We start from the raw sequence: 57,509 nt of genomic DNA on the forward strand, positions 1-57,509 counted from the left end.
TCATAGGTGAGCGAGGGTTTGAGGAAAGCGGGCTATAGGTGAGCGAGGGTTGGTAGGCTTGTCGGGTTTCCGGCCCTGCAGGACCCGCTGTTCTGCCAAGTGCCCTAAACTTGGGTGGTGCTGAACGAATTCTGGGCTACTGCTTCCACCACCTATAAGACGCTGGTTTTCGGCGCGATGGGGCTTATCGCCGTCGGGATCATCCTCACGATCATCGGCAACACCTCCCATAACCAAGGCCTTGCGCTGACGTCGTTGTTCGTGATCGGCCTCGGCCTGGTCCTGCATGTCGTGGGCATGGTGGTACGCGGACAGCAGGTCCGCAAGGGCTTGAAGAAGTAGCCTGGCGGAGCATGGCGATGACCAAGCATGCAGTGGTGATCGTAGGAGGTGGCCCCACAGGGCTGATGCTGGCGGGCGAGTTGGCATTGGCCGGCATCGACGTCGCGATTGTCGAGCGGCGTCCAAACCAGGACCTCGCCGGCTCACGCGCGGGCGGTTTGCACTCACGCACCATCGAGGTCCTCGATCAGCGCGGAATCGCTGATCGGTTCCTGTCCGAGGGGCAGGTGGCCCAGGTCGCCGGGTTCGGCGGCGTCCGTTTTGACATCAGCGACTTTCCCACCCGGCACAACTATGGGCTCGGGCTGTGGCAGAACCACATCGAGCGCATCCTGGCCGGCTGGGTTGCCGAGCTGACGGTGCCGATCTATTACGGACGCGAGGTGACCGGATTCGCGCAGGATGAGACCGGCGTCGACGTCGGACTGTCCGCCGGCCAGGCGCTGCGCGCGGAATACCTCGTCGGGTGCGACGGCGGCCGCAGCCTCGTCCGTAAGGCAGCCGGAATCGAATTCCCCGGGTGGGATCCGACCACGAGCGCCCTGATCGCCCAGGTGGAGATGGCCGAGCAGCCGCCCTTGGGCGTCCACACCAATGCTTTCGGCATCCACTCCTTCGGCAAATTGGAGTACAAGATTCTCGACGGCAAGGTGGTCTACGCGGATGGCGGGCCTGTCGGAGTCATGGTGACCGAACAGCACGTGGGACCCGCCACCGAACCCACCCTCGATGACTTGAGCAAGGCGCTCATCGCCGTTTGCGGGACGGATTACGGCATCCACAGTCCCATCTGGATCTCCAGATTCACCGACATGACCCGGCAGGCCGCGAATTACCGCGACAGGCGGGTCCTGCTCGCCGGCGACGCCGCACACGTGCATGCCCCGGACGGTGGACAGGGCCTCAATACGGGTGTGCAGGATGCCGTGAACCTGGGATGGAAGCTGGCCCAGGTTCTCAAGCGGACATCGCCGGAAAGCCTCCTCGACACCTACCACGCCGAGCGCCACCCGGTGGCCGCCCGTGTGCTGCGCAACACGATGGCGAGTGTCGCGCTTCGCCGGCCGGACGAACGTACGAAAGCCGTGGGCGAGGTCATTGCCGAACTCCTCGACATGGAGGAACCGCGCAAGCGCTACGCCGCGATGCAGTCCGGCCTCGATGTGCATTACGACGTCGGCGAGGGGCACCCGCTGCTCGGACGCCGCATGCCCGATCTCGACCTCGCCACCCCAAGCGGTCCGCTGCGTGTCTTCACCCTGCTGCACGACGCCCGGCCGGTGCTCCTCAACCTTGGCGAGCCTGGCGGCGTCGACATCGCGCCGTGGGCGGACCGCGTTCAGCTGATTGACGCCACATACACCGGGACCTGGGAACTTCCGGCACTCGGGGCGGTCACTCCTCCCGCCGCCGTGTTGATCCGGCCCGACGGATATGTGGCCTGGGTGGGAGACCGAACCCGGCTGGGCCTTGACGTCGCGCTGACCAGATGGTTCGGACCGCCTGCCACGGAGTAGCGGCCCGGCGTCGACGCTAATCAGGAGACACGTCCCGGGCGATAGGGTTGGAGCATGACTATTAACCCGGATTTGCAGGGCCGCAGCTACCCTGCCGCAGAGGTGTACGACGTCGGCCGCGAAAAGATCCGCGAGTTCGCCCGGGCGGTGAAGGCCACCCACCCCGCCCACTTCGACGTCGAAGCCGCCAAGGCCCTTGGCCACAGCGACCTCGTCGCCCCGCCGACCTTCGCCATCATCGTCGCCCAGCGGGCCGATGCCCAGCTGATCGAGGACCCCGATTCCGGGATCGACTTCAGCCGCGTAGTGCACGCCGACCAGCGCTTCACGCACCACCGCCCGATCGTTGCCGGGGATCGGTTGCGGGCCGAACTGCACGTCGACGGCGTCCGCGCCATGGGCGGCGGGGCCATGATCACCACGCGTTCGGAAATCTTCGCGGTCCGCGAGGACAACCAGCGCGAGAGGGTCGCCACCACCACTTCGTCCATCCTGGTCCGCGGAGAGGGACAGTAACCATGAGCTTGAAACTTGAAGAACTCGCCGTAGGGCAGGAAATCGGCACACGCAGCATCGAGGTCACGCGCCAGGACCTGGTCAAGTACGCCGGCGCATCCGGCGACTTCAACCCGATCCACTGGAACGAATCCTTCGCCACCAGCGTCGAACTTCCCGGAGTCATCGCCCACGGCATGTTCACGATGGGCTCCGCCGTGCAATTGGTGAGCGACTGGGCCGGCGACCCCGCCGCCGTCGTCGACTACCAGACGCGCTTCACCAAACCGGTGCTGGTCGCCGACACCACCGGTACCAGCGAGCCCGGCGCCGTGATCGAGGTCGCCGGAGTGGTGGGAGCGCTCGACGCCGAAGCCCGCACCGCGCGCATTGACCTGACCGTCACCTTTGCCGGCCAGAAGGTCCTCATGAAGTCCCAGGCCGTTGTGAAGCTCGCTTGAGCAGGCTGCAACAATCAGCACCTCGCGCCACCGCGGCGGAATTGTCGCGGTGGCGCAATGCTGTGGTGGCCGCGTACGGCGCCAGCGGCCTGGCCTTCTCGTCCTGGGTCTCCCGCTTGCCCGCGATCCGCGATGGCCTGAACCTGACGCCCGGCACGGTTGGCCTCTTGCTCATGTGCATGACGGTGGCATCGTTCCTCTCGGTGTCCGCGTCCGGGATGATCGTGATCCGGCTCGGATCACGACTGACCACGCGGATTGGCGGCGCCATGGTGGGCCTCGGCCTGGCGGTGGCCGGTTTTGGCACGTCCGTGCTGGCCAACCCCGTGGTCGTGGCGCTTGGACTCATGGTGATCGGGCTCGGCACGGCCAGCTGGAACACGGCATCCAACGTAGAGGGAGCGTCGCTTGAACGCGCCCTTGAGCGGCACATCATGCCCCGTCTCCACGGATCCTTCAGCCTCGGCACCGTTGCGGGCGCAGGGCTCGGCGCCTGGGCCGCTGCCGCGGGACTGCCTGTCTTCTGGCATCTGGCTGCGGCCGGCGTGGTGGTCGCGGTCTCGGTGGTGACAGCAACTGCATGGTTCCGTGCGGACTCGACGCCGGTAGCGCCCGCAAAGGCCTTCAAACCCGGAAAGCCGGACACCTTTGAAGATCCTTCCACCGGTCCCTTGCCCATCATCCGGCCCGGCAAGCAGGGACCGGCCGAACCATTGGACAGCAAGCGCATGGTGGCGCGGGCGTGGCGCGAACGCCGGACCCTCCTGCTTGGATTGCTCGTCCTGGGGCTCGCCTTGGCTGAGGGCGCGGCGGGGGACTGGGTGGCCTTGGCGTTGGCCGACGGCCACGGTCAATCCGATGCCGCCGGAGCCATCGGTTATGGAATCTTCGTGACGTTCATGACTGTGGGCCGCTTTGCCGGGACCGTGGTCCTGGACCGCTTCGGACGCGTGCCTGTAATGCGCTGGTGCTCGGCCACGGCTGTGGTGGGGCTGGCACTCTTTGTCTTCTCCCCGGTACCGTGGCTCGCCTTCGCGGCACTGGCTCTCTGGGGCCTGGGTGCTTCTTTGGGGTTCCCGGTGGGCATGTCCGCTGCCGCGGACGATCCGGCCCACGCAGCGGCCCGGGTCTCGGTGGTCTCCACGATCGGCTATGGGGCGTTCCTTTGCGGTCCGCCGCTGTTGGGACTGCTGGCGGAGCACTTCGGCATCCTGCATTCCTTGCTCGCCGTCCTGGTCCTGCTCGTCGCGAGCTTCTTCCTGGCGCCCGTCTCGCGGAAGCGCGCCCCTGAGCCGGAGCGCCCCTGAGCCGGCGAGCCCCTGAGCCGGAGCGCCCCTGAGCCGGCGCGCCCCTGAGTCGGCGCGCCCCTGAGTCGGCGCGCCCCTGAGTCGGCCGGGGCAGGCAATCCCCGCTAGGCTTGTTTGGTGACCCAGACGATGCTTTCCGAACTGACCACGGCCGCCGTTGGTGGTCCTGCCGGCACCTTTGTGGAGGCCCGCACCGAAGGGGAAATCATCGACGCCGTCCGCTCGGCGGATGCCGCGGGCGAGAAACTGCTCATCATCGGTGGGGGATCCAACCTTCTGATCTCCGACGCCGGATACCCGGGCACCGTCCTCAAGATCGCTTCCCAAGGCTTCACCGTGAACTCGGAGGATAGCTGCGGGGGCGTTTCCGTGGTAGTCCAGGCCGGGCACAATTGGGATGCCCTCGTGGAGCACTCCGTGCTGCACGCGTGGTCCGGGCTGGAGGCACTCTCAGGCATCCCGGGCGCCACGGGCGCCACTCCTGTGCAGAATGTGGGTGCCTATGGTGCCGACGTCTCCCAGACCATCGCCGCAGTGCGTACCTGGGACCGCGAACGCAACGCTGTGCAAACCTTCACCAACTCCGAGCTCAAGTTCGGCTACCGGGACTCCATCCTCAAACAGACCACCAGCGAGGGCTCACCCCGTTATGTGGTTTTGACCGTTGAATTCCAGCTGCCGCTCGGACGCATGAGCGCGCCCATCCGGTACGCGGAGCTGGCCCGGTCCCTCGGGGTCGAGGCCGGGAAGCGCGCGTATTCCAACGACGTCCGGCGCGAAGTCCTGCGGCTGCGTGCCTCCAAGGGCATGGTCCTGGACGCTTCGGACAGGGACACGTATTCCACGGGTTCCTTTTTCACCAACCCGATTGTGCCGGCCAAAGCGGCGGCAGCGTTGCCCGACGGAGCGCCGCAGTACCCGGCCGGAAACGATGGCCTCGTCAAGCTGTCCGCAGCCTGGCTGATCGACCAAGCCGGCTTCGGAAAGGGCTTCGGACTCGAACCCGAAAGCGTCTCCGGCGGCCGCGCCTCGCTGTCCACCAAACACACCCTGGCCATCACCAACCGGGGAGGAGCCAGCGCGGAGGACATGGTGGCGATCGCCCGTGAGGTGCGTCGCGGCGTCGTCGAGCGTTTTGGCATTGAACTACATCCGGAGCCGCTGCTGATCGATCTGGCCCTGTAGGAGCGCGCTCAGGAACGGCGCTTAGGAACGCGCTTCAGCGCTTTCCGGTCGGAAGGACCTTGTTGAGCAGCAGGAACGTCAGCCCGCAACTGGCGGCCCCCAAGAGGAAGATCTGGCTGAACGCTATGCTCTGCGGCGACGGACCGCCGGGCGAAATCCAGCCGGCTGCCGCGAAGCCTGCCACGCCCAGGAGCATGACGATGGCTGCGAGCAGGAAGCTGCGCACGTGATCGCCCGCGCCTGTCTGGAACGCCGACTCGGTATCGTCGAGGTCCCGGTCGGACGGTGGCTGGCATGCGGTAGCAAGGCCAAGGAGGAGGGCCGCGGCGCCGGTAGCGGCGAGTCCCACTTCCTGGACAGTCTGCATGGACGGGGACAATCGCACCCCCGCACCAACAGCTATTGCCAGGCCGCAGACAAGCCCGACGGCGGCGGCGCACCAACCAGCGGCCGCTAACCGCCGGCTGAGCGGCCGCAGCAGCGGACCTAACTCACCGAACAGCATTCTCCTAGCCTAGGAGGGCCCGCTGGAAGGCTCCTGTGAGCGGCGTGGGAGTTCCTCTCCCGTGCTATTGAGGACCGAAGCTGTCCGCCGTGCGCCCTATGATGGGGCCATGGCAGCTTCGGCTAAGATCAGCGTCACTCCCAAAGTCATGGGCAGGCTGCGACTTGCGAGCCAAGGATTGCTTGGGGGTTTCAGTAGTCCCGGTGAATGCGTCTCCAGGATGGGCGCCATGCAGGCCCAGGACCTGGCCTCGGCGTTCTGGGCCGTGGGGCAGCGGGTCCCTGGTTCCGGCCTCTCGAAGGTATTGGAGGCGCTGGAGAACGGCACAGTGGTCCGGTCCTGGCCGATGCGGGGAACGCTGCACCTGGTGCCACCACGGGACTTGCGCTGGATCCTGGCCATCACCACCGAACGATCCATGCGTTCGGTGGCCGCGCGGCACCGGGAACTCGGCATCGACGAAGCAGACATCGCAACGTGCCGGGACCTTGCGCTTGAACGCGTCGCGGGCAGCCCCGGCGCCACGCGCGAGGAGCTTTTCAAGATCTTCGAATCCGCAGGCCAAGTGACCGCAGCCCAGCGCGGCATCCATTTGCTCTGGATTCTGTGCCAGAACGCCTGGCTGGTCCAAGGGCCCCCGGCCGGCACGGCGGGCAAAGCCCTGGGACAGCAACTTTTCGTGGCCTTCGATGAGTGGATTCCGGAATCCACGATGCTGAGCCGGGAAGAAGGGATTGCCGAATTCCTGCTCAGGTATATACGCAGCCACGGACCGGCCACGCTTTTGGACTTCGCGTGGTGGACCCAGATCCCCAAAGCCGAGGTCCGCGCAGCCCACGAAGCTATTCGAGGCCAACTCGTGGAGCTCGTCTTCCGGGAAACGTCCTATTGGCTGTCGCCCGAGACGGCGGCACTGCTCGACGATGGCGTCCCCGGCTCGCGGGCGGTCCTCGCCTTGCCGGGATTCGATGAATTCCTGCTCGGGTATACGGACCGCAGCCTTGTCCTGCCACCGGAGCATTTCCAGAAGGTCGTTCCGGGCGGCAACGGGGTCTTCAAGCGGATGATCGTGTCCGGCGGCGAGGTGGTGGGCACGTGGTCCCGCAGCGGCGCCGGCCGGAGCGCCGTCGTCGTGCCCGAACCGTTCGCCCCGCAAGGCCTGGCTCCGGCAGCCAAGCGGTCCTTCGAACTTCAGGCGGCAAAGTACCTTCGGTTCATGGAGAGTTGAGGGCACCCAACTGACCCGCAGTTGATGTCGTTATGAGGGCTCAAAACGACATCAACTGCGAGTCAGTTGATTAAAACCACGAGTCCTAGAGGTTGCCCGTGGCGATCTTCAGCATGCGGCGCAGCGGCTCGGCAGCGCCCCAGAGGAGCTGGTCGCCCACGGTGAAGGCGCTGATGTATTCCGGGCCCATCTCAAGCTTGCGGATACGGCCTACGGGGATCTCCAAAGTGCCGGAGGCAGCAACCGGGGTGAGGTCCGCCATGGAGGCTTCCTTGGTGTTGGGCACAACCTTGGCCCACTCGTTGTCAGCGTCCAGCAGCTTTTCGATTTCGGCGACGGACAAGTCCTCGCGCAGTTTGAGCGTCAGTGCCTGGGAGTGGGAGCGCATGGCGCCGATACGGACGCAAAGGCCGTCCATCACCACATGGTCCTTGCCGGGCTTTCCGTTGCCCGTGCCGAGGATCTTGTTGGTTTCCACCCCTGCCTTCCACTCTTCCTTGGACTGGCCGTTGCCGAGGTCGGCGTCGATCCAGGGGATCAGGGAGCCGGCCAGCGGGACGCCGAATTGGGTGGCGTCGACTCCGGAGCGCTGGGTGGCCAGGACCTTGCGGTCGATTTCCAGGATCGCCGACGCCGGATCGTCCAGTTCGCTGCTGACTTCGTTGTTGAGGGTGCCGAACTGGTTGAGCAGTTCGCGCATGTGGCGGGCACCGCCGCCCGAGGCCGCCTGGTAGGTCATGGAGGTGCCCCACTCGACCAGGTTGTTCTTGAACAGGCCACCGAGCCCCATGAGCATGCAGGACACGGTGCAGTTGCCGCCGATGTAGTCCTTCACGCCGCCGGACAGGCCTGCGTCGATGACGTCGCGGTTAATCGGGTCCAGGACGATGATGGAGTCCTCGTTCATGCGCAGCGTGGACGCGGCATCGATCCATAGCCCGTCCCAGCCACGGCTGCGCAGCTCGCCGTGGACCTGCTTCGTGTAGTCGCCGCCCTGGGCAGTGACAATAATCGGCAGCTTGGCAAGAGTCTCAATATCGAACGCGTTTTCGAGCTTGCCTGCGCTGCCTTCTGCTGTACCAGCGAATGACGGCGAGGCACCTCCTGCGTTCGAGGTGGAGAAAAATACCGGGTTGATGTTGGCGAAGTCGCCCTCTTCCTGCATGCGCTGCATCAGGACGGAGCCGACCATGCCACGCCAACCGACCAGTCCAACGGACGGATTAGCTGCTGTAGTCATTGGACCAGTCTAGACTTTCGCGGCTCCCGGCCGCTGTCGGTTACGTCACGAGGTGGCCCGGACCCAACTGACTGGCAGTAGGTGTCGTTTTGACGCCTCAAAACGACACCTAATGCGAGTTACTTGGGCCGGGAGTCGGGTTCCTACTTGCCGGAGTCGGGTTCCTCCAGCAGGGCCGCCTTGCGGGAACGCAAGGCGTAGAACGCGCCAAAGGCGAAGACCTGGGTTACGACTACCAGGACGATGATCCCCAGGATCTTGTTGCCGCCGAGGATCATGGTGAGCCCGACGATCGCGGACAATAGCGCGAAGAGCGGCAACAACATGTAGCCGAGCACGAACAGGGTCTCAGGTTTCTTCAGCATTCTCAGTCTTCCGTCCGGCGCCACGTGGCGATCCGGTAGTTGGTGCCGTTCTTCGAGGTCAGCCAGCCTTCAGTTGGTACGACGGACTCGAACGTCCACTTCTCGTCGAGCGTCGGCGCGAAAGTGTCACCGTCCGTCTCGACGTCGATCGTGGTGACAACGGCGGCGGTTGCGAGGTCCGCGGCTTGCTCGAAGATCTCGCCGCCACCCAGGATCCAGACCGCCTCGTGGCCCGGCGCGAACTGCGACTCAAGCAGCGCGGTGTCCATGGAATTGACGACGACGGCGCCTTCCGCGCCCGGCGTGCTGCCCCAGCCTTCCTGCCGGGTGATGACGATGTTCGTGCGGTTGGGCAGCGGACGGTACTTATCCGGGAACGACTCCCAGGTCTTGCGACCCATGATCACGGGATGGCCGCTGGTGACCTTGTTGAAGTGCTTCAGGTCTTCGGGCAGGTGCCACGGCATATCGCCGTCCTTGCCAATAACGCCGGAGGTGGTTTGCGCCCAGATCAAGCCGATTCCCGTCATGGCCGCCGCGATGCCCTCGCTGAACGCCTCGGCGCCCGGGCCCGGTTCTTCGGTGCTCATACTGCCACCGGAGCCTTGATCGAGGGGTGGTGGCGGTAGCCGACTACTTCGAAGTCCTCGAAGGTGTAGTCGAAGATCGAGTCGGGCTTGCGGGCGAAGCGCAGTTGCGGGTACTCGTAAGGTTCCCGGGAGAGCTGCTCGGTGACTTGCTCGACGTGGTTGTCGTAGACGTGGACGTCCCCGCCGGTCCAGACGAAATCGCCGGGCTCAAGGCCCAGCTGCTGGGCCACCATGCAGGTCAGCAGCGCATAGGAAGCGATGTTGAAAGGAACGCCCAGGAACATGTCTGCCGAACGCTGGTACAACTGGCAGGACAACTTGCCGTCGGCAACGTAGAACTGGAAGAACGCGTGGCACGGCGGCAAGGCCATGTCCTTGATCTCGGACACGTTCCATGCCGAGACGATGTGGCGGCGGGAATCCGGGTTGGCGGCCAGGCCCTTCATGAGCTCGGCGATCTGGTCAATGTGCCCGCCATCGGGGGTCGGCCAGCTGCGCCACTGCACCCCGTACACCGGGCCGAGTTCGCCGTCGGCGTCCGCCCATTCATCCCAGATGGTGACACCCTGCTCCTGGAGCCACTTCACGTTCGATTCGCCGCGGAGGAACCATAAGAGCTCCAGCGCGAGCGATTTGAAGTGCACCCGCTTGGTGGTTATGAGCGGGAAACCCTGGCTCAAATCGAAGCGCAACTGGCGGCCGAAAACGCTCCGCGTGCCGGTGCCCGTGCGGTCCGACTTATGCGTGCCGTTGGCCATGACGTCACGCAGGAGGTCTTCATATGGGGTTGGGATGCTCACGCACCCAGCTTACTGGAGTCAGTCGTCGAAGGGCTTGATCTGTTCCACGGCCACGACGCGCTGGCCGTTTCCGCGGGCCACGTGGCACACGATCATCTCGCCGGGTGCCAGGTACGGATCCTGGGCAGGCAGCATCTCGCGAAGCTCGGCACCCATGCGCTCGCCGAGCGTCTTCAAGACGGTGGGGAGTGCCGGCCTGTGGGTGCACAGCGCAACCCCGCGCTGCTTGTCGAACAAGCCCTCGACGACGGCGGACGTCTTCTTCGGGCTCCGCTGGTGGTTGTGCTCGGTCAAGGCATCTACGAGTTTCACCTTGGCACCGGCTGACTTGGCGTAGGGCGCGATAGTGGATACGCACCTGGCCCAGGGACTGCTCACGATCCGCATGGGCTTCCACACGCCCAGTAGCCGCTCCACGGCCAGCGCCTGCCGCAGACCTGTCACGGCCAGCGGCCGGCTGCCTTCGGCCTTGCTCCAGGAGGATCGTGGCTTGGCCTTGGCATGGCGCACCAGAATCAGGGGCCACGTCTCCAGCTCATCATTCAGGTGGGCTTTCGCCAGTGCCTGGAGCGGGGCTACATCCGTCGGGTTGCTCAGGAAACGTGCCGCCTTGTCCGGTGCGGCCCACATGTAGGCGTCCACTTCCTCACCGTCCGGCTTGATGACGGACCCATTGACCTGGGTGGCCCAATAGTGAACGACCTTCAGCCCGGCCGCCACATGGTAGTGCGTCGGAGGAAGGGGGATGCCGAGGGCGGCTTTGAGGCCGATTTCTTCCCTGATCTCGCGTACGGCGCACTCCGGGATGGTTTCCCCGGCGTCGAGCTTGCCCTTGGGCCAGGACCAGTCGTCGTACTTTGGCCGATGGATCAGCAGGACCTCAAGGGCGCCCTTGGTGACGCGCCAGGGAATGGCGCCGGCCGCCGTGACGGCGATCGGCTCCCCGGGATGGTCCGTCTGGTCTGCAACAGGTGTATCGCTCTTCAACTTTTTGCTGCCTACCGCCGGGCAACTGCACGTTGGCGGGACCGGGAGGCAAGCAGCCAGGACTGGATGTCCAACAGCGGCGTGCCATCTTCGGCCTGGTGGAACCTGGTCCATTGGCCTTGGTTGTCGAGGTGCCAGCTGGCAGTGCCGGGGTCCATGTAACGGCGCAGCAGGTCCATGACCTCGGCTGTGTCTTCGCGGCTGGAGAGCTGCACCAAGGCCTCAACCCGGCGGTCGAGGTTGCGGTGCATCATGTCCGCGGAGCCGATGTAGACCACGGGATCGTTGGCATTGGCGAAGGCAAACACCCGCGAGTGCTCCAGGAAGCGGCCCAGGACGGAGCGGACCGTGATGTTCTCGCTCAACCCAGGCACTCCCGGGCGCAGCGAGCAGATGCCACGGACAATGACGTCAACCTTCACCCCCGCCTGGGATGCCCGGTAGAGGGCATCGATGGTGGCCTCGTCGACCATGGAGTTGACCTTGATCTGCACCTTGGCGGCAATTCCCGCGCGGGCGTTGCGGATCTCGGTCTCGATCCTGTCGATCAACCCGGACCGCACCGAGCGCGGCGCCACGAGGAGCCGCTTGAAAGTCGACTTCGGGGCATATCCGGAGAGCTGGTTGAAGAGCTTGGACAGGTCCTCGCCCACCTGCTCATTGGAGGTCAGCAGGCCAAGGTCCTCGTAGTAGCGGGCCGTCCGCGGGTGGTAGTTGCCGGTGCCGATATGGCAGTACCTGCGGAGGCCATCCACTTCCTGGCGGACAACCAGGGACAACTTGCAGTGCGTCTTGAGTCCCACGATGCCGTACACCACATGCACGCCGGCCTGCTCCAGTTTGCGGGCCCAGGAGATGTTGGCCTGCTCGTCAAAGCGGGCCTTGATCTCCACGAGCGCCAGGACCTGCTTGCCGGCCTCGGCGGCGTCGATCAGCGCGTCCACGATGGGGGAATCGCCGGAGGTGCGGTACAGGGTCTGCTTGATGGCCTGGACCTTGGGGTCGGCCGCCGCCTGCTCCAGGAAGGCCTGGACCGACGTCGAGAACGAGTCGTACGGGTGGTGCAGCAGGATATCGCGGCGACGCATCGCCGCGAAGACGTTAGCTGCCTTGGACGTCTCGGATTCGTTCAAGTACCGCGAGGTGTGGGGTACGTGCTTCGGGTAGTGGAGGTCGGCGCGGTCGATTCCGCCGATGACCGACAGGCCGCGGAGGTCCAGGGGAGCCGGAACGGAGTAGACCTCGGATTCCTCGACGCCGAGTTCGCGCACCAGGAGCGCACGGATGTTCGGGTTGATGTCCGTGGTGACCTCAAGCCGGACGGGCGGGCCGAAGCGGCGGCGCAGAAGTTCTTTTTCAAGCGCCTGCAAGAGGTTCTCGGCGTCGTCCTCTTCAACTTCCACGTCCTCGTTGCGGGTGACGCGGAAGGAGTGGTGCTCCATGACTTCCATTCCGGGGAACAGCTTGTCCAGATGCACCGCGATGACCTCTTCGAGCGCGATGAATCGTGCCACGCGGCCCGGGACCGCGCCGGCGCGCGGTCCGTCGATCGAGACGAGCCGCGGCAACTGGTCCGGCACCTTGACACGGGCGAACAGTTCCTTGTCGCTCACGGGGTTGCGGACAATCACGGCCAAGTTGAGGGAAAGGCCGGAGATATACGGGAAGGGGTGTGCAGGATCGACGGCGAGCGGGGTGAGGATCGGGAAGACCTTCTCGCCGAACATGATGCTCAAGCGGTGCTGGGCCTCGTCGTCGAGTTCGTCCCAGCGCATGAGGTGGATGTGCTCATAGGCCAAAGCGGGGCGGATCTGCTCGGCGAACACGCGCGCGTGGCGTTCCTGCAGCTTCCGGGCGGCATCGCCGATCTGCTCCAGGACTTCGATCGGGCTCAGCCCGGCGGGGGAGGGCACCGCAAGTCCCGTGGCGATGCGGCGCTTCAAGCCCGCAACCCGGACCATGAAGAATTCATCCAGGTTCGAGGCGAAGATGGAGAGGAAATTGACCCGCTCCAGCAGGAACAGGTCCGGGTCCTCCGCAAGCTCAAGAACCCGGGAGTTGAATGCGAGCCAGCTCAGCTCACGGTCCAGGAAGCGGTCCGGAGTGATGTCGCCTTCCGGCTCAAGGGAGGGCGCAAACTCGGGAATGTCGATGCGGTCCTGGGTTGCCCGCGCAGCCGGGACTTCGGAAGATCCGAAGCGGGGAGGCAAGGTTGCGCCCTTGACCTCGGTTTTGGTGGTTCCGACCGGGTCCGGATTCATCGGGCTCTCCTTCGTTCAGCGCGGGGTTTGATTCAACCCTACAAGGATTCCACGTGCCGGAATCCTAGATGTTCCTAGCCTTTCAGATACGCCTTGGTTCCGGGTTACTTCCGGGTTAGCGGCGCATACATGACATCGACGTCCCAGCGGACGAAGCCCAGCGTCTGGTACAGGGCAACGGCCGCGGTGTTGTCGGCATCCACGTACAACATCACGGAGTGCAACTCGTGGCTCTGGAGATACCTGATCCCGGCGACAGTGAGCGCCTTGCCAAGCCCCAGCCCCTGGGCCGCAGGCGTCACGCCCACGACGTAAACCTCGCCGATAGCCGGATGGGGTCCTCGCCGGGGGTGCACCTTGGTCCAATGGAATCCGAGCAGCTCCCCGGCCGGGTTCACAGCCAGCAGGAAACCTGCGGGATCGAACCAGTCCTCGGCCATCCGGGCTTCCAGGTCGGCCCTGGTCAGGGAACCCTGCTCGGGATGGTGGGCGAATGCTGCCTTGTTGGCTGCCAGCCAGGCGGACTCATCCTGGCCCGGCACGAAGGCGCGCAGTGAAACTCCCTCAGGCAGGCCGGCGTCGGGCAGTTCCGCCGTGGAGGACATGAGCCGCATCTTCCACAGTTCGCGCGCCGGGCCGTAGCCGTAACGGGCCGCAAGCTCCGCGGCGGCCTCGTGGTTCCCATGGGACCACGCGTTCAGCCCCTCGAGCCCGCGGCTGGACTGGAGTGAATCCAGCAGCCGGCCTGCGACGCCTTGGTTGCGGTAGCTGGGGTGCACTGCCATTTCCAGGACCCCGGTCCCGTCGTCCGCTTCAACCACGACGGCGATTCCCGCCAGATCCTGCCCGCTCGCCGGATCGGACTGCTCGTCCGGGGCATACAGGGCCAGCGTGAGCACAGAGTGGTCGCCGGCATCGGCTCCGCGCAGCATGACCAGGGTCTGTTCGGACAGCGGGGGATTGCCGTCGGACTCCTCGGCAGCTGCGGCGAGTGTCTTGATGTCTTTCAACAACTCGTTATCCGACGCGCCTTTGACGACGAGGACGGGCCAGTTCTCCGGGTGCGCAAGGCTCATGCTGCAAGGCTATACGCCTCCGGCCGGTTTGGCGGGATGGATTTTGCAGGCCCGGTCCTGGCCGTGTAAGGTCTATATCTCGTCCGGCTTCGCGAAGCAGGATACGAGGGGGATCCACCAGTGGGGTGGCCTCGATACGTTCGACCCGTATGTCCTCCACTCAAGCACTCCTCTACTCGAACACAGGGAAGGCCCGGACTCATTGAGTCCGGGCCTTCCCTGTGCTTCGAAGCCTAGGCCTCCGTGAGCTCATCTTCCGGCAAGCGGGCCAAGGTCAGCCGGTAGCCGACGTTGCGGACGGTGCTGATGAGGTTCTCGTGGTCCGCGCCCAGCTTGGCACGAAGGCGCCGGACGTGGACGTCCACGGTGCGCGTGCCGCCGTAGTAGTCGTAGCCCCAAACCTCGGTGAGAAGCTGCTGGCGCGTGAACACCCTGCCCGGGTGCTGGGCCAGGTACTTCAGGAGTTCGAACTCCTTGAAGGTCAGGTTGAGCGGCTGCCCGTTCACACGGGCCGTATAGCTTGCCTCGTCGATCACGACGCCGGCCGCCCGGATCTCGGTGTTGGCCTCCTCTTCGCCGGGGATGGCACGGGCCACGGCCAGACGGATCCGGGCTTCGACTTCGGCCGGCCCCGCGGAGTCGAGGACGATGTCATCCACCGACCAGGCGGAAGAGACGGCAGCCATGCCGCCTTCGGTGAGGATCAGGATCAGGGGGGCGCTCAAGCCTGTGGCTTTGAGGAGTTGGGTCAAGGAGCGGGCTCCTACGAGGTCCTTGCGGGCATCGAGGAACACGACGTCGGTGGGGTCGGTTTCGAGCAAGGCCGTTGGCTCTGCCGGAAGGATGTGGACCCGGTGGTTCAATAGCTCCAAGGCGGGCAGGATGTCTACCGACGAGCCGGTGCTGTTCGTCAGGAGCAGGATGTGCGACATAGTTCCTCCAATGGGCGGTCCGCGCATCATCGGGCGTCTGAACCGGGTTTCCACCGGCCGGTAGCTGCTTATGGGGCGTGGTTCCGTTGTAACGGAAGCGTTGCAACAAGAAGCGCTGTTGACAACCGAGTATACCCAAAGGCCCCTGCAACGTCAGGGATTCGTGTCACCTTCAACCCCTGTTTGCGACATATTCGTGCCTCATAAGGCAGGATTGGCAGGAGGTTGCTAGCAGCCTGGAACGAAATGGGGCTCATCGAGGATCCCACGAGGGCGCAGTGAGGTTAGGGACACAGTGAGGTCAGGGGCGCAGTGAAGTCTTGGAGCATCGGGGTGGTCGGCCTCGCGGCGCTCGCGGTTTTCGTCGCCAGCTCTTACGGCCCCACGGAAGGCCTGGTCGCCGTCGGAATTCTGGCCTCGGCCGCAGTAGGCATCGGCTGGCCCCATTTTCTAGCGGTTCCCGCCAAGAAGACCCTTGCCGCGGTGATCGGGCTGAGCGGTGCTGGTTCGGCCTTGGCAGCCGGACTGATGCCAGCCCCCGGATTTCTCGACGCAACTCCCGCCTTCATCGCTGCAGGCGTGATTGCGGTGTTCGTCGTGCAGCTGATTCGCGGAACCGGCCAGGCCCAACGGCTCGAATCCACCCTTGGTAGCTGCGCCGGCGTCCTGCTGAGCTGCCTTGGCGCGGGCTGGATTGCGGGGGCGAGATTCAACGGGATCAAGGAAATGGTGTTGGTCGCCGCCCTCAGCGCGGCGGTCGCCCTGCTCGCCGGCTTGTTGCGCTGGCCGGACCGGGTCGTGGCGCCTTTGGGCATCGTGGCGGCCGGGCTGGTGGCTCCGCTGGCCGGCCTGGTGTTCTCCAACATCGCTATCGTGGCTGCCATCGTGGTGGGCGTCGCGATCGCTTCGGTCCTGGTCAGTTTCCGCCGGATGGTGACGCTTCGGCTCGGCCGCCTGAATTTCCCGGCTGTCCTTGGAATGGGTGTCGCCCCCGTCTGGGCGGTTGGCGCGTTGTCCTACTTCATCGACAAACTACTCATCTACTAACAGTTAGGATGGCATCATGTCCGTACTTGCATTTGAAATCTTCTTCCTTGTCCTCCTCGGCCTGGCCAGCCTCTCGATGGCGTGGTTCGCTGGTTTTGTCGTTTACCGTCTCTTCAAGGGCCAGAAGTAGAGCTTCTGTACCTTCCGGTCCACTGAGGTAATTGCTGTGCCCATCGAAATCCCTTCCGACCTGACACCCGAATTGGTACCCCTTTCCTGGCTCATTGGTGAGTGGGAAGGCCGGGGACGGCTTGGAAGCGGCGAGGAAGACTCGGAACACTTCATCCAGCATGTCTCCTTTACGCACCACGGTCTGCCGTACCTGGAGTACCGCGCCGAAAGCTGGCTCAGCGACGAGGACGGCACCAAGCTGCGGCCACTCACTGTGGAGACAGGCTTCTGGGCCCTGGAGCGGAAAATGCTCGATGCCGACGGCGGCCCGGGCCTGATTCCCGCGGAGATTGTCCCCGTATTGAAGACGGCCGACGACGTCGAAGCCCACCGGAACGCGGACGGCGGGTTCGACATCGCCGTGACGATCGCCCATCCCGGAGGCATCAGCGAGCTGTACTACGGCCAAATCAAGGGGCCGCAGATCCAGATGAGCACCGATATGGTGATGCGCGGCGGCCACTCCAAGGAATACACTGCGGCCACACGGATCTTCGGACTCGTGGATGGCAATCTGTTGTGGCGCTGGGATGTGTCCACTCCGGGTAAGTCGCTCGAGGCCCATGCTTCGGCTTTCCTGAACAAGCTCTAGTAGGAGGGCGTGTTCCTGGCTTCAAGGTCTCACCGAAGAGGTCTCACTGAACGTCCCGTTTCGCAGTCCGAACCAAAGGGGAGCAGCAAGTGAACGAAGCAACAAAGCCCGCCCGCTATGACGATCTCAAGGCCGTCTTTTTCAATGGGACGCTCAAACCATCCCCGCAAGTGAGCAATACCGACGGACTGATAGCCATCAGCCGGCGCATCATGGAAAAGCAGGGCGTCAGTACCCGCGTAATCCGCACGGTGGACCACGACATTGCCGCCGGCGTCTATCCGGACATGCGCGAACACGGCTGGGCCACGGATGAATGGCCCCAGTTGTATCCGGCCGTGCTGGAGGCCGACATCGTGGTGGTGGCCGGTCCTATCTGGCTTGGCGATAACTCCTCCCAGACCAAGAAGCTCATCGAGCGGCTCTACGCCCATTCGGGCCAGCTCAACAGCAAAGGCCAATGGGCCTACTATCCAAAAGTCGGCGGCTGCCTGATCACCGGAAACGAGGACGGCATCAAGCACTGCGCCATGAACGTCCTGTACAGCCTCCAGCACGTCGGCTTCACCATTCCGCCCCAGGCCGATGCCGGCTGGATCGGGGCCGTGGGCCCCGGACCCAGCTACCTCGACGAAGGATCCGGCGGTCCCGAGAGTGACTTCACCAACCGGAACACCACCTTCATGACCTGGAACCTGCTCCACTACGCCCGGATGCTCAAGGACGTAGGCGGCATTCCTGCCTACGGCAACCTCCCGGATGAGTGGAAAGCCGGCACGCGCTTCGATTTTGAAAACCCGGAATACCGCTGAGCCCCAAGGACTTCTACTACATATGACTTACAAGAGCCCCCTATTGTCGCGCCCCGGAGCTGTCGAAGGCGGCGGCGAGGACTCCGGCGTCGCGGCCCACTACGGCGAGCCCCTGCGCGAGCAGCGCGCACTCGCCGCCGGCACCGCCGTCGTCGACCTTTCCTACCGGGGCGTTGTCACGGTCACCGGACCGGACCGCCTCAGCTGGCTCAACACCCTTTCCTCGCAGCAACTGACCAACCTCCAGCCGCGCGTCTCCAGCGAGCTTTTGCTCCTCACCATCCAGGGCCGCATCGAGTTCGACGCCCGCGTGGTGGACGACGGCGAGACCACCTGGCTGCTGGTCGAGGCCGCCGAGGCCGCCCCGCTCGCGGAGTGGCTCGACAAAATGCGGTTCATGTTGCGCGTCGAGGTGGCCGACGTGTCCGCCGATTGGGCCGTCGTCGGCTCAACCAAGCCCGTTGACGCCTGGTCCGGGCGGCTCGTCTGGGAGGACCCGTGGCCGCACATCGGCGTCGGCGGCTACTCCTACAGCGTGGTGGAGGAAAGCTCCCATCCCGGCCTGGAGCGTCCCTGGTTCGAGTACCTCATTCCCGCGGCCGAGCTTGAAGCGGCCGTTGAGGGTATGGCCCTCGCCGGTTCGTTGGCCGCGGAGGCGCTCCGCATCGCCGCCTGGCGTCCCCGGCTCGGCGCGGAGACGGACGAGAAGACCATCCCGCACGAGCTCGATCTCCTCCGGACCTCGGTCCATTTGTCCAAGGGCTGCTACAAGGGCCAAGAGACCATCGCCCGCGTCCACAACCTTGGACACCCGCCCCGGCGGCTCGTCTTCCTCCAATTGGACGGCTCGCAGCACACCCTCCCGGCGCCGGGCAGCGTCGTATTTGCCGGAGAGCGCAAGGTCGGTACGCTGACATCTGTGGCCCAGCACTTCGAGATGGGGGCAATAGGACTGGCGCTCATCAAGCGGTCTGTAGACCCGCAGGAAGTGCTGACCGTGCTGGACGGTGAGGAGCCTTATCCGGCCGCCCAGGAAGTAATCGTTGCGCCCGATGCCGGACAGGTGGTGGGGCGTCAGACCGGATTCCTGAAGGGACCCCACCGATGAGCGAAACGACGGGCGCCGACGCGCAAGCGACGGGTGCCGATGACGAGGCCATCGCTTTGGCGCACACCTTGTTCGATGCCGCCAGGGAAGGCAACTCGGAACTCCTGCGCAGCTACCTCAATGCCGGCGCGCCGGTTGGAATGCGGACGGCCGCGGGCGACTCGCTCCTGATGTTGGCCGCATACCATGGCCACGCTGAAACCGTTCAGCTTCTGCTGTACCACGGCGCAGAGGCAAACGGCGCGAACGACCGTGGCCAGACGCCGCTGGCCGGCGCAGTTTTCAAGGGGTACACCGAGGTGGCCCGCGTTCTGATCGACGCCGGGGCCGATCCCGACGCCGGCGCCCCCACAGCGCGCGAGGCCGCCCGGATGTTTGCCCGCACGGACATTCTCGGACTGCTCGGATAGCATGGACCGCCTCGCTGCGGCGGTTGCCTTGCGCTCAAATATTCCATGTGGAATAGTTGTTGTGGAATAGTTCGTACGGAGGATGAGGAAATGGCACGAGCCGCGCTGACTCCACTTGGCGTCGCTGCATTGGCCCTCCTTGTCGAGGCGCCGATGCATCCATACGAGATGTACCAGCTCCTGATGGCCCGCCACGAGGACCGCTTGGTCAAAGTCCGCCCGGGGACGCTCTACCACACAGTCGGCCGCCTGGAAGAGGCGGGTCTGGTCGAGTCCACAGGGATCGACCGTGCCGGCAACCGGCCCGAGCGCACCACTTACCGAATCACCGGGACCGGCAGGGACGCGCTGACCGAGCGGCTCCAGGACATGCTGGCGGAACCCGTGAACGAATACCCGGTCTTCCCCCACGCGATCGCCGAGGCACACAACCTGCCGTCCGGCGTCGTACTCGAACTCCTGGACCGTCGAGTGGCGAACCTGGAAAACCAACTCGACTTCCTGGTCCGGGGTGAAGAAGCTGTCGCTGCGAAAGGCGTCGAGCCCAAGTTCTGGATCGACGTCAAGTACCAACAGACCATGCTGCGGACGGAAATCGACTGGATACGCAGCTTCCAAAGTGATCTCCGAAGCGGGCAGTTGCCATGGTGACAGCCCATCCCACTCTTAGTCGCCCAAGCGAACTTGCAAGAAATTCAGCACAGTCAAAGGAATCCCATGGAAAACGTAGCTAAACCGTGGCCGGCACTGTGGTCCCTTGTGGTCGGGTTCTTCATGATCCTGATCGACACCACCATTGTTTCCGTGGCGAACCCACGGATCATGGAGGGCCTGCATACCGATATCAATGCCGTCATCTGGGTGACGAGCGCCTACCTCCTCGCCTACGCCGTACCGCTGCTGATCACCGGAAGGCTCGGTGACCGCTTCGGGCCCAAGAACCTCTACCTGATCGGCCTCGTGGTCTTTACCCTGGCTTCGCTGTGGTGCGGCCTCTCGGGCGACATCGGCACGCTGATCGCTGCCCGGGTGGTTCAGGGAATCGGCGCGGCCATGATGACGCCTCAAACCATGGCCGTCATCACCCGGATCTTCCCGCCGGACCGCCGCGGCGCGGCCATGGGCCTCTGGGGAGCCACGGCCGGCATGGCCATCCTCATCGGCCCGATCCTCGGTGGTGTGTTGGTTGACGGCCTCGGCTGGCAGTGGATCTTCTTCGTCAACGTTCCCATCGGCGTCGTTGCCTTCATCCTCGTGACCAGGCTGGTACCGAAGCTGACCACGCACAGCCACAAGTTCGACGTCGTGGGTGTGCTGCTGTCCGCAGTAGGCATGTTCCTGCTGGTCTTCGGCATCCAGGAAGGCCAAAGCTACAGGTGGGGCACCGTCAGCGGACCCATTACCGTGTGGGGACTGATCATCACCGGGCTTGTTGTCCTGGCCGTGTTCGTATTGTGGCAGTGGCTCCTGGAGCGCCGCGGCGGCGAACCCTTGCTGCCGTTGGGGCTGTTCAAGGACCGCAACTTCTCCTTGGGCAACACCACCATCATGGCGGTGGGCTTCACCATCACTGCGTTCCCGCTGCCCACCATCTTCTACTACCAGGTAGTCCGCGGTTTGTCCCCGACTCAGTCCGCATTGCTCATGATCCCCATGGCCGTGATCTCCGGCGCGCTGGCACCTTTCGTTGGCAAGCTGATCGACCGCATCAACCCACGCTGGTTCGCCGCTTTCGGCCTCGTCTGCCTGTCCGGGGCCTTGTTCTGGACCGGGACGCTCCTGAAGCCGGACACTCCCATCTGGATGTTCCTGCTGCCCAGCGCCCTTCAGGGTGTGGCCAACGGCTTCATTTGGGGCCCGGTCTCCAACGCGACTACCCGCAACCTCCCGCCGCGCTCGGCGGGAGCCGGTTCCGGTGTCTTCAACACGACGCGCCAGATCGGTGCGGTGCTGGGATCGGCCGCTATTGCCGCGCTCATCCAGTCCCGGCTAGCGGCAGAGCTGCCCGCGGCTCCGCCAGGGGCCGCCCCGGCAGGTGAAGGTGGATTCACCGGCAAGTTGCCTGAATTCCTGCATGACAGCTTCTCGACGGCGATGAGCCAGTCGGTCCTGCTGCCGGCCTTTGCGATTCTGCTGGGCGCCGTAGCGGCGTTGTTCTTCGGCAAGCCCAAGGCCGTCCAGGGTTGGGGTTCTCCGGCCGCAGCCAAGGCTGAGACTGTTTCGCAAGACGGTTAGCCCGCGCGAACTGGCAGATGATGCCCTCAAAATGCGATTTTGAGGGCATCACCTGCCAACTCGCGGGCAAGAGGGGGTGTCAGCGGAGCAGCACGGAGGTCTGGATACCGCCGTCGACGAATCCCAGCCTTCTGGCCAGGGCCATGGAACCCCGGTTATCAAGCGCGGTCCGCCACTGCAGCGTCAGGCCCGAGGCGAGCGCCTCGTGGGCCGCGATCGAAGCAGCGAGGGTTCCGAGTCCTTGCCTGCGCAATTCCGGCGGCACCAGGACCCCCATGTCTGCGAGGATCCCCTGCCATTCTGCATAGGCGCCGCAGGCCACCGGTTTGCGGTCCGGTTCGTTGCCATCCATCACGGTGAAATGATGGTCCATCCTTGAGAGGTGGACTTCATTGACATCGTCCGGCGGGCATCTGCCCTCCAACTCGATCGCCTCCGGATGGCCGTGGGAGACGGTGACTTCGCCGCCCGGCTGGAAGAGGGGAAGGTCGTCGGCGAACAGTAGCGCCGACGTCCCGAGACCATGGCCGCCGTGTTCGCGGCTGATCCGCAACAGTGCGGAGTGCTCGCTCAGTTGATCGTCCGAGAGCTCGACGGCGGCTGCCACCGCCCATGCCGGGCCTACCAAAGCGGAACGGCCAAAGAGCCTCACGAAGGTGATGGAGCCCGCGTCGTCATCTTCCCGGACAAGACGCTCCTCGCCGCGGGCGGCAGGCGAGCCGGAGACGAAACTGAAGGCCTCGTCGTCGAACCCTAAATGCCGGGCCCAGGCCAGCAGCACAATTTCCGCCGATCCCGCATCAAGTTCCATGACATCGAGTCTAGGCAGTCCTGGAATCGGAAGAGGAATCGCCTGCTTGCACTTCCGCGCTTGCTGTTGGAAGCGGGACCCAGACGAGGCGTTCGGCCTCCGGCCAGGCAGCATGGTCCTGCAGGAGGGCCGCTCCGATTACTTCAGGAGCGGCCCTCTGACACTCTCCGGCTTCTATTGTTGGTGCGCGCTCACGGCCTCGTGGTCGATCTTGCCGGGCCGCGGCGGGCCATGCGGACTATTCCGCCGGCACCCCCGCGGCTACCCCGGAACAGGCGCCCGTCGATCACCCCGCCCATGCCTACCCCTTGACGTGAGCTGCCTCATAGTTCTAATCTTCATTTAGTCGTAAATAAAGGAGAAAACAATGGTTCGGCCGAGCGGCAACGCTGACGTTACGCGGTCTGCGATCCTGGCATTTCTTGGTACCTCCGGAGGCGCTTCCCGGGCTGACTTGGCAAGGGCACTCAGCGTGTCCCCGGCTCTCATGACCCAGCTCATCAAAGAGCTCATCGCGGACGGCCTCGTCAGGGAGCTGTCAATGTCTCCCTCCAACGGCGGTCGTCCTGCCCGGATGCTGGGCCTGGCCACCGCCGCAGGGCGCGTGGTCGGTATGAAGATCTCGAAGGACCACGTCGCCTTCGTTGAAACGGAACTTAGCGGGCATGTAGTCCGGTCAGACAATAGGGCATACGACGCTTCCTCGATCACTTCGCTTTCCGACGTCGTCTCGCTCGTCCATTCATTCGTTGGCGAAGACCGGGTCACCCCCCTTCTGGGAATAGGTGTCGGTGTTCCCGGATCGGTGGACGCGCAAGGCAGCGGTGTGGTTGATTCAAGCCTCCTCGGGTGGCGGCAGGTACCGCTGGGAGCCGTACTGAGCCGGGAACTGCATGTTCCTGTCCTGGTGGAAAACAATGTCAACGCCCTCGCTGTAGCCGAACGGCTCTATGGGGCGGGCCGCGAGCACGCCGAGTTTCTGGTTGTGACGATCGGCGAAGGCGTCGGTGCGGGATTTGTTACCGGCGGCGCCGTCGTGCGCGGCAGCAGGGGCGGTGCCGGCGAAATCGGTCACATACCGGCAGTGGCGGATGGACCTCTTTGTACATGCGGCAACCACGGATGCATTGAGGCACTGATCGGGGAAAGGACACTCGTCGCGCAGGCGCGGCAATCCGGAATTATTTCGTCGTCCGCCACCATGGCAGATCTGCAAGAGCGCGCAAACGACGGCGACCCCCTCGCCCAGGATATTTTCCGGGAAGCCGGTCAGCCTCTGGGTCGAATCGTCGCCGGTCTCGTGCAGATCCTGGATCCGGAGATTGTCATTGTCAGCGGGGAAGGAACCCGCGCATGGCGCCACTGGGCAGCAGAATTCGAGCGATCTTTCCGGGGTGTACTGACGGCGGACCGCCGGAGCATCCCCGTGATCGTCGAGTCCTGGGACGACGAGGCCTGGGCGCGCGGAGCAGCCGCGCTCGTTGCGTCTGCGCCCTTCTACAGCGAAGAAAGTTCAGGTGAGCAGGGGAGACAGGTTCGCGCCCGGCTCACCCACGTACCGGCGGAGGTCGGAGGATTGTGACCGCACTACAAGACTCGAGGTCCGGCAACCCCGGACCCGCGGCAGCAACGAAGCGCTACCGGGGACCCGGGATTCGGCGCAAAGCCATCGGCCCACGTCTCAAATACGGACTGACTATCGCAGCTTTCCTCATCCCGAGCGCGTTGCCACTGTTGTTCTTCACGATCATTCCCATGTTTTCCGCGTTGTGGATCAGCCTGAACCAATGGAATCTGGTCGGCCCGATGAAATGGGTGGGCCTCGGGAACTACAGCAAGCTCATCAGCGACCCCGGCACGCAGGGTGCCTTCCTGCACACGGTCTACTACATCGTCGGATACCTGCCGCTTGTCTATATCGGCGGGCTTGCCATAGCGCTTGCACTCAATTCCCGAATCAAGGGACGCAGCATGATGCGCGGACTCTACTTCCTCCCGGTGGTGACGAGCTGGATCGTCGTTGCCCTTGTCTGGCGCTGGCTGCTGAATCCCAGCACGGGAATCGTCAACTGGCTGCTTGGACTCATCGGGGTGGCGGGGGCCGGGTGGTGGACAGACCCGGCATGGTCCATGCCTTCGATCATCGTGGCGTCCGCGTGGAAGGACCTCGGCTTTGTCATGGTGATTCTGCTCGCCGGCCTCCAGGCCATTCCGGAGGACTTGTATGAGGCCGCGACTGTCGATGGCGCCGGCCGGTGGAGGCGGCTGTTCAGCATTACTCTTCCCATGCTTTCCCCGTCGACCTTCTTTGTCATCGTGTTGTCACTGATCAACGGTTTCCAGGTCTTTGACCAGGTCTATGCCATGACCGGAGGCGGCCCCAACAACTCTTCCCAGGTGGTGGTCCAGCAGATTTACGACCTCACGTTCCGCTACGGCAGGGCCGGCGAGGCATCCGCCCTGTCATGGCTATTGTTCCTTTTCATCCTGGTCATCACTCTGATTCAGGTGCGCGGTCAAAAGAAATGGGTGCACTATGCGTAAGCAGCGTCCCTCGATCACCTTGAACATCCTCGTCCTCGTTGGCGCCCTCATGATGGTCTTCCCATTTCTTTGGGCGTTCGTCACGTCCATCAGCCCCGGCGCAGGCCTCTCAGCGACGCCGCAACTGATTCCGGAGAATCCCTCACTGTCCGCCTACGCTCAGTTGCTCCAACGGCTCCCGTTTGCCCAGATCGTACTCAACAGCCTGATCCTCGCCGTCCTCACCACGGTGTTCCAGCTTGTCACCAGCTCACTGGCCGCCTACGTCTTTTCCCGGATGCCGTTCAAGGGGCGCAACGCAGTGTTCGCGGTGTATCTGGCCACCATGATGATCCCGATGCAGGTGCTGGTTGTCCCGCTGTTTGTCGAGATGAAGAGCCTGGGTCTTATCGATACCTATCTCGGCGTGCTGTTGCCGGGGATCGCCAGCGCCTTCGGCGTGTTCCTCCTGCGGCAGGCCATGAATTCGGTGCCGCAGGACCTGGATCAGGCCGCGACATTGGATGGGGCTGGCCACTTCCGTATCTTCGGCCTCATTGTGCTTCCCTTGGTCCGGCCGGCTCTGGCGACACTGACGGTGTTCGCGTTCCTGAACAGCTGGAACAGCTTCCTCTGGCCGCTGATCATCCTCCGCACTCCCGCAATGAAGACCCTTCCCGTGGCGCTGGCAGGCCTGCAAGGCCAGTACACCACCCAGTGGGACATCGTTATGGCCGGATCTGTGGTCAGCATCCTTCCAATGCTTGCCCTTTACATCTTCACCCAGAAGTACATCATCCAAGGGGTTGCCGGCACCGGACTCAAATAGACCGGATCGGCCAGTTTCCTCACCTATCAATGGAGATACACATGAACAAGAAGCCCCTGGCCGCTCTAGGCCTCGCCCTGGCCGCAATTCTGGCCATGTCAGGCTGTGGGACGGCGGCAAGCTCAAATGTTTCAAGCACCGAAAAAGTAACCATCAAGTACTCGAACTTCATCTCGAACGGAGGCAACGAAAAGAACCTGGACACCATCGTTCAGGCCTTCGAAAAGGCCAACCCGAACATCACGGTCCAGGTCACTACCTTGCCTTACAAGGACTACGCCACGGCTCTTCAGACGGACCTGGCCGCAGGGACGCAAGCCGATACTTTCGACATTGAGTACGCGAACCTTCGTTCGTACGTGGCCAATGGGGCGGTCGCACCTCTCGAGGGAGTTGACGGTTCCAAGTACAAGCAGTCCCTGCTGCAGTCCTACCAGTCAGACGGCAAGCAGTACGCGCTGCCCAGCTCCTTCTCCGACGTCGTCCTCTACTACAACAAGGCACTCTTCGACGCCGCCAAGGTCGCGTACCCCACGTCCAGCTGGACCTGGGCTGATGAGACGGCCGCTGCGAAGAAGATCACAGACAGCACCGCGGGCGTCTATGGAGACTTCCAGAACGTGAGCTTCTACGAGTTCTACAAAGCACTGGCCCAAACCGGCGGCAAATTCCTCAACGACGACGGCAAGTCGGTCGCCTTCAACTCGCCCCAGGGCATCAAGGCGGCCGAATGGCTGGCAGGCAAGAGCGGAACCACCATGCCTACACCCGCCCAGGGCGCCGGGACCCCGGACTTCGACACGAAGCTGTTCAAAGACGGCAAACTTGGCATGCTTCACAGCGGCATCTGGGTGGCCAGCAGCTTCGCCGATTCACCCAAAAACTGGGACATCGCCGTCGAACCCGGAGACACGCAGAAGGCAAGTGCGGAGTTCTCGAACGCGATCGGGGTTTCTGCCAACTCGAAGAACAAGGCTGCAGCCCAGAAATGGGCCGAATACATGACCAGTTCAGAGGTCATGGCACAGACCCGCATCGGCGCCGGATGGGAGCTCCCGGCCACCTCCGATGACTCAGTCCTGAAGCCCTATCTGGCAAAGGACAAGCCGGCAAACCGCAAGGCCATTTTCGACGCCCTTGACAACGTCGCGCTCCCACCGGTCATCGGAGACAACCAGCAAAAAATGGTCGACATCATCACCAACGCTCTTGGCGAAGTCGAAGCGAAGCGCTCCACTGCTGGCGATGCCCTGAAGGGTGCCGCGGACCAAATCAACGCCCTGCTGAAATAGGCCGGGCACAGCCCGAACAAGGCCGGTGAGCGGGCCGCAGTAACGCCGTGAGCTGCCGGCACCGCGACCCGCTCACCATCTGAAAGAGAAGCCAATGATCGACAAATCAATGCAAGGTTCAACGGTTACGCGCAACGGAGATCCCGCTGTCCGTTCGGTAGTCCAGGCCGGCATCCGGCTCATCCTGGAACAGCAGACCCCAGGTGGCGCTTACCCTGCCAGCCCGTCGTTTTCCGCCTACGCCGGGTACTGCTGGTTCCGCGACGGCTCGTACATCGCCGACGCCATGTCCGCGGCCGGGCACATCGAATCCGCCGAACGGTTCTTCGACTGGTGCTCGACAGCCTTGACTTCCCGTGCGGGAAGGATCCGCCGGATCGTAGCTGAAAGCCTGTCCGGCCGACCGGTCGCCGGTGACCAAATGCTGCCCACGCGTTTCACCCTCGACGGGGCCGAAGGAAGCGATGACTGGTGGGATTTCCAGCTCGACGGATACGGTACGTGGCTTTGGGCGTTGGCTGAGCACAGTGCCCGCCATGACCGGTCACTGGCCCGGTGGGACGAGGCCATTGCACTCACCGTCGATTATCTTTCTGCATCCTGGGAACGGCCCTGCTACGACTGGTGGGAAGAAGCTGCCCAGCACGTGCACGTGAGCACTCTGGGTTGCATTGCTTCCGGACTGGCCAGCATCGCCCAAACCGGGATACTCGAGGAATCGCTGTCAGAACGGGCCGCTTCCACCGCGGACCGGATCCGCCGACGAGTCCAAGTTGACGGTGTCCGGGACAACCATCTGACGAAATGGCTGGGAACAGACACGGTTGACGCCAGTCTCCTCTCGCTGATTGCTCCGATGAACTTCCTGCCCCCGCACAGTCCCTTGAGCGCAGGGACCATCGCGGTCATCGAGGAGCAGCTCACCGTCGACAACGGAGTTCACCGGTATCTTGCTGACACCTACTACGGCGGCGGCCAATGGCCTTTGCTTAGTTGCTTCCTCGGCCTCGCCCACGCCGCTTCCGGAAACCGAACCAGAGCACATGAGCTCCTGGAATGGGCCGCGTCGACCGCCGACGCGAACGACGAACTTCCCGAACAAGTCGAGCATCACCTTCTTGACCCCGATTTTCTTCAACCTTGGAACGAGCGCTGGGGTTCCTCGGCAAACCCGCTGTTGTGGAGCCACGCCATGTTCATCCGTCTCGCCATCGCCCTTGGCGTCCCGTACGACACTGCCGAAACGACTCCGGCCACAGCATCGAAAGAGAACGCTCAATGATCCGTCACAAGCCATTCGGTTCCGGCCATCCATATGTGGATGACACCGATCAGCGCAGCCCGTCCCATCCCGTCGCAGGGGAGCCTGTCACCTTGGGCGTACGAACCTCGCCGGAACTGACCGACGTGGTCTGCGAGCTCGAAGTCACCGGCCCCGACGGCACTGTCACGAAGACGACCGAACCGCTCGCGCAAGTACCGGCGGCATCACGCGGACAGGTCATCGATGGCGGGCACCTGGCATCAGCTCAGGCCAAACTCGCCCGTTCAGCCAGGGGCTGGCAGATAACCCTCTCGCCGGCGAAGGCACAGACGACATACCGGTACCGATTCACGGCCCAGACCCGCAACGGCGGGACGGAAAGGACTCGATGGTTCAGCTACAGTGCCGCCACTTGGACTCCGGCCAACGAGGTCCTTAGAGTCATTGGACCAGACCGTGTGATCGCCGACTCCGTTGAAGCGTTACATGACGGTGCACGGGCTTTGCGTGTTCGCTTCGCTCTCCCCTTGGCCTTGAACGAGCGTGTCACCGGCTTTGGAGAACGCTTTGATGCCCTCGACCACCGCGGGACCAAGCTGGACGCGGTCGTCTTCGAGCAATACAAAAGCCAGGGAGCGAACCGGAAGACCTACCTGCCGATGCCCTTCGCCCACGTGGTAGGGGGCGACGGCTGGGGATTCCACGTCGAAACTTCCCGACGCACGTGGTACGACATCGGGGCCTCCGACGAAAACCGGCTCATCATTGAAGCCGAAGTCGGCCCCGAACCACTGAACGGGGACACTCTTCTGAACCTGAGGTTCTTCGAAGGAACGCCGACGGCGGTCCTGAAGTCCTTCCTGTCCGTCGCCGGAAGCGCCAAGGAGTTGCCCGATTGGGTGTTCAAGCTTTGGGCCAGCGGTAACGAATGGAATACCCAAGCAGAAGTCATGCGACAGATGGATCGGCACCGGGACACCGGGATTCCGGTCGGATCGGTCGTCATCGAGGCGTGGAGCGACGAGTCCACGTTCACTGCGTTCCGCGACGCTGAATACGAGCCGAGTTCCGATGGCTCACCGCACCGTCTCAGCGACTTCACCTTCCCGGAGCATGGTGCGTGGCCGGATCCGAAGGCCATGGTCGACGACCTTCACGCCCGGGATATCCGGGTGGTCCTGTGGCAGATTCCGCTCATCAAAATGCGACCCCACCCGCAAGGCCAAGCCCGATTCGACGCTGAAGCCGCGATTCGTGAAGACCGGCTCATCCGGGAGGAGGCCCCTGACGGCAGCCTGCGCCCTTATCGAAACCGCGGATGGTGGTTCCCCCTCAGCCTGATGCCGGACCTGACAGACCCGGAAGCCGCCCGATGGTGGACGGAGAAGCGACGCTATCTCGTCGAAGAAATCGGCATCGACGGTTTCAAAACCGACGGTGGAGAACACGCCTGGGGCGAAGAACTCCAGTATCTGAACGGAATGCGCGGAGACGAAGGAAACAACCTCTTCCCTGTCGCGTACGCCAGGGCCTACGGTGACCTTCTTGAATCCGCCGGAAAGGCACCTGTCACCTTCAGCCGCGCGGGTTTCACCGGTTCCCAGGCCCACGGAGCCTTCTGGGCCGGGGATGAGAATTCCACCTGGGATGCATTCCGCTGGTCCCTGTTTGCCGGACTCTCCGCGTCAGCATGCGGAGTCTTGTACTGGGGCTGGGACTTCGCCGGCTTCTCCGGCGACGTCCCGACCTCAGAACTGTACCTGCGGTCAGCCGCCGCAGCAGTATTCGTGCCCATCATGCAGTATCACTCCGAGTTCAACCACCACCGGAAGCCATCCCGGGACCGCACTCCGTGGAACATCCAGGAAAGATCCGGGGATGAAACTGTTATCCCCGTTTTCCGTGAGCTCGTCGAACTGCGCGAACGCCTTATTCCCTACCTGGCCCGGCAGGCCCGCAGGGCCATCGACACCGGAGCCCCCCTCATGCGCCCGCTGTACTTCGAGCACAGCAAAGACGACGAGGTGTGGAAGCACCCCCTGCAATGGATGCTCGGTGAAGACCTCCTTGTCTCCCCCGTCACCGAGGAGGGAGCCCGCAGCTGGACGGCCTACCTTCCCGGCGGCAACTGGCTCGATGCCTGGACAGGGGAAACATACGCCGGCCAGCGAACCGTCGAGGTATCCGCGCCACTGAACCGCGTTCCTGTCTTCGTCAGGGCGGAAGCCTGGGACGAGATGAAGGACGTTTTCACCCCCACGGCTTAACAAGACCCGACGGTCGGCTCTTCCGGGTTTGGGGAACCGGTTCCTCAACGCGGAAGAGCCAACCCCGGACACCCAACTCGAAGGAAGTCCTTGGAATACAGAAAACTCGGTCGAAGCGGCATGTATGTCAGCGAGATCGCATACGGCAACTGGCTAACGCACGGGGCACAGATTGATGACGACCTGGCACGACAATGCGTGCACGCTGCCCTGGACGCCGGCATCAGTACTTTTGACACCGCCGACGCATACGCGGAGACCCGGGCCGAGGCCGCCCTCGGCTCGGCGCTTGCCGGAATCCGGCGCGAAAGCGTGGAGATCTTCACAAAAGTGTATTTCCCCACAGGCCCGGGAAAGAACGATCGCGGACTTTCCCGGAAACACATCATGGAAGCCATCGATGGAAGCCTCCGCCGGCTCAAAACAGACTACGTGGACCTCTACCAGGCACACCGATTCGACTACGAGACACCCCTCGAGGAAACGATGCAGGCTTTCGCCGACGTCGTGCGTGCCGGCAAAGCCCACTACATCGGCGTCTCCGAATGGACCGCGGATGAGATCCGGTCAGCGGCGGCCCTGGCAACGGAACTCAACATCGGGCTGGTTTCCAACCAACCCCAGTACAACATGCTGTGGAGGGTTGTTGAACCTGAAATCATCCCGGCCAGTGAAGAGCTTGGGATAAGCCAGATCGTCTGGTCCCCGCTGGCCCAAGGAGTCCTCACGGGCAAATATTCACCTTCAGAGGGCGCCCCTGCCGGTTCCCGAGCCGCCGATGAAAACGGCGGCAAGGACGCAATGGCTAAGTGGCTGTGCGATGGCGTTCTCACCAGGGTCCAGAATCTTCACCCCTTGGCAGCAAGCGCGGGAATTCCGCTAGCCACCCTCGCTTTGGCGTGGGTGCTACAAAACCCGAACGTATGCACCGCCATCATCGGTGCATCCAAACCTGAGCAGATCAAGGAAAACGCGAAGGCAGCCGGGCTGACGTTGGAGGATGCACTCCTGAAGGAGATCGATGAAGTCCTCGAGCCCGTCATTGAACGTGACCCCAGGAAGGTCGACACATGTCCCAGCCGGCCTTAGGCACTCTCAGCGCAGCAGCAATGCTTGCGGCCGGCTCGAAATGAATCGGAACAATATGCCTACAAACATGACAGGCGCCCATTTCATCGGCGTTGACATCGGTGGCACCGGCGTCAAGGGCGGGATCGTCAACCTCGAGACTGGCGAGATCCCTGGGGGTTGCGTCCGTCTAGCCACGCCCCAACCGGCTGATCCAGAATCCGTCGGCGATGTTGTTCGGCAACTCGTGGACGAACTCGCCGCGGGAAGCAAAGCGGGACATGATTCAACCGTTGGCGTAACCTTTCCGGGCATCGTCCAGCACGGCACGTCCCGATCAGCGGCAAACATGGACAGGACCTTCATCGATTTCAACATCGGCACCGATTTCTCCGATCGCATTCGGCGGCCAGTCGCCGTCCTGAACGACGCCGACGCCGCAGGACTCGCGGAAGCCCGCTACGGCGCCGGCAGGGGGACGTGCGGCACGGTTTTGGTCATCACCCTGGGCACTGGGATCGGGTCGGCTCTGATTTTCGACGGAAACGTCGTGCCAAATGTCGAGCTCGGTCACATTTCCATCGATGGTCACGACGCTGAAACCAGGGCATCCGCCGTGGCCCGGGAACGTGACGGATTGGGCTGGCAAGAATACAGCGTCCGCTTGCAACGTTACCTTTCTGAACTTGAGTTCATGTTCTCGCCCGAGCTCATCATTGTGGGCGGAGGCATCTCCCAAAGAGCCGACGAATACCTGCCCCACCTCGACCTGAAGACCCGCATCGTCCCCGCGAAGCTCAGGAACGACGCCGGCATCGTAGGCGCCGCCATCCAGGCTGCGTCAGCCACGTGGGACCAGACTGCCCATAGCCGAGGACCGCTCCGCGAAATCAATGTGTAAGGTCCCGCAGGGTGCTGGCCCGATTGCGAAGCAACTCCTGAAACGGCTCTGGCGCTCCGTTTAGACGATCAGCGCCTAGCAAGTGGGGGACGGGCGCCGGGGGATCCCGGTGCTCGTCCCCTTCTTTCGGGCCGGGTGGTGCTTTCCCCTGCCAACGGAGGCCCCCACCGTGGTTCCCCCTTCGAACGGCTGGTTGCCTGTGACGAGCAAATCACGCCCCTTTGACGAGGGTTCCGATCGCTCAGCCGAACAGTACCGCGGCTTCGTCGTAGCGGTTCTGGGGGACGGTCTTGAGTTTGCCGAGGGCAGCTTCGAAACCCACGTGCTCGATGTCCGTGCCCTTGAGGGCCACCATGGTTCCCCAGCGGCCTTCCACGACGGAATCGATGGCTGCCATGCCCAAACGGGTGGCCAGGACGCGGTCAAAAGCCGAGGGGACGCCGCCGCGCTGGATGTGGCCGAGGATCGTGGCGCGGGTCTCGATGCCGGTGCGGGCCTCGATTTCGGGGGCGAGCTGGTCGGCGATGCCACCCAGGCGGGGCCGGCCGAAGGTGTCCAGTCCGCGTTCGGAGTGCGGGGCTTCCATGTGCTCGGGAACAAACCCCTCGGCCACAACAATCAGCGGCGCGCGGCCACGATCGTGGGCCTCCTGGACCCACTCGGTGATCTGCTCGATGCTGACCTTCTGCTCGGGGATCAGGATGGCATGCGCGCCGGCAGCCATGCCCGCGTGCAGGGCAATCCAGCCGACGTGGCGTCCCATGACCTCGGCGATCATGCAGCGGTGGTGGGATTCTCCGGTGGTGCGGAGCCGGTCGATTGCTTCAGTGGCGATCTGGACGGCGGTGTCGAACCCGAAGGTGTAGTCGGTGGCGTCGAGGTCGTTGTCCACGGTCTTGGGGACGCCGACGATCTTTAGCCCGGCGTCGGTAAGGCGCTTCGCGGCAGCCAGGGTGCCTTCGCCGCCGATGGCAATGATGGCGTCGATGCCGAGGCGGTCCATGTGGGCCTTGATGACATCCGGCCCGCCGCCGTTCTCGAACGGGTTGGTGCGGGACGTCCCGAGGATGGTTCCACCCTGCTTGGCGATACCGCGGACCATGGTGCGGGGAATGTCGATGACGTCGCCCTCCACGACGCCTCGCCAACCGTCCCGGAAACCGACGAATTCCTGGCCGTGAATGGCAATTCCCTTGAGGACGGCGCCGCGGATGACGGCGTTCAGTCCGGGGCAGTCGCCACCGCTGGTAAGGATTCCAATTTTCATGAGGGCTCAAATCCTGGCTAGGAGGTATACGTGCAGAGCGCCACGCTGAGCTCACAACGATTGTAGGGGGCAATGTGGGGTGGGACACAAACATGACCGTCGCCGGGGATGAGACTTTTGAAACAACGTGGAAATCGGACGGGCGAGCCCGGCCTGAATGACCGGCTTATGGAACCCGGCTTAACGAGCGCAGCGCCCCGCCGGGTTGGCGGAGCGCTGGTGAACCCGCCGGCCCGTAAACCCGGGGCCGTGCTAGTGCTAATTCCTGCCTTGCGAGCGCTGGCTGAGGAAGGATTCCAGCGCAATGGTGCCGCTTTGGTTGGGAAGCAGCAGCCAAGCCACCACATAAATCATCACGGCGGGCCCGGGTAGCAGGCAGAAGTGCCCCGTACGATGCTGAAGAACTTGTTCATGGCTAGAGCCTTCCCTGTTGTGGCTGCTTTGTCACGTGCTGCTTGTTACGGGTGGCCGGAATCGGCGCCGGCCCCGGAGTCCGGGCCGGATCCGCTGCCCTTTCGGGAGCGGGCCGACACAAGGCCGCCGATCACGAGTGCCGTGCCGGCCCCGATCATGAGCCCGATCAGTACATAGTTGCCGTTGAGCGCCACGAGGCCGAGCTTGGAAATGATGATCAAAGCTGCGAGTGCCAGCACAATCAGCCCCCAGACCACCGTGCTCACCCTGGCCCGGGAGGCTTGCGCCGTGGGTTCCGGTGCCGGCGCCGTTTCAAATGCCCGTGTGGGTTCGTGCCTGCTCATGTCAGTTTCCTTCCTGGACGGTCACATTGCTGAAGGTGCCGTTGAGTTTGACGACCAGCTTGGCGCCGGGCTTGTCCGTGTTGAAGCTGTCCCGGGTGCCACCGTTGCTTTGGGTGACGGCGCTGCCGTCCTGCTTGAGGTTCGCGAAGGTCATGTCTGCTTGGACCTCCACCGGCACGGTCGCGGGGATGAGGAGCTTGATGTTGCTTGCGGTCACGTCCATCGGGACCACGACGTCGGAACTCAGCGGTGCGCTCAGGTTCAGCTTGGTCAAGTCAACCGTCCCGTTGGCCCCGGTAATGTCGAAGCCTTTGCGCGCATCGTCGATGCTCACCGGGTTCCATTGAGCATTCTGGAGACGGAAGTGGTCTGCGGCGGGGGCGATATTGAATATGCCCCCGATCACCAGCGTCGCAACGGCCAGGAAGCCGAGCAGCCCCGATGTGCGGCCACGAAGCCCCGCAACAAGGATGCCGAGGCCAAGGACTGCTGCGCCGGTGGCCCAGACCACCGCGTTGGCCGCGTCGCCCAGTTGGATGACATGGCCGGCGTCGAGCAGCTTGAGCGTTCCTCCGGCCAGCAGGGCTGCTCCCGCTGAGACCGCTACGATAGCCGCGCCTGGTCCCTGCCGCCTCGGCCGCTCGGGGCGGTTGGGAACGCCAGCCGGCGGGTAGGGACCCGCGGGATTGACAGGGCCCGAGGGGGTTGCCGGGCCGCCGGTCCCGGCCCCGCCGGTCCCGGCCCCGCCGGTCCCGTAAGCACCGGCCCCGTAAGCACTTGAGCCGTACGGACCTGCGCTATAGGGAACCGCGCCGTAATGGCCGGCCGGAGTCTGCCTTCCGTTACGGGCTTTGCTGCGCTGGACCAGGAAGTAGACCAGGTAGATGATGCCGCCTACCCAGAACAGCGTCCACAGGATTCCTGGAACGCCGTTCCAGCCCCAGCCCCAAACGCCGTGGCCAAGGCTTGGCAATCCGATGATGGTTGTGATGAGGGCGCCGGTCATGCCTGCGGACCAACGCCCTGCTCCGGCCTCCAGGGCGTGGATGCGGCCATCGGGTTCGGGCAGGAGCGCCCAGGTGAGGCCGTAGAGCAGGATGCCGATGCCGGCGAAGAGTGTGAGGATGATGAAGATGCCACGGACGATCAATGGATCGATGCCGAAGCGGTGCGCGATGCCGCTGGCCACGCCGCCCATCCACCGGTCGCGGCCGCGGCTGATGCCTTGGCTTCGGATCCAGTTGAAGAAGTTCTGCGGGGGAGCGGGCACTGCGTAGTTCGGTGCCGTGCCGCCGGTGCTGCCGGCGTTCGGCTGGGCCGGTTCTTCCGCCGAGCCTGTCCCTGCCGGATGGCTGGATTCTGCAGGTTGTCCGGGCTCCGCTGCTTGTCCGGAGTCCTCGGGATTCATGCTGTTCGCGTTCATACTTCGATCTTGCCGCCCGGCGACGCCGCCCTCTATTGGGGGATACCCTGAACGTTCCCTGAGTGGCCCCCTGAGATGCCTTGGCTGCGGGCGCCGAAGGCCCTGATACGTGTTTGGATGGATTCATGACAACCGCCATGCAACGCCCGCCGCTGGTCCGGAGCGGCGACCGGATGATTGCCGGCGTGTGCAGCGGCCTGGCGGACCACCTTGGCTGGCCTGTGAAGTACATCCGCCTCGGAATGGTCCTTGCCTCGTTCGCCGGCGGCGCGGGACTGGCCTTCTACGCCTGGCTGTGGGTCATGGTGCCCACCGCCGACGAAAGCGCCCGCCGCAATAGCCGCCGCCCGGCGTCGCCCATCGCTCCTTCGGTCAGCATGCCTCCTTCCGTGAGCATGCTTCCCGACGTAACAGCGCCCGACGGCGTAGCGCAGCCGCCGCTGTCCGCTCCGGCTCCGGTCTCCGCCTCCTGGTTCAGGCTGCGGCGCATCCAGTACGGGAAAGAGATCCTCCTGGGAGCCGGCCTGCTCCTGGTGGCCGCCATCCTCATCGCCCGGCAGTTCGGCGTCGAGGTCCCTCTCGGCACGCTGATCCCGGCGGCAGCCATACTCGGCGGAGCGGCGATCGCGTGGATGCAGCTGGACGAGACGCGCCGCGCCGGACTGGTGGACAAGACCAAGGCCGACCAAGCCGGCGGCTGGGTCCGCCTTGCTGCCGGCCTGGCCCTGGTGGTTGCCGGGGTGTTGGTCATGGTGTCCGGTTCCGGCTCGTGGGAGCAGACCTGGCTCGCGCTGTTGGCTTCCATCGCTGTGCTGGGCGGTGTCGCCCTGGTGCTGCTGCCGTGGGGCCTGAAGTTCTGGAAGGACCTTGAAACCGAGCGGGGAGCGCGGGTCCGCGAGACGGAGCGTGCCGAGATCGCCGCCCACCTGCACGACTCGGTGCTGCAGACACTGGCCTTGATCCAGCGCCGCGCCGGCTCCGAACAGGACGTGGTCCGCCTCGCCCGTGCCCAGGAGCGTGAACTGCGCACCTGGCTATACCGGGACGCCGCCAAGGATGCGGGACTCCTGGCGGAGCGGATTGCCGCGGCCGCCGCCGAAGTGGAGGACGCGCACGGACACGCCGTCGACGTCGTCAGCGTGGGAGACGCAGCCATGACGGACCGGCACGAGGCCCTCGTCCTGGCGGCCCGGGAGGCCATGCACAATGCTGCCCGGCATGGCGGCGGAGCCGTGTCCGTCTATCTCGAGAGCTCGGACACGGGCAGCGAGGTTTTCATCAGGGATCGCGGACCCGGCTTTGACCCGGATGCCGTCCCGGAAGACCGGCTCGGAGTCAAGGAGTCAATCATCGGACGGATGAAGCGCCACGGCGGTACGGCAGTCATCAACAGTAGTTCCGAGGGCACCGAAGTACGCCTGAAGCTGCCCGCCGAGAATGCTGACAAAGCAGAGAACCGAAACGGAGAAGCCAAAGCATGAGCGGCAGCCCAGAAGATATCAAGCCGGAGCAGCTCGCAGCCGGGCAAGAGCCGCGGAAGGTGCGCGTGGTGATCGTGGACGACCATGCCATTTTCCGGTCCGGGCTGAAGGCCGACCTCGATTCCAGGATCGACGTCGTGGGTGAAGCCGGAACGGTGGAACAAGCCGTCGCCGTGATCGCCGAGGTTCACCCGGAAGTGGTGTTGCTTGACGTCCATTTGCCCGGCGGCCTTGGCGGCGGCGGGCGGGAGGTCATCAGCGCATCCGCTCCGTTGCGCGGGAGCACGAGCTTCCTGGCGTTGAGCGTCTCAGATGCGGCCGAGGACGTCGTGGCCGTCATCCGGGCCGGCGCCCGGGGCTATGTCACCAAGACCATTTCCGGTCCCGAGATCTCCGATGCCGTGATCCGCGTGGCCGACGGTGACGCAGTCTTCTCGCCGAGGCTGGCAGGTTTTGTCCTGGACGCGTTCGGAACCTCGCCGGCCGAGATCGCCGACGACGAACTGGACCGTCTCTCCGCGAGGGAACTCGAAGTTATGCGCCTCATCGCCCGTGGCTACAGCTACAAGGAGGTGGCCAAGGAGTTGTTCATTTCCATCAAGACCGTGGAAACCCATGTCTCCGCGGTGCTCCGCAAACTCCAGCTTTCCAGCCGCCACGAACTGACCAAGTGGGCCGCCGAGCGCCGCCTCCTCTGACGCCCGCTCACCTATGGCGGCTTAAACCCAAACGCCCGCTCACCTATGGCGGCTTAAACCCAAACGCCCGCTCACCTAATCCCAAGGCGAGCGGGCGTTTGTGGAGGCGGAGGGCTACTTGGCCTTGCCGAGGAATTCCTGGAGGCGTCGAACGCCTTCGGCGAGGTCGTCGTCGCCCAGGGCGTAGGAGAGGCGCACGAAACCGGAGGGGCCGAAGGCCTCGCCCGGAACAACCGCGACCTCAACCTCGTCGAGGATCAGTGAGGCAAGCTCAGCGGACGTTGACGGACGGACGGGACCGTTCGACGTCGGGAATTCCTTGCCCAGCAGTCCTCGGACGTCGGCGTACGCGTAGAAGGCGCCGGTCGGCGTCGGGCATTCCACGCCCTCGATCGCGTTCAGTCCGGCGACAATCGCCTTGCGGCGGCGGTCGAAGGCGATCTTCATCTCGTCGACGGCGGTCAGCGGGCCCGAGACTGCAGCCAGGGCCGCGATCTGCATGATGTTCGAAACGTTCGACGTCGCGTGCGACTGGAGGTTGGTGGCGGCCTTGATGACGTCGGCCGGGCCGATCATCCATCCGACGCGCCATCCGGTCATGGCGTACGTCTTGGCGACACCGTTGAGGATGACCACCTTGTCGCCGAGTTCGGGGGCGGCGGTGGCAATCGAGGTGAAGGGGACGCCGTCGTACGTCAGGTGTTCATAGATTTCGTCGGTGACAACCCAGAGGCCCTTGGCCGCTGCCCACTTTCCGATTTCGGCCACCTGTTCGGCGCTGTAGACGGCTCCGGTCGGGTTGGACGGCGAAACGAAAAGCAGGATCTTCGTCTTGTCGGTGACCGCGGCCTCGAGCTGCTCCACGGTGACCAGGTAACCCTGTTCCGGACCGGCGAAGACCTCAACGGGAACGCCTCCGGCCAGGCGGATGGCCTCCGGGTAGGTGGTCCAGAAAGGCGTGGGCATGATTACTTCGTCGCCCGGATCAACCAGTGTGGCGAAGGTGTTGTAGACAGCTTGCTTGCCGCCATTGGTGACCATCACCTGGGAAGCGTCAACCTTGTAGCCGGAATCGCGGAACGTCTTGTCCGCGATGGCCTGCTTCAGCTCCGGCAGGCCGGCGGCAGGGGAGTAGCGGTGGTACTTCGGCTGGGCGGCGGCCTCGACGGCGGCTTTGACGATGTAGTCCGGTGTCGGGAAGTCGGGCTCCCCGGCGCCGAAGCCAATCACGGGGCGACCCGCTGCCTTGAGCGCCTTGGCCTTGGCGTCAACGGCAAGGGTGGCGGATTCGGCGATGGCGGAAATTCGCTGTGAAATGCGGGCGGCAGGTATTCCGGCAGACATTAAAGCACCGTTCTTCGCGGGCAGCTCATGAGCTGGATGGTGGGATTCGACGGAATCTACTTTATGCTGTTCTGCGGAGCTATCGGGCTAACGCCGGGAAAGTGTCAGTGCAGGTTGGTCAACCGGGCGCTGATCACACGAGCGGGGCGGCCTGAACACTCCGGAAATGGCCCGGTTCGACTATCGCGACGTTGTTGCGTAGACTGGTTCACCGGTGTTGAAAAACATCACAATGGTTCGCGCCCCAGACTTTGTCCGGGATCTCCTGTTCTCAGGGGTTTCCTTGGCTTTGGTGGAGTGTGGCCAAATATGGATTCGTTCCATAGGGTAGTGGCGCAATTGGTAGCGCAGCGGTCTCCAAAACCGCAGGTTGCAGGTTCGAGTCCTGTCTGCCCTGCGCAAGCTGTTCCGGGGGTCCTCTTCGGAACAAGCGCAGCAACCATGACTCTGATCAGAGTCGGGTCAACGACGTTTGCATAGATGAGTGAGGATCAGGTGACCGAAACAGCTGCGAGCAGCTCGAAGGGCCGCCCTGCCAAGAAGTCCGATTCCGGCCTCTTCGCTCGAATTGCGCTTTTTGTCCGCCAGGTAATTGGCGAACTCAAGAAGGTAGTTGCCCCCACCCGTAAGGAACTGGTCAACTACACAGTCGTGGTGCTGGTGTTCGTGGCCATCATGATGCTTGTCGTCACCATCCTGGACCTGGCTTTCGGTACGGGAATCAAATGGGTTTTCGGCGCTACTGGCACCACGAACCACTAAGCGGATCGCTCCGCAAACCGCGTGGAATCCCCGGAAAACCAAGGGATTTCGCAGGGTTTGCGGAATTGAGCCATTTAAATAGGCATGTTAGGCAATGAGGAAGCAGGAGACCAAGTGTCTGAGCAGGAGCTCGAGGTAACTGAGACTGAGCTGGATGGGCCCGCTGAAAGCACGGCTGACGCCGTGGAAGGATCCGAGGTCGATTCTGCTGCGCCCGAAACTGCCGACGTTGACGACATCGACGCCGACGAGTCCGACGCCGATGAGTCCGACGACGCTCAGGACGAGTCTGCCGACGACGCCCTGGCCGCCGCTGCAGCTGTAGCGCCCGCCGACCCCGCTGAGGAGTTCAAGGCCAAGCTTCGCCGCCAGGAGGGTGACTGGTACGTCATCCACTCCTACGCCGGCTACGAAAACCGCGTCAAGGCCAACCTTGAGACCCGCATCCAGACCCTGGACATGGAAGATTACATCTTCGAGATCCAGGTGCCCATGGAGGAAGTCGTTGAGATCAAGAACGCCCAGCGCAAGATCATCAACCGTGTACGCATTCCGGGTTACGTCCTCGTCCGGATGGACCTGACGGACGCATCCTGGGGCGCCGTCCGGCACACCCCCGGTGTCACAGGCTTCGTGGGCAACGCTCACAACCCGGTCCCGCTTCGCCTTGACGAGGTCTTTTCCATGCTGGCTCCGGTCTTCGAAGAGCAGCAGGCCGAAAAGGGCAAGCCGGTCAACAAGCAGCACCAGACGCCCGTCGACATTGACTTCGAGGTCGGAGAGTCCGTCATCGTCAAGGAAGGTCCGTTCGAGACCCTTCCCGCCACGATCTCCGAGATCAAGATGGATTCCCAGACGCTTGTGGTCCTGGTGTCGATCTTCGAACGCGAAACCCCGGTTACGCTCGCATTCAACCAGGTCACCAAGATCTAGTTGATCCAGGAATTTCGCCCCGCGGTTGCCCGCTTAGCAGCCACGGAGCGGTCGGTCGCCTTGCCATGGCGGCCACAAACCTGAGGCACGCTCCTGTGCCCTAGGAAGTTATTGAGAGAAGGACCTACATTGGCTCCCAAGAAGAAGGTCACCGGCCTCATCAAGCTGCAGATCCAGGCAGGTGCCGCCAACCCGGCCCCGCCGATCGGTCCTGCGCTTGGCCAGCACGGTGTCAACATCATGGAATTCTGCAAGGCGTACAACGCTGCAACGGAAGCCCAGCGCGGAAACGTTATCCCGGTTGAAATCACGGTCTACGAAGACCGTTCCTTCACCTTCATCACCAAGACCCCGCCGGCCGCAGAGCTCATCAAGAAGGCTGCCGGAGTTGCCAAGGGTTCGGCCACGCCGCACACCGTCAAGGTTGCCAAGCTGACCCAGGCGCAGGTTAACGAGATCGCCAGCACCAAGATGGAAGACCTCAACGCCACCAGCCTTGAGGGTGCTGCCAAGATCATCGCCGGCACCGCACGCTCCATGGGCATCACTGTCGAATAGTCGAGGAATGAACGGACGGTGAGGGCTGAGGAACGAAGCACTCGCCGGAAGTGAATCCGCCGGGAAACCGGCACCATTGAATCATTGAAAATGTTGGAGATCCACGCCGGATTTCCAACTGTGGCAGGGCCCAGCGCGGTCCGCAGACCACAACTGCACAAGGAGAATAAGCAGCATGGCAAAGCGCAGCAAAGCATATGAGGCAGCCGCAGCCAAGATCGAGGCAGACAAGTTCTACGCCCCGTTCGAGGCCATCAAGCTCGCCAAGGACACCAACCCGTCCAAGTTCGACGCCACCGTTGAGGTCGCTTTCCGTTTGGGCGTTGACCCGCGTAAGGCCGACCAGATGGTCCGCGGCACCGTCAACCTGCCCCACGGCACGGGTAAGACTGCCCGCGTCCTGGTTTTCGCAACGGGCGACAAGGCTGAAGCAGCAATCGCTGCAGGCGCCGACTTCGTTGGTTCCGATGACCTGATCGAAAAGATCGCAGCCGGCTGGACCGACTTCGACGCAGCAGTGGCAACCCCTGACCTCATGGGCAAGGTTGGCCGCCTCGGTAAGGTCCTCGGCCCGCGTAACCTTATGCCGAACCCGAAGACCGGTACCGTAACCGCAGACGTCACCAAGGCTGTCAACGACATCAAGGGTGGCAAGATCGACTTCCGCGTCGACAAGCACTCGAACCTGCACTTCATCATCGGCAAGGTTTCCTTCGACGAACTGAAGCTGGCCGAGAACTACGCAGCCGCTCTGGAAGAGGTGCTTCGCCTGAAGCCGTCCGCTTCCAAGGGCCGCTACATCCAGAAGGCCACCGTCGCAACGACGTTCGGCCCGGGCATCTCGGTTGACCCGAACGTCACCAAGGTCCTCACCGAGGCGTAAGCCACCGGGAGCATCGACTCCGAAAGGACCGTCCGGCAATGCCGGGCGGTCCTTTCGTCGTATGCAACCGGCACCTATCGCGGGTGGCGGCCGCTGATTAGGCTGAGGGCATGACAGGCCGGCTTCCGGATTTCAGCATCCATGAGCTCCACCTGCCGGAGTCCCTGGACGGGCCGGACGGCAGGGATTTCCGGGAGCTCACTTCCGTGCTGGACACCATGGTGTTGGAAACATGGGGAAGCCTGGACCGGGCATCGTCGGCGCGGTCCCGGCTTGCCGGATGGCGCGATACCCCGTACGAGGCCTCGAGGAACTTCTTCGCCCGGGTCGACGGAAGAATCGTCGGGCACGCTTCCTGCCAGGTTCCGCTCAAGGACAACGTCCATACCGCTTGGCTCCAGGTTGATGTTCTGGAGGGGCACCGCCGGCAAGGAATCGGGACCGCATTGCTCCGCACCGTCCAGGGGGTTGCGATGGCTCAGGGGAGGCACGTCCTGCAGGCGCACACCGAACACCCGATCGGCGCCGCAGGAGCAGGAGCAGGAGCAGGATCCTTGGATCCGGCGAGGGCACCCCGGGGAGTACCCGACGATGGTCCGGGAGTAGCCTTTTGCCTCAAGAACGGATACGCCCTGGAACAGGCCAGCAGGTTCAGCAGCCTGGACATGGACCATGACGCGGAGTGGGCAAGGCTGGAGCTTGCGGCGCGTTCCAAAGCCGAGGCCGCTTATAAGGTCCTTGCGTGGACGAACCGTTGCCCCGGCGAATACGTGGACCACATGGCCGGGCTGATGGGCCGGATGAGCACGGATACCCCGGCGGGAGGCCTTGAGATCGAGGCAGAGGCCTGGGACGCTGCCCGCGTCAGGCAACTCGAGGACACCACGCTTGCCGAAGGCCAGACTTCCCTTGTGGCCGCCGCCCAGCATCGGTCGACGGGGGATCTCGTGGCCTACACCGTGATCTACCTTGATCCTTCGAAGCCTTGGGTGGCCGAGCAGGACGATACTCTGGTGGCGAAGCCGCACCGTGGCCACGGACTGGGAATGCTCGTGAAGCTGGCCAATCTGCGCAGGCTGCAAACGGAATGTCCGGAGGTCCGGCGCGTCGTGACTTTTAACGCCGAGGAAAACGAACATATGCTTTCCATCAACGTACAGCTCGGCTTCAAAGCGGCGGGATACGACGGCGAATGGCAAAAGAGGATCAAATGACGAGCACGGTGGAGATCGGCCAACTCTGGATCCCGGATTCCCTTGACGCCGAGGACGCAAAGGACTTCCTGGCCGCCGTCGAAGTCAGTCGCAGGGTCCGGATGCAGATCTGGGGCACGGACGATCTCGCCTACACACCGTTGGAGAAACTGCTCGAGCTCGGCGATCCTTACGAACGCCAGGTCATTCTCGTGGCCCGCGTTGACGGCCGCATTGTCGGTACTGTGGACATCGCACTGCCCCTTGCCGACAACATGGACCTGGCCGAGTTCACCCTCGACATCCTTCCTGAGTTCCAGCGCAGGGGCGTCGGCCGGCAGCTCCTGGAAGCTGCCGAGCACTTCGCCAGAAGCGAGGGCCGGACGATGATCATGGTGGACACCAACCACCCGGCGGAGTCCTTGCGCGGTGGTGCCGAGGGCCAGCTCGTGCCTGGCAGCGGCCTGGGGTTTGTTCCCCTGGCCAGCCGCGAGGTCGATTTTGCCCGTCGCACCGGCTACACCCTCCAGCACATAGAACAGTTCAGTTCCTGTGCGCTTCCGCTGGATTCAAAACTCGTCGCTGAGCTTGAAGCCGAAGCGGAAGCCGCGAACGCCGGCCGCTATCGGCTCCACCACTGGACCGACCGTTGCCCGCAACAGTGGCTCGAAGCTGTGGCCGCGCTGGAGAACGCGGCCGGGGAGGTGGTGTCCGAGGGCAGTGGGACCGCGGAAGCGGAGCAGCAGCAGTTGGTGTTCGACGCCGGCGTGTTGCGCCAGGCGGAAGACGCCGCCGTCGCGCAGGGGCGCCGAACGGTGGTAACCGCCGTCGAGCACGTCGCCAGCGGGCGGATCGTCGGGCTCACCACGATCAGCGTCCTGGCGCAACGCCAGGATGTCGTCTTCCAGGACGACACGATCGTCCTGCAGGAGCACCGGGGAAACAAACTCGGGCTCCTCATCAAGGTCGCCAATATGCAACGCCTCAGCGAACAGTTTCCCGATGCCCGGGTGATCTACACCTGGAATGCCCCGGAAAACCGGTACCTGCTGACCGTGAACAAGCAACTGGGGTTCACCACTGCCGGGGTCACCGGTCTGTGGCAGAAGGAACTGCCGGACATGGGCCCGAGGGTCACCTCCTCCGAGTGAAGCGGCGCGATTTGGCGATGCACTTGCCCGTCCCGTAAGCTTGAACTACCAAAGACCGTCGGTTGATGGGAATCCACTCCTCCGGGCGCAGCTCAACTCTGCAGCCACGCGCGGAAGAACCAAGTGGATTCCTTGACGAAGGACCCTGACAAAGGGCGGCCGGCGCAGGTGAACGAAGCAAATCTCCACGATCATTGGATCGTGTTGAGCCAAGCCCCGTGCATCTGCGCGGGGCGTTTTTTAGTTGCAGCTCTTTTGAGCGGGGACCCGGAAAACCGGCTTTATTCCCCGGAAGGAGGGTTATGGCAACGCCTAGCAAGATCTCCGCAGTAGCTGAGATCACCAACGATTTCAAGGAATCGAACGCCGCTGTCCTGACCGAATACCGCGGGCTCTCTGTTGCACAGCTCAAGCAGCTGCGTGTTTCTCTCGGCCTGGACACCAAGTTCTCGGTCGTCAAGAACACCCTGACCGCCATTGCAGCCAAGGAAGCTGGTGTCGAAGCATTCGACGGTCAGCTCGCCGGCCCCACTGCAATTGCATTCATCAAGGGTGACGCGGTTGCTGCCGCCAAGAGCCTGACGGACTTTGCCAAGGTCAACAAGCAGCTGGTCATCAAGACCGGCTACTTCGAAGGCAAGGCACTGAACGCAGCAGAGGTTGCCGCATTGGCAGCCCTCGAGTCCCGTGAGCTGCAGCTCGCCAAGGTTGCAGGCGTCCTCAAGGCACCTGCTGCCGCTGCTGCACGCATCATTGACGCTCTGCGCCTCAAGCTTGAAGAAGAGGGCGGCGCTGTAGCACCGGCCGCTGAAGAAGCACCGGCTGCCGAAGAGGCTCCCGCCGAGGCTGCTGCAGAAGAGGCTGCCGCTCCGGCGGAAGCCGCTGACGCAGCAACCGAAGAGAACTAAGTTCTCCCCATTCAAACTGCGGTGCAGTAACGGACGACGTCCGTGGCAGCACCACCTAAAGGAAGGACGCCAAACATGGCGAAGCTCAGCAACGAAGAGCTCATTGAAGCTTTCAAGGAACTGACCATCATCGAGCTCTCCGAGTTCGTCAAGCTCTTCGAAGAGACCTTCGAAGTTACTGCTGCTGCTGTTGCAGTTGCGGGCCCGGCTGGCGCCGGCGCTGGCGAAGAAGTTGAAGAGAAGACCGAATTTGATGTCATCCTCGAAGCTGCCGGTGAAAAGAAGATCGCAGTGATCAAGGAAGTTCGCGCCATCACCTCCCTCGGCCTCAAGGAAGCCAAGGACCTGGTTGACGGTGCACCGAAGGCTGTTCTCGAAGGCGCCACCAAGGAAGCCGCTGACAAGGCCAAGGAGCAGCTCGAAGCTGCCGGCGCCACGGTTACTGTCAAGTAACTCGCGTTTTCAGGTAATTCGCTTTACACAGGAAGCCCTGTCCGGATCCGTCCGGGCGGGGCTTCCTGCATTTAAGGGCAACGCGGGGTCACTTACGGCCCATTGGGTGGCGCTGGATGGGCCGTAAGTGACCCCGCGTTGCATTTATTGGAAGGCTCAGATGGGGTCGCTAATGTCGGCTACTACGGCCTGCAGCGCGTCCGCCAGCTCATCGGCCTTCACGAAGGCGCTGAATCCGTGTTCGCCTGCGCCCATGGAGATCCTGCGTCCGGCGATGCTGGCATCGGCATAGACCGGCCAGGGGTTCGAACTTCCCAGCGGCGTGATGGTGCCGCGCTCATAGCCGGTTGCCTCGAAAGCGATGTCGGCGGAGGGCATGGACAGCTTGTTGACGCCCAGAAGGGCACGCAGCTTGGGCCATGAGATCTGCCGGTCACCCGGAATCAACGCAAACAGGAACGTGCCATCCCGGTGCTTGACCACAAGGGACTTCACGATGTCGGCCGGTGTGATCCCCATGATGCGGGCCGCTTCGTCAAGGCTGCTTGCCGCCGCCCGCTCCACGAGTTGGACGTCGAGTCCGCGCGCTGCCGCGTCGGCGAGGAATCGCTCAGTGCCCCGCATTCATGCTCCATTTCCGTTATGGCTGCTCCCGCTGCCGAATACGCCGAATACCCGAATACGCCGAATACCTAGTCGCGGTAGAGAAGCAGCGCTTCGCCCTGGCCGCCGCCACCACAGAGGGCGACCGCCGCTTTGCCCTTGCCGCGGCGCTTCAGCTCGTGGGCCGCGTGGAGGGCAAGCCGGGCTCCCGAAGCGCCGATCGGGTGTCCAATCGCAATCGCCCCGCCGTGGACATTGCACTTCTCCAAGGGATAGTCCAGGTCCTTCAAGGACTGCACCGCAACCGAGCCGAAGGCTTCGTTGATCTCGATGAAGTCCAGATCGGCCGTCGTCCACCCCGCGCGGTCCAGCGCGTGCCGTATCGCGTTGGAAGGCTGCGAATGCAGGCTGTTGTCGGGTCCCGCTACCTGGCCGGGCTTGCCGACGACGGCAAGGTAGTCTAGGCCGTTTTCCTCGGCGAAGCGGCGGCTCGTGAGAACGAGGGCGGAGGCGCCGTCGGACAGGGGAGAGGAGTTGCCGGCGGTGATGGTCCCGTCGGTGGCAAAGGCGCCCTTCAGCGGGGCCAGGGTCTCAAGCGTTGTCTGGGGGCGGACGCCTTCGTCGCTTGTCAGCAGCAGGGGTTCTCCCTTGCGCTGTTTGACGCTGATGGGCGTGATCTCGCCGTCGAACACTCCTTGCGCGGCGGCCGCGGCCGCGCGCTGGTGCGAAGCGGCGGCCACTTCGTCCTGGGACCGGCGGTCGATGCCCAGGGAGAGGTTCTTGATCTCGGTGGACAGGCCCATTGACTGGCCATCGAACGCATCGGTGAGGCCGTCATGGGCCGCGACGTCGAGGGCCTGGATCGCCCCATAGCTCCACCCTTGCCTCGAACCGGGCAGCAAGTGGGGAGCGCGGCTCATCGATTCCTGGCCGCCGGCAACCACGACGACGGCGTCTCCGCTGCGGATCATCCGCGCGGCATCGATCACGGCAGTCAGCCCGGAGAGGCAGACCTTGTTGATGGTGACGGCCGGGATGTTCCAGCCGATTCCGGCGGCGATGGCGCTTTGCCGGGCCGGATTCTGGCCGGCGCCCGCCTGCAGGACCTGTCCCATAATCACTGCGTCCACTTTGTCCGCGGTGAGTCCGCTCGCGGCAATGGCGCCCGAAATGGCGTGGCCACCGAGCTCGACGGCGGTGAGCCCGGCCAGTTGCCCGTTCAACCGTCCCTGTGGGGTACGGCTGGCGGAAAGGATGACAACGTCGTTGTTGTTGTCCGCTGTGTCTGAGGGGGTGCTCATTGTCTCTCTTCCGATCAAGGGTGGTGAGCCTAGGTTACCGTGGCGTACATCACCTCTCCATTCAACAATGGAGCGTGGATCAACATTCCGCCCACGGCGGTATGGGGCCGGGTCCCATAGGTGCCTGCGGCAACTGTGCTTGCATTCGGGCCGGATGTGGGGTAGACAGGTTGGTTGATTTGCCGTATCGTGGATATTTGCGTCTTCCCTGTTAACCTTCAGCCTTCATATAGCGGTGGGCTTTACCTCTCAGCTGCGCCATCGACGTGCCGTTAGAACGAGCATGGTCTTGGTCGGCCGGGGTCCCGGGTCATATAGCGGAACCGGAAAGGTACACTGCGGATTCAATCTGCAGGGTGCAAGCGGGGGAGATCTGAAAACGCCTGAAGGTCTGTGGAAGGATCCCTCTTGGTCGCCTCGAGCACCTCTAATAACGAAACCGCTAATACGGCAAGCACCGATGGTGCCACTCGCCGGCTCTCATTCGCAAAGATTCACGAACCGCTGGACGTTCCGAATCTGCTCGCATTGCAGACAGACAGCTTTGACTGGCTGGTCGGAAACGAACGCTGGCAGTCGCGTGTAGCGAAGGCCGTCGAGGAAGGCGACCTGAGCGTCGCCACCACCTCTGGACTTGCTGACATCTTCGAAGAGATCTCCCCCATCGAGGACTTCCAGGGCACTATGTCCCTGAGCTTCTCCGAGCCGGAGTTCGCTGATCCGAAGTACACCATGGCCGAATGCAAAGACCGTGACGCCACTTACTCGGCACCGCTGTATGTCAAGGCCGAGTTCATGAACAACAACACGGGTGAAATCAAGCAGCAGACCGTGTTCATGGGCGATTTCCCTCTCATGACCGAGAAGGGAACGTTCGTCGTCAACGGCACCGAGCGTGTCGTCGTCTCCCAGCTGGTCCGTTCGCCGGGCGCCTACTTTGAGCGCACCGCTGACAAGACCAGCGACAAGGACATCTTCACTGCAAAGATCATCCCGTCCCGCGGTGCATGGTTCGAGCTCGAAATCGACAAGCGCGACCAGGTCGGCGTACGCCTCGACCGCAAGCGCAAGCAGTCGGTCACCGTTCTGCTGAAGGCCCTTGGTTGGACCGAAGGCCAGATCCTCGAAGAGTTCGGCCAGTACGACTCCATGCGCGCAACGCTGGAGAAGGACGCCACCGAAACCCGCGAAGACGCCCTGCTGGACATCTACCGCAAGCTGCGTCCGGGCGAGCCGCCCACCGTCGAGGCTGCCCAGTCCCTGCTGGACAACCTGTACTTCAACGCCAAGCGCTACGATCTGGCCAAGGTTGGCCGTTACAAGATCAACCGCAAGCTCGGCATCGACCGCTCCCTTGGCGACAAGGAAGCTTCGGTTCTGCACGTTGAAGACATCGTGGCCATGATCAAGTTCCTCGTCGCGCTTCACGCCGGCGAGAAGACCCTCATGGGCAAGCGCGATGGCGAAGACCACGAGCTCCGCGTCGAGATCGATGACATCGACCACTTCGGCAACCGTCGCATCCGCGCCGTCGGCGAACTGATCGAAAACCAGGTCCGCACCGGCCTGTCCCGCATGGAACGCGTCGTCCGCGAACGCATGACCACGCAGGACGTCGAAGCGATCACGCCGCAGACCCTGATCAACATCCGCCCCGTTGTGGCAGCCATCAAGGAGTTCTTCGGAACGTCCCAGCTGTCGCAGTTCATGGACCAGAACAACCCGTTGTCGGGTCTGACCCACAAGCGCCGCCTGTCGGCCCTTGGCCCGGGTGGTCTGTCCCGTGACCGCGCAGGCATGGAAGTCCGAGACGTCCACCCGTCCCACTACGGACGTATGTGCCCCATCGAAACTCCTGAAGGCCCGAACATCGGCCTGATCGGTTCGCTGGCTTCCTACGGCCGCATCAATCCGTTCGGTTTCATCGAGACTCCGTACCGCCTGGTGTCCGAGGGTGTCGTTTCCGATGAGGTCCAGTACCTCACCGCCGACGACGAAGCCGAAGTCCTGATCGCACAGGCCAACGCACCGCTGGACGCCGACAAGAAGTTCGCGGAAGAAACCGTGCTTGTCCGTGCCCGTGGTGGTGGAGGCGAGCCCGTCCTGGTTCCGGCTGCCGACGTTCAGTTCATGGACGTTTCCCCGCGCCAGATGGTGTCCGTAGCTACCGCCCTGATTCCGTTCCTCGAGCATGACGATGCAAACCGCGCACTCATGGGTGCCAACATGCAGCGCCAGGCCGTGCCGCTGGTGCGTTCCGAGGCCCCGTTCGTGGGCACCGGCATGGAGCGCGCTGCAGCTGTCGACGCCGGTGACGTTGTCATCGCGAAGAAGGCCGGTGTCGTCAACGAAGTTTCCGCTGACCTCGTCACCATGCTCAACGACGATGGCACGGAAACCAGCTACCGCATCAACAAGTTCGCCCGTTCCAACCAGGGCAACTGCTACAACCACCGTGTCCTGGTCAACGAAGGCCAGCGCCTCGAAGTCGGCGGCATCATCGCTGACGGCCCGGCAACGGACCAGGGTGAACTCGCCCTCGGCAAGAACCTCCTCGTGGCATTCATGTCCTGGGAAGGCCACAACTTCGAGGACGCCATCATCCTGTCGCAGCGCATCGTCGCTGAGGACGTTCTTTCCTCCATCCACATCGAGGAGCACGAGATCGATGCCCGCGACACCAAGCTTGGTGCCGAGGAAATCACCCGTGACATCCCCAACGTGTCCGAGGAAGTCCTCGCAGGACTGGACGAGCGCGGCATCATCCACATCGGTGCCGAGGTTGAAGCCGGCGACATCCTGGTCGGAAAGGTCACCCCGAAGGGTGAAACCGAACTGACTCCGGAAGAGCGCCTCCTCCGTGCGATCTTCGGCGAGAAGTCCCGCGAAGTGCGTGACACCTCCCTGAAGGTTCCCCACGGTGAGTCCGGCACGGTTATCGGCGTGCGCGTCTTCGACCGCGACAACGACGACGAGCTGCCCCCGGGCGTCAACCAGCTGGTCCGCGTCTACGTCGCTGCCAAGCGCAAGATCACCGACGGCGACAAGCTCGCCGGCCGCCACGGTAACAAGGGCGTCATCTCCAAGATCCTGCCCGTGGAAGACATGCCGTTCCTTGCCGACGGTACGCCGGTGGACATCGTCCTGAACCCGCTGGGTGTTCCGGGCCGCATGAACGTCGGCCAGGTGCTTGAAACGCACCTGGGTTGGGTTGCCAAGACCGGTTGGAAGATCGAAGGCGAGCCGGAGTGGGTCAAGAACCTCCCGAACCTGCCTCGTGAAACCGGCCAGACCACCGTCGCCACCCCGGTGTTCGACGGTGCGCGCGAAGAGGAAATCACAGGTCTGCTGGATTCCACCAACGTGACCCGCGACGGTGACCGCCTGATCGACTCCTCCGGTAAGACCCGTCTGTTCGACGGCCGCTCCGGCGAGCCGTTCCCGGACCCGATCTCCGTGGGCTACATGTACATCCTGAAGCTCCACCACCTGGTGGACGACAAGATCCACGCACGCTCCACCGGTCCGTACTCCATGATCACGCAGCAGCCGCTGGGTGGTAAGGCGCAGTTCGGTGGCCAGCGCTTCGGTGAAATGGAAGTGTGGGCGCTCGAAGCATACGGCGCTGCCTACACCCTCCAGGAACTGCTGACGATCAAGTCGGATGACATCCACGGCCGCGTGAAGGTCTATGAAGCCATCGTCAAGGGCGAGAACATCCCCGAGCCTGGCGTTCCGGAATCCTTCAAGGTCTTGATCAAGGAAATGCAGTCGCTGTGCCTGAACGTGGAAGTTCTTTCCACGGACGGTACGACGATCGAAATGCGTGACTCTGATGACGCAGTCTTTACGGCTGCGGAAGAACTGGGCATTGATCTGTCTCGCGCAGAGCCCAGCTCCGTAGAAGAGGTCTAAACAGCCGCTCTGGCTGGCGGTGCAGACCGCCAGCCAAGGCAGCTGCCTCTTTCCGTAAACCCAAGACTTCAGAATTTAGAGAACAAGAGAGAACAGGGACCATATGTCCAGCGAATCCTCCTTCGGCCTCATGCAGATCGGCCTCGCCACCGCGGAAGACATCCGCGGCTGGTCTTACGGTGAGGTCAAGAAGCCGGAAACCATCAACTACCGCACGCTCAAGCCCGAGAAGGACGGCCTCTTCTGCGAGAAGATCTTCGGCCCGTCCCGGGACTGGGAATGCTACTGCGGCAAGTACAAGCGCGTGCGCTTCAAGGGCATCATCTGCGAGCGTTGTGGCGTTGAAGTCACCCGCGCCAAGGTGCGCCGCGAGCGCATGGGCCACATTGAGCTGGCCGCTCCCGTCACGCACATCTGGTACTTCAAGGGTGTTCCCTCCCGCTTGGGCTACCTCCTTGACCTGGCACCGAAGGACCTTGAAAAGGTCATCTACTTCGCTGCCTACATGATCACCAGCGTCGACACCGAGAGCCGTCACGCGGAACTGCCGAACCTCCAGGTGGAGCACGACCTTGAGAAGAAGCAGCTCGTCGACAACCGCGACAGCGACATCGCCACGATCGCCCGCGACCTTGAGGACGAGCTTGCCCGCCTCGAAGGTGAAGGCGCCAAGGCTGCAGACAAGAAGAAGGCCCGCGACTCCGCGGACCGTCAGATGGCCAATGTCCGCAAGCGCGCGGATGCTGAGATCGAGCGCCTCGAGCAGGTCTGGGACCGCTTCAAGAACCTCAAGGTCGCCGACCTTGAAGGTGACGAAGGCCTGTACCGCGAACTGCGCGACCGCTATGGCATGTACTTCGAAGGCTCCATGGGTGCCGAAGCCATCAAGAAGCGTCTTGAGAACTTCGACATGCAGGCAGAGTCGGAGTCCCTGCGCGACACCATCCAGAACGGCAAGGGCCAGCGCAAGACCCGTGCCCTCAAGCGCCTGAAGGTTGTCAACGCATTCCTGACCACCAACAACAGCCCGCTTGGCATGGTGTTGGACGCCGTCCCCGTGATCCCGCCGGAACTGCGCCCGATGGTCCAGCTGGACGGTGGCCGCTTCGCGACCTCCGACCTCAACGACCTCTACCGCCGTGTGATCAACCGCAACAACCGACTCAAGCGACTGCTTGACCTCGGTGCTCCGGAGATCATCGTCAACAACGAGAAGCGCATGCTTCAGGAAGCTGTTGACAGCCTCTTCGACAACGGCCGCCGCGGCCGTCCGGTCACGGGTCCGGGCAACCGTCCGCTGAAGTCCCTGAGCGACATGCTCAAGGGCAAGCAGGGCCGTTTCCGCCAGAACCTGCTCGGCAAGCGCGTCGACTACTCGGGCCGTTCGGTCATCGTCGTCGGCCCGCAGCTGAAGCTGCACCAGTGTGGCCTGCCCAAGCAGATGGCCCTGGAGCTCTTCAAGCCGTTCGTGATGAAGCGACTGGTTGACCTCAACCACGCGCAGAACATCAAGTCGGCCAAGCGCATGGTCGAGCGTTACCGCCCGCAGGTCTGGGACGTGCTGGAAGAGATCATCACCGAACACCCGGTGCTGCTCAACCGTGCACCTACCCTGCACCGCCTCGGCATCCAGGCATTCGAGCCGCAGCTTGTTGAAGGCAAGGCCATCCAGCTTCACCCGCTGGTTTGCGGCGCCTTCAACGCCGACTTCGACGGCGACCAGATGGCAGTCCACCTGCCGCTGAGCCCCGAAGCGCAGGCTGAAGCCCGCATCCTGATGCTGTCTTCCAACAACATCTTGAAGCCGTCTGATGGCCGTCCGGTGACCCTGCCTTCGCAGGATATGATCATCGGTCTGTACCACCTGACCACCAAGCGCGTTGGTTCCGCAGGCGAAGGCCGGATCTTCTCCTCGGTCGCGGAAGCCATCATGGCCTACGATGCCCGCGAGCTGCACCTGAACTCCCAGGTCAAGATCCGCCTTGAGGGCTTTGTCCCTTACGCCGGCTGGGAAGCTCCGGAAGGCTGGGAGCCCGGTCAGACCGCACTGGTCCAGACCTCCCTCGGCCAGGTTCTCTTCAACGAGACCCTGCCGGAGGACTACCCGTGGGTCGAGGCTGTTGCCGACAAGGGCGAGCTGTCCCGGATCGTCAACGACCTCGCAGAGCGCTACCCGAAGGTTGTCACGGCTGCAACGCTGGACAACCTGAAGGACGCCGGTTTCTACTGGGCAACCCGCTCGGGCGTCACCGTGGCAATCTCCGACATCGAGGTGCCCACCTCCAAGCCGGCCATCCTGGCCGGTTACGAGACGATGGCTGCCAAGATCCAGGGCCAGTACGACAAGGGCCTGATCGACGACGACGAGCGTCGCCAGGAACTGATCGAGATCTGGAACAAGGCCACCAACGAAATCGCCCAGGCGATGCGTGACAGCCTGTCCCCGATGAACACCATCAACCGCATGGTGTCCTCCGGTGCACGTGGTAACTGGATGCAGGTCCGCCAGATCGCGGGTATCCGTGGTCTTGTGGCCAACCCGAAGGGTGAGATCATCCCGCGTCCGATCAAGTCCTCGTACCGCGAGGGCCTGTCGGTGCTGGAATACTTCATCGCCACGCACGGTGCCCGTAAGGGTCTGGCCGACACCGCGCTGCGTACCGCCAACTCGGGTTACCTGACCCGTCGCCTGGTGGACGTTTCGCAGGACGTCATCGTCCGTGAAGAGGACTGTGGCACCGAGCGTGGTCTCATGACCGCAATCGCGGTGCCGGACTCCAACGGTGAGCTGGTCCTTGACGAGAACGTCGAGAACAGCGCCTACGCACGTACCCTCGCCGTCGACGTCGTCGACTCCAAGGGCGCGGTGCTGGCGGCTGCCGGCACCGACTGCGGCGACGTCGTCATTGCCGAGCTGCTCGCAGCCGGCATCACCGAGGTCAAGGTCCGTTCCGTGCTCACGTGTGAGTCCAAGGTCGGTACCTGTGCACTCTGCTACGGCCGTTCGCTGGCCACCGGCAAGACCGTGGACATCGGAGAGGCCGTCGGCATCATCGCCGCTCAGTCCATCGGTGAACCCGGTACCCAGCTGACCATGCGTACGTTCCACACCGGTGGTGCTGTTTCGGCCAGCGGTGGCGACGACATCACCCAGGGTCTGCCCCGTATCCAGGAGCTCTTCGAAGCCCGTACTCCGAAGGGTGTTGCACCGATTGCTGAAGCAGCCGGCCGCATCGCCATCGAAGAGTCCGAGCGCCAGATGCGCCTCATCATCACCCCGGACGACGGTTCCGAGGAGATCGCCTACCCGGTGCTGCGCCGTTCCCGCCTCCTCATCGAGGATGGCGAGCACGTCAGCGTCGGCCAGAAGCTGATCAACGGTCCTGTGGACCCGAAGCAGGTTCTGCGCATCATGGGTCCGCGTGCCGCCCAGAAGTTCCTGGTGGACGAGGTCCAGGGCGTTTACCGCAGCCAGGGCATTGGCATCCACGACAAGCACGTGGAAGTCATCGTCCGTCAGATGCTGCGCCGCGTGACCGTCATCGAATCCGGCGACTCCGAGCTGCTTCCGGGCGAGCTCGCTGAGCGCAGCCGCTTCGAGGACGAGAACCGTCGCGTGGTGTCCGAAGGCCGTACCCCGGCTTCCGGTCGTCCGGAACTCATGGGTATCACGAAGGCATCCCTGGCAACCGAGTCCTGGCTGTCGGCCGCTTCCTTCCAGGAGACCACCCGCGTTCTGACGCAGGCGGCCATGGAAGGCAAGAGCGACCCGCTGCTTGGCCTCAAGGAGAATGTCATCATCGGTAAGCTCATCCCGGCCGGTACGGGCCTGCCCCGTTACACCGAGGTCACCGTGGAGCCGACTGAAGAAGCAAAGGCAAGCCTGTTCACGGGCCCCAGCGCCTTCACCGACTTCTCGTACGACGCCCTGGGCGGCGATGGAGCTCCCGAGTTCCATGCCATCCCGCTGGATGACTACGATCTCGGCAACGACTTCCGCTGACCCGGAGTCCGGAACGCAATGGAAGGACCCCGCACTCCGTGAGTGCGGGGTTCTTCCCGTTTGACGGACCTCGCGCGCCGTTAGGCGCACGACGACGGCGGGCGGCACGCGCCGTCGTCGTGCGCCATACACCCGATTAAGGCCTCAGATCAAGCCATGCTAGAATTTTGGTAATTGTTCTGTGTGGCAGTGGATGAAGGCCGCCGCAGCATCATTTCGGTTTTGTTCTCATGATGCTTGGGTGGAGCCTGTTTCCGGGTTGCGGGCTACGTGCGCAACGAATGCCGCACTTTTGCACGCCCATCGGGTCTTCGGACCAGGGCCGCATGGACAACGCCAAAGCTCTCACGCAACACAGGCCCTCGCCTGGCGCGGAGCAGAGATCAACCAACGGAGAACACGAAAGTGCCTACGATTAACCAGCTGGTCCGCAAGGGCCGCACGCCTAAGGTCTCCAAGACCAAGGCTCCCGCGCTTAAGGGCAGCCCGATGCGCCGCGGTGTTTGCACCCGCGTTTACACGACCACCCCGAAGAAGCCGAACTCGGCTCTCCGTAAGGTTGCACGTGTGCGCCTCAACGGTGGCGTTGAAGTTACCGCCTACATCCCCGGTGTTGGCCACAACCTCCAGGAGCACTCCATCGTGCTGGTCCGTGGTGGTCGTGTGAAGGACCTTCCGGGTGTCCGTTACAAGATCGTCCGTGGTGCCCTCGATACCCAGGGTGTCAAGAACCGCAAGCAGGCCCGCAGCCGCTACGGCGCAAAGATGGAGAAGAAGTAATATGCCTCGCAAGGGTCCGGCCCCGAAGCGGCCGCTAGTTTCCGATCCCGTATACGGTTCCCCGTTGGTCACCCAGCTGATCAACAAGGTTCTGATCGACGGCAAGAAGTCCACCGCAGAGCGCATCGTTTACGGCGCACTCGAAGGTGCACGCGCCAAGTCCGGTGGCGACCCCGTCGCCGCCCTCAAGAAGGCCATGGACAACGTCAAGCCTTCCCTCGAGGTCCGCTCCCGCCGTGTCGGTGGCGCAACCTACCAGGTTCCCGTTGAGGTCAAGCCGGGCCGCTCCACCGCCCTCGCTCTCCGCTGGCTGGTCGGCTACTCCAAGGCTCGCCGCGAGAAGACGATGACCGAGCGCCTCCAGAACGAAATCCTGGATGCGTCCAACGGTCTCGGTGCCGCTGTGAAGCGTCGCGAAGACACCCACAAGATGGCCGAGTCGAACAAGGCCTTCGCACACTACCGCTGGTAAAA

52 protein-coding genes and 1 tRNA gene are annotated in these 57,509 nt (G+C 63.5%); 37 read left to right on the forward strand and 16 right to left on the reverse strand.

Features of this window, described 5'->3' with window-relative positions:
• The first annotated feature begins 117 nt into the window (after window positions 1-117).
• From AB0323_RS04770 to AB0323_RS04795, 6 genes are all read left to right on the forward strand, one after another.
• The gene (locus AB0323_RS04770) at window positions 118-342 is read left to right on the forward strand and encodes a DUF3188 domain-containing protein (protein ID WP_364535201.1); all 225 of its coding nucleotides are present in this window, start codon (window positions 118-120) and stop codon (window positions 340-342) included.
• Window positions 343-359: 17 nt separating this feature from the next.
• The gene (locus AB0323_RS04775; RefSeq protein ID WP_366176344.1) at window positions 360-1,859 is read left to right on the forward strand and encodes an FAD-dependent monooxygenase; all 1,500 of its coding nucleotides are present in this window, start codon (window positions 360-362) and stop codon (window positions 1,857-1,859) included.
• A 54-nt stretch (window positions 1,860-1,913) separates the two neighbouring features.
• On the forward strand, window positions 1,914-2,375 hold the full coding sequence (locus AB0323_RS04780; RefSeq protein WP_366176345.1) for a MaoC family dehydratase N-terminal domain-containing protein: 462 nt from the start codon (window positions 1,914-1,916) through the stop codon (window positions 2,373-2,375).
• 2 nt (window positions 2,376-2,377) lie between these two features.
• A complete protein-coding gene (locus AB0323_RS04785) occupies window positions 2,378-2,815 on the forward strand; it encodes a MaoC family dehydratase (RefSeq protein ID WP_366176346.1) in 438 nt (145 codons plus the stop codon).
• Window positions 2,812-4,122: an MFS transporter gene (locus AB0323_RS04790; RefSeq protein WP_366176347.1), complete on the forward strand. Its 1,311-nt coding sequence runs from the start codon at window positions 2,812-2,814 to the stop codon at window positions 4,120-4,122. The genes AB0323_RS04785 and AB0323_RS04790 overlap by 4 nt, the downstream gene beginning before the upstream one ends.
• 117 nt (window positions 4,123-4,239) lie before the next feature.
• The gene (locus AB0323_RS04795; protein ID WP_366176348.1) at window positions 4,240-5,307 is read left to right on the forward strand and encodes a UDP-N-acetylmuramate dehydrogenase; all 1,068 of its coding nucleotides are present in this window, start codon (window positions 4,240-4,242) and stop codon (window positions 5,305-5,307) included.
• A gap of 34 nt (window positions 5,308-5,341) precedes the next feature.
• Here AB0323_RS04795 and AB0323_RS04800 read toward each other — a convergent pair whose 3' ends face one another.
• Window positions 5,342-5,812 (reverse strand): hypothetical protein, encoded by a 471-nt coding sequence (locus tag AB0323_RS04800; RefSeq protein WP_364535184.1) that lies wholly within the window; start codon window positions 5,810-5,812, stop codon window positions 5,342-5,344.
• 109 nt (window positions 5,813-5,921) lie between these two features.
• Here AB0323_RS04800 and AB0323_RS04805 point away from each other — a divergent pair, with 109 nt between their 5' ends.
• Window positions 5,922-7,040, forward strand: coding sequence for a winged helix DNA-binding domain-containing protein (locus tag AB0323_RS04805; RefSeq protein ID WP_366176349.1), 1,119 nt, complete (start codon window positions 5,922-5,924; stop codon window positions 7,038-7,040).
• Window positions 7,041-7,125: 85 nt separating this feature from the next.
• Here the strand turns inward: AB0323_RS04805 and asd are convergent, their stop codons facing one another.
• The 8 genes from asd to AB0323_RS04845 form a co-directional block, all read right to left on the reverse strand.
• A complete protein-coding gene (asd, locus tag AB0323_RS04810) occupies window positions 7,126-8,280 on the reverse strand; it encodes an aspartate-semialdehyde dehydrogenase (protein ID WP_366176350.1) in 1,155 nt (384 codons plus the stop codon).
• A 143-nt stretch (window positions 8,281-8,423) separates the two neighbouring features.
• Window positions 8,424-8,645: an NF038396 family protein gene (locus tag AB0323_RS04815; RefSeq protein ID WP_366176351.1), complete on the reverse strand. Its 222-nt coding sequence runs from the start codon at window positions 8,643-8,645 to the stop codon at window positions 8,424-8,426.
• 2 nt (window positions 8,646-8,647) lie between these two features.
• Complete coding sequence (locus tag AB0323_RS04820; RefSeq protein ID WP_366176352.1) at window positions 8,648-9,235, reverse strand: dihydrofolate reductase; 588 nt, start codon at window positions 9,233-9,235, stop codon at window positions 8,648-8,650.
• Entirely contained in the window at window positions 9,232-10,035 is an 804-nt protein-coding gene (locus AB0323_RS04825; RefSeq protein ID WP_366176353.1) for a thymidylate synthase, read from the reverse strand. The genes AB0323_RS04820 and AB0323_RS04825 overlap by 4 nt, the downstream gene beginning before the upstream one ends.
• An 18-nt stretch (window positions 10,036-10,053) precedes the next feature.
• Entirely contained in the window at window positions 10,054-11,022 is a 969-nt protein-coding gene (locus tag AB0323_RS04830) for an NUDIX hydrolase (protein WP_366176354.1), read from the reverse strand.
• An 11-nt stretch (window positions 11,023-11,033) separates the two neighbouring features.
• Window positions 11,034-13,283, reverse strand: a complete 2,250-nt coding sequence (locus tag AB0323_RS04835; protein ID WP_366176355.1) for an RNA degradosome polyphosphate kinase — start codon at window positions 13,281-13,283, stop codon at window positions 11,034-11,036.
• A gap of 104 nt (window positions 13,284-13,387) precedes the next feature.
• The gene (gene mshD, locus AB0323_RS04840; protein ID WP_366176356.1) at window positions 13,388-14,359 is read right to left on the reverse strand and encodes a mycothiol synthase; all 972 of its coding nucleotides are present in this window, start codon (window positions 14,357-14,359) and stop codon (window positions 13,388-13,390) included.
• A 233-nt stretch (window positions 14,360-14,592) separates the two neighbouring features.
• The gene (locus AB0323_RS04845) at window positions 14,593-15,291 is read right to left on the reverse strand and encodes a response regulator transcription factor (RefSeq protein ID WP_364535160.1); all 699 of its coding nucleotides are present in this window, start codon (window positions 15,289-15,291) and stop codon (window positions 14,593-14,595) included.
• 312 nt (window positions 15,292-15,603) lie between these two features.
• On the opposite strand from AB0323_RS04845, the gene AB0323_RS04850 reads away from it, so the two are divergent.
• From AB0323_RS04850 to AB0323_RS04880, 7 genes are all read left to right on the forward strand, one after another.
• Entirely contained in the window at window positions 15,604-16,338 is a 735-nt protein-coding gene (locus AB0323_RS04850) for a permease (RefSeq protein WP_366176357.1), read from the forward strand.
• 166 nt (window positions 16,339-16,504) lie between these two features.
• The gene (locus AB0323_RS04855; RefSeq protein WP_366176358.1) at window positions 16,505-17,101 is read left to right on the forward strand and encodes an FABP family protein; all 597 of its coding nucleotides are present in this window, start codon (window positions 16,505-16,507) and stop codon (window positions 17,099-17,101) included.
• Window positions 17,102-17,190: 89 nt separating this feature from the next.
• Entirely contained in the window at window positions 17,191-17,913 is a 723-nt protein-coding gene (locus AB0323_RS04860) for a flavodoxin family protein (RefSeq protein ID WP_366176359.1), read from the forward strand.
• Between the two features lie 22 nt (window positions 17,914-17,935).
• Window positions 17,936-19,021: a folate-binding protein gene (locus AB0323_RS04865; protein ID WP_364535148.1), complete on the forward strand. Its 1,086-nt coding sequence runs from the start codon at window positions 17,936-17,938 to the stop codon at window positions 19,019-19,021.
• Window positions 19,018-19,431, forward strand: coding sequence for an ankyrin repeat domain-containing protein (locus AB0323_RS04870; protein WP_366176360.1), 414 nt, complete (start codon window positions 19,018-19,020; stop codon window positions 19,429-19,431). Before AB0323_RS04865 ends, AB0323_RS04870 begins: the two co-directional genes overlap by 4 nt.
• A gap of 90 nt (window positions 19,432-19,521) precedes the next feature.
• Window positions 19,522-20,082 carry a PadR family transcriptional regulator gene (locus AB0323_RS04875; RefSeq protein ID WP_366176361.1) on the forward strand — a complete coding sequence of 187 codons (561 nt, stop codon included), beginning with the start codon at window positions 19,522-19,524 and terminating at the stop codon, window positions 20,080-20,082.
• A gap of 66 nt (window positions 20,083-20,148) precedes the next feature.
• Window positions 20,149-21,666 (forward strand): DHA2 family efflux MFS transporter permease subunit, encoded by a 1,518-nt coding sequence (locus tag AB0323_RS04880; RefSeq protein ID WP_366176362.1) that lies wholly within the window; start codon window positions 20,149-20,151, stop codon window positions 21,664-21,666.
• Between the two features lie 79 nt (window positions 21,667-21,745).
• Here AB0323_RS04880 and AB0323_RS04885 read toward each other — a convergent pair whose 3' ends face one another.
• Entirely contained in the window at window positions 21,746-22,477 is a 732-nt protein-coding gene (locus tag AB0323_RS04885) for a GNAT family N-acetyltransferase (RefSeq protein ID WP_364535136.1), read from the reverse strand.
• 367 nt (window positions 22,478-22,844) lie between these two features.
• On the opposite strand from AB0323_RS04885, the gene AB0323_RS04890 reads away from it, so the two are divergent.
• The 8 genes from AB0323_RS04890 (at window position 22,845) to ppgK (ending at window position 32,621) form a co-directional block, all read left to right on the forward strand.
• Window positions 22,845-24,059 carry an ROK family transcriptional regulator gene (locus AB0323_RS04890; RefSeq protein WP_366176363.1) on the forward strand — a complete coding sequence of 405 codons (1,215 nt, stop codon included), beginning with the start codon at window positions 22,845-22,847 and terminating at the stop codon, window positions 24,057-24,059.
• Window positions 24,056-25,021: a sugar ABC transporter permease gene (locus AB0323_RS04895; RefSeq protein ID WP_366176364.1), complete on the forward strand. Its 966-nt coding sequence runs from the start codon at window positions 24,056-24,058 to the stop codon at window positions 25,019-25,021. Before AB0323_RS04890 ends, AB0323_RS04895 begins: the two co-directional genes overlap by 4 nt.
• On the forward strand, window positions 25,014-25,829 hold the full coding sequence (locus tag AB0323_RS04900; protein ID WP_366176365.1) for a carbohydrate ABC transporter permease: 816 nt from the start codon (window positions 25,014-25,016) through the stop codon (window positions 25,827-25,829). Before AB0323_RS04895 ends, AB0323_RS04900 begins: the two co-directional genes overlap by 8 nt.
• A gap of 41 nt (window positions 25,830-25,870) precedes the next feature.
• Complete coding sequence (locus AB0323_RS04905; protein ID WP_366176366.1) at window positions 25,871-27,121, forward strand: sugar ABC transporter substrate-binding protein; 1,251 nt, start codon at window positions 25,871-25,873, stop codon at window positions 27,119-27,121.
• A 94-nt stretch (window positions 27,122-27,215) separates the two neighbouring features.
• Window positions 27,216-28,403, forward strand: coding sequence for a glycoside hydrolase family 15 protein (locus AB0323_RS04910; RefSeq protein ID WP_366176367.1), 1,188 nt, complete (start codon window positions 27,216-27,218; stop codon window positions 28,401-28,403).
• The gene (locus AB0323_RS04915; RefSeq protein ID WP_366176368.1) at window positions 28,400-30,652 is read left to right on the forward strand and encodes a TIM-barrel domain-containing protein; all 2,253 of its coding nucleotides are present in this window, start codon (window positions 28,400-28,402) and stop codon (window positions 30,650-30,652) included. The genes AB0323_RS04910 and AB0323_RS04915 overlap by 4 nt, the downstream gene beginning before the upstream one ends.
• 90 nt (window positions 30,653-30,742) lie before the next feature.
• On the forward strand, window positions 30,743-31,741 hold the full coding sequence (locus AB0323_RS04920) for an aldo/keto reductase family protein (protein WP_366176369.1): 999 nt from the start codon (window positions 30,743-30,745) through the stop codon (window positions 31,739-31,741).
• A gap of 40 nt (window positions 31,742-31,781) precedes the next feature.
• Window positions 31,782-32,621 (forward strand): polyphosphate--glucose phosphotransferase, encoded by an 840-nt coding sequence (gene ppgK, locus AB0323_RS04925; protein WP_366176370.1) that lies wholly within the window; start codon window positions 31,782-31,784, stop codon window positions 32,619-32,621.
• A 241-nt stretch (window positions 32,622-32,862) separates the two neighbouring features.
• Here the strand turns inward: ppgK and AB0323_RS04930 are convergent, their stop codons facing one another.
• From AB0323_RS04930 to AB0323_RS04940, 3 genes are all read right to left on the reverse strand, one after another.
• Window positions 32,863-33,888, reverse strand: coding sequence for an ATP-dependent 6-phosphofructokinase (locus AB0323_RS04930; protein ID WP_366176371.1), 1,026 nt, complete (start codon window positions 33,886-33,888; stop codon window positions 32,863-32,865).
• A gap of 458 nt (window positions 33,889-34,346) precedes the next feature.
• The gene (locus tag AB0323_RS04935) at window positions 34,347-34,646 is read right to left on the reverse strand and encodes a hypothetical protein (protein ID WP_366176372.1); all 300 of its coding nucleotides are present in this window, start codon (window positions 34,644-34,646) and stop codon (window positions 34,347-34,349) included.
• Between the two features lies 1 nt (window position 34,647).
• Window positions 34,648-36,069 carry a PspC domain-containing protein gene (locus tag AB0323_RS04940; protein ID WP_366176373.1) on the reverse strand — a complete coding sequence of 474 codons (1,422 nt, stop codon included), beginning with the start codon at window positions 36,067-36,069 and terminating at the stop codon, window positions 34,648-34,650.
• A 125-nt stretch (window positions 36,070-36,194) separates the two neighbouring features.
• Here AB0323_RS04940 and AB0323_RS04945 point away from each other — a divergent pair, with 125 nt between their 5' ends.
• Window positions 36,195-37,550, forward strand: a complete 1,356-nt coding sequence (locus AB0323_RS04945; protein ID WP_366176374.1) for a PspC domain-containing protein — start codon at window positions 36,195-36,197, stop codon at window positions 37,548-37,550.
• Complete coding sequence (locus AB0323_RS04950) at window positions 37,547-38,248, forward strand: response regulator transcription factor (RefSeq protein ID WP_366176375.1); 702 nt, start codon at window positions 37,547-37,549, stop codon at window positions 38,246-38,248. The genes AB0323_RS04945 and AB0323_RS04950 overlap by 4 nt, the downstream gene beginning before the upstream one ends.
• Before the next feature lie 114 nt (window positions 38,249-38,362).
• Here the strand turns inward: AB0323_RS04950 and AB0323_RS04955 are convergent, their stop codons facing one another.
• Window positions 38,363-39,592: a pyridoxal phosphate-dependent aminotransferase gene (locus AB0323_RS04955; protein ID WP_366176376.1), complete on the reverse strand. Its 1,230-nt coding sequence runs from the start codon at window positions 39,590-39,592 to the stop codon at window positions 38,363-38,365.
• A 324-nt stretch (window positions 39,593-39,916) separates the two neighbouring features.
• Here AB0323_RS04955 and AB0323_RS04960 point away from each other — a divergent pair.
• The 9 genes from AB0323_RS04960 to rplL all read left to right on the forward strand — a co-directional run bounded on the left by AB0323_RS04960 (window position 39,917) and on the right by rplL (window position 46,433).
• Window positions 39,917-39,989 (forward strand) — tRNA-Trp (locus tag AB0323_RS04960).
• 83 nt (window positions 39,990-40,072) lie between these two features.
• Entirely contained in the window at window positions 40,073-40,354 is a 282-nt protein-coding gene (secE, locus tag AB0323_RS04965) for a preprotein translocase subunit SecE (protein WP_059387348.1), read from the forward strand.
• A gap of 114 nt (window positions 40,355-40,468) precedes the next feature.
• Window positions 40,469-41,287, forward strand: a complete 819-nt coding sequence (nusG, locus tag AB0323_RS04970) for a transcription termination/antitermination protein NusG (RefSeq protein ID WP_366176377.1) — start codon at window positions 40,469-40,471, stop codon at window positions 41,285-41,287.
• A gap of 129 nt (window positions 41,288-41,416) precedes the next feature.
• Window positions 41,417-41,845: a 50S ribosomal protein L11 gene (gene rplK, locus AB0323_RS04975; protein ID WP_043483056.1), complete on the forward strand. Its 429-nt coding sequence runs from the start codon at window positions 41,417-41,419 to the stop codon at window positions 41,843-41,845.
• Between the two features lie 175 nt (window positions 41,846-42,020).
• Window positions 42,021-42,728: a 50S ribosomal protein L1 gene (rplA, locus tag AB0323_RS04980; protein WP_028265118.1), complete on the forward strand. Its 708-nt coding sequence runs from the start codon at window positions 42,021-42,023 to the stop codon at window positions 42,726-42,728.
• A 110-nt stretch (window positions 42,729-42,838) separates the two neighbouring features.
• On the forward strand, window positions 42,839-43,942 hold the full coding sequence (locus tag AB0323_RS04985) for a GNAT family N-acetyltransferase (protein ID WP_366176378.1): 1,104 nt from the start codon (window positions 42,839-42,841) through the stop codon (window positions 43,940-43,942).
• A complete protein-coding gene (locus tag AB0323_RS04990; protein ID WP_366176379.1) occupies window positions 43,939-45,072 on the forward strand; it encodes a GNAT family N-acetyltransferase in 1,134 nt (377 codons plus the stop codon). The genes AB0323_RS04985 and AB0323_RS04990 overlap by 4 nt, the downstream gene beginning before the upstream one ends.
• A 302-nt stretch (window positions 45,073-45,374) precedes the next feature.
• Window positions 45,375-45,980: a 50S ribosomal protein L10 gene (gene rplJ / locus AB0323_RS04995; RefSeq protein ID WP_366176380.1), complete on the forward strand. Its 606-nt coding sequence runs from the start codon at window positions 45,375-45,377 to the stop codon at window positions 45,978-45,980.
• 75 nt (window positions 45,981-46,055) lie between these two features.
• Entirely contained in the window at window positions 46,056-46,433 is a 378-nt protein-coding gene (rplL, locus tag AB0323_RS05000) for a 50S ribosomal protein L7/L12 (protein WP_364535098.1), read from the forward strand.
• A gap of 156 nt (window positions 46,434-46,589) precedes the next feature.
• On the opposite strand, the gene AB0323_RS05005 is transcribed toward rplL, so the two are convergent.
• Together AB0323_RS05005 and AB0323_RS05010 are read right to left on the reverse strand one after the other, a co-directional pair.
• Window positions 46,590-47,057, reverse strand: a complete 468-nt coding sequence (locus AB0323_RS05005) for a YbaK/EbsC family protein (protein ID WP_366176381.1) — start codon at window positions 47,055-47,057, stop codon at window positions 46,590-46,592.
• A 68-nt stretch (window positions 47,058-47,125) separates the two neighbouring features.
• Window positions 47,126-48,337, reverse strand: a complete 1,212-nt coding sequence (locus tag AB0323_RS05010; protein ID WP_366176382.1) for an acetyl-CoA C-acetyltransferase — start codon at window positions 48,335-48,337, stop codon at window positions 47,126-47,128.
• 408 nt (window positions 48,338-48,745) lie between these two features.
• On the opposite strand from AB0323_RS05010, the gene rpoB reads away from it, so the two are divergent.
• From rpoB to rpsG, 4 genes are all read left to right on the forward strand, one after another.
• The gene (gene rpoB / locus AB0323_RS05015) at window positions 48,746-52,252 is read left to right on the forward strand and encodes a DNA-directed RNA polymerase subunit beta (protein ID WP_364535089.1); all 3,507 of its coding nucleotides are present in this window, start codon (window positions 48,746-48,748) and stop codon (window positions 52,250-52,252) included.
• A 103-nt stretch (window positions 52,253-52,355) separates the two neighbouring features.
• On the forward strand, window positions 52,356-56,255 hold the full coding sequence (locus tag AB0323_RS05020) for a DNA-directed RNA polymerase subunit beta' (RefSeq protein ID WP_364535086.1): 3,900 nt from the start codon (window positions 52,356-52,358) through the stop codon (window positions 56,253-56,255).
• Window positions 56,256-56,660: 405 nt separating this feature from the next.
• Window positions 56,661-57,035, forward strand: a complete 375-nt coding sequence (gene rpsL / locus AB0323_RS05025) for a 30S ribosomal protein S12 (RefSeq protein WP_009358312.1) — start codon at window positions 56,661-56,663, stop codon at window positions 57,033-57,035.
• Between the two features lies 1 nt (window position 57,036).
• Window positions 57,037-57,507: a 30S ribosomal protein S7 gene (gene rpsG, locus AB0323_RS05030; RefSeq protein ID WP_059387355.1), complete on the forward strand. Its 471-nt coding sequence runs from the start codon at window positions 57,037-57,039 to the stop codon at window positions 57,505-57,507.
• Window positions 57,508-57,509 lie beyond the last annotated feature (2 nt).

It is taken from the genome of Arthrobacter sp. NPDC080031 (assembly GCF_040702485.1).
Taxonomy (GTDB): Bacteria; Actinomycetota; Actinomycetes; order Actinomycetales; family Micrococcaceae; genus Arthrobacter.

Coding starts and splice junctions, on each gene's coding strand:
- AB0323_RS04845 (WP_364535160.1), bottom strand. CDS start 15,291: ATGTCGCACATCCTGCTCCTGACGAACAGCACCGGCTCGTCGGTAGAC.
- AB0323_RS04990 (WP_366176379.1), top strand. CDS start 43,939: ATGACGAGCACGGTGGAGATCGGCCAACTCTGGATCCCGGATTCCCTT.
- AB0323_RS04880 (WP_366176362.1), top strand. CDS start 20,149: ATGGAAAACGTAGCTAAACCGTGGCCGGCACTGTGGTCCCTTGTGGTC.
- AB0323_RS04915 (WP_366176368.1), top strand. CDS start 28,400: ATGATCCGTCACAAGCCATTCGGTTCCGGCCATCCATATGTGGATGAC.
- rpsG (WP_059387355.1), top strand. CDS start 57,037: ATGCCTCGCAAGGGTCCGGCCCCGAAGCGGCCGCTAGTTTCCGATCCC.
- AB0323_RS04940 (WP_366176373.1), bottom strand. CDS start 36,069: ATGAACGCGAACAGCATGAATCCCGAGGACTCCGGACAAGCAGCGGAG.
- AB0323_RS05020 (WP_364535086.1), top strand. CDS start 52,356: ATGTCCAGCGAATCCTCCTTCGGCCTCATGCAGATCGGCCTCGCCACC.
- AB0323_RS04870 (WP_366176360.1), top strand. CDS start 19,018: ATGAGCGAAACGACGGGCGCCGACGCGCAAGCGACGGGTGCCGATGAC.
- rplL (WP_364535098.1), top strand. CDS start 46,056: ATGGCGAAGCTCAGCAACGAAGAGCTCATTGAAGCTTTCAAGGAACTG.
- AB0323_RS04890 (WP_366176363.1), top strand. CDS start 22,845: ATGGTTCGGCCGAGCGGCAACGCTGACGTTACGCGGTCTGCGATCCTG.
- AB0323_RS04780 (WP_366176345.1), top strand. CDS start 1,914: ATGACTATTAACCCGGATTTGCAGGGCCGCAGCTACCCTGCCGCAGAG.
- AB0323_RS04805 (WP_366176349.1), top strand. CDS start 5,922: ATGGCAGCTTCGGCTAAGATCAGCGTCACTCCCAAAGTCATGGGCAGG.
- ppgK (WP_366176370.1), top strand. CDS start 31,782: ATGAATCGGAACAATATGCCTACAAACATGACAGGCGCCCATTTCATC.
- AB0323_RS04885 (WP_364535136.1), bottom strand. CDS start 22,477: ATGGAACTTGATGCGGGATCGGCGGAAATTGTGCTGCTGGCCTGGGCC.
- AB0323_RS04775 (WP_366176344.1), top strand. CDS start 360: ATGACCAAGCATGCAGTGGTGATCGTAGGAGGTGGCCCCACAGGGCTG.
- AB0323_RS04800 (WP_364535184.1), bottom strand. CDS start 5,812: ATGCTGTTCGGTGAGTTAGGTCCGCTGCTGCGGCCGCTCAGCCGGCGG.
- mshD (WP_366176356.1), bottom strand. CDS start 14,359: ATGAGCCTTGCGCACCCGGAGAACTGGCCCGTCCTCGTCGTCAAAGGC.
- rplA (WP_028265118.1), top strand. CDS start 42,021: ATGGCAAAGCGCAGCAAAGCATATGAGGCAGCCGCAGCCAAGATCGAG.
- asd (WP_366176350.1), bottom strand. CDS start 8,280: ATGACTACAGCAGCTAATCCGTCCGTTGGACTGGTCGGTTGGCGTGGC.
- AB0323_RS04820 (WP_366176352.1), bottom strand. CDS start 9,235: ATGAGCACCGAAGAACCGGGCCCGGGCGCCGAGGCGTTCAGCGAGGGC.
- AB0323_RS04930 (WP_366176371.1), bottom strand. CDS start 33,888: ATGAAAATTGGAATCCTTACCAGCGGTGGCGACTGCCCCGGACTGAAC.
- AB0323_RS04835 (WP_366176355.1), bottom strand. CDS start 13,283: ATGAATCCGGACCCGGTCGGAACCACCAAAACCGAGGTCAAGGGCGCA.
- AB0323_RS04785 (WP_366176346.1), top strand. CDS start 2,378: ATGAGCTTGAAACTTGAAGAACTCGCCGTAGGGCAGGAAATCGGCACA.
- AB0323_RS04900 (WP_366176365.1), top strand. CDS start 25,014: ATGCGTAAGCAGCGTCCCTCGATCACCTTGAACATCCTCGTCCTCGTT.
- AB0323_RS04985 (WP_366176378.1), top strand. CDS start 42,839: ATGACAGGCCGGCTTCCGGATTTCAGCATCCATGAGCTCCACCTGCCG.
- secE (WP_059387348.1), top strand. CDS start 40,073: ATGAGTGAGGATCAGGTGACCGAAACAGCTGCGAGCAGCTCGAAGGGC.
- AB0323_RS04935 (WP_366176372.1), bottom strand. CDS start 34,646: ATGAGCAGGCACGAACCCACACGGGCATTTGAAACGGCGCCGGCACCG.
- AB0323_RS04865 (WP_364535148.1), top strand. CDS start 17,936: ATGACTTACAAGAGCCCCCTATTGTCGCGCCCCGGAGCTGTCGAAGGC.
- AB0323_RS04815 (WP_366176351.1), bottom strand. CDS start 8,645: ATGCTGAAGAAACCTGAGACCCTGTTCGTGCTCGGCTACATGTTGTTG.
- AB0323_RS04875 (WP_366176361.1), top strand. CDS start 19,522: ATGGCACGAGCCGCGCTGACTCCACTTGGCGTCGCTGCATTGGCCCTC.
- AB0323_RS04910 (WP_366176367.1), top strand. CDS start 27,216: ATGATCGACAAATCAATGCAAGGTTCAACGGTTACGCGCAACGGAGAT.
- rplJ (WP_366176380.1), top strand. CDS start 45,375: ATGGCAACGCCTAGCAAGATCTCCGCAGTAGCTGAGATCACCAACGAT.
- AB0323_RS05010 (WP_366176382.1), bottom strand. CDS start 48,337: ATGAGCACCCCCTCAGACACAGCGGACAACAACAACGACGTTGTCATC.
- AB0323_RS04905 (WP_366176366.1), top strand. CDS start 25,871: ATGAACAAGAAGCCCCTGGCCGCTCTAGGCCTCGCCCTGGCCGCAATT.
- AB0323_RS04955 (WP_366176376.1), bottom strand. CDS start 39,592: ATGTCTGCCGGAATACCTGCCGCCCGCATTTCACAGCGAATTTCCGCC.
- AB0323_RS04950 (WP_366176375.1), top strand. CDS start 37,547: ATGAGCGGCAGCCCAGAAGATATCAAGCCGGAGCAGCTCGCAGCCGGG.
- AB0323_RS05005 (WP_366176381.1), bottom strand. CDS start 47,057: ATGCGGGGCACTGAGCGATTCCTCGCCGACGCGGCAGCGCGCGGACTC.
- AB0323_RS04945 (WP_366176374.1), top strand. CDS start 36,195: ATGACAACCGCCATGCAACGCCCGCCGCTGGTCCGGAGCGGCGACCGG.